Source organism: Rhodococcus sp. AZ1 (assembly GCF_054979605.1).
This window is the reverse complement of record NZ_JBUEQF010000008.1, coordinates 1-56335: the sequence shown is the minus strand read 5'-3', so window position 1 is coordinate 56335 and position 56335 is coordinate 1. Positions and strand designations below refer to the sequence as shown.

54 protein-coding genes and 1 pseudogene (1 of these 55 cut by a window edge) are annotated in these 56335 nt (G+C 68.9%); 18 read left to right on the top strand and 37 right to left on the bottom strand.

Going from position 1 to position 56335, the window contains the following annotated elements; genetic code table 11:
• Nucleotides 1-656: the 5' portion of a fumarylacetoacetate hydrolase family protein gene (locus tag ACY48E_RS11605; RefSeq protein WP_462872330.1), read on the bottom strand. 148 nt of this gene lie to the left of the window's left edge; the window shows 656 of its 804 coding nt (coding positions 1-656); the start codon lies at nt 654-656; its stop codon lies off the left edge, out of view.
• A 51-nt stretch (nt 657-707) separates the two neighbouring features.
• Here ACY48E_RS11605 and ACY48E_RS11600 point away from each other — a divergent pair, with 51 nt between their 5' ends.
• Nucleotides 708-1916 carry an MFS transporter gene (locus ACY48E_RS11600; protein WP_462872328.1) on the top strand — a complete coding sequence of 403 codons (1209 nt, stop codon included), beginning with the start codon at nt 708-710 and terminating at the stop codon, nt 1914-1916.
• Between the two features lie 21 nt (nt 1917-1937).
• Here the strand turns inward: ACY48E_RS11600 and ACY48E_RS11595 are convergent, their stop codons facing one another.
• The 5 genes from ACY48E_RS11595 to ACY48E_RS11575 form a co-directional block, all read right to left on the bottom strand.
• Nucleotides 1938-2963, bottom strand: coding sequence for a 3-isopropylmalate dehydrogenase (locus ACY48E_RS11595; RefSeq protein WP_462872327.1), 1026 nt, complete (start codon nt 2961-2963; stop codon nt 1938-1940).
• Nucleotides 2960-4555, bottom strand: a complete 1596-nt coding sequence (serA, locus tag ACY48E_RS11590; RefSeq protein WP_462872326.1) for a phosphoglycerate dehydrogenase — start codon at nt 4553-4555, stop codon at nt 2960-2962. The genes ACY48E_RS11595 and serA overlap by 4 nt, the downstream gene beginning before the upstream one ends.
• Nucleotides 4556-4660: 105 nt before the next feature.
• Nucleotides 4661-5662, bottom strand: coding sequence for a ketol-acid reductoisomerase (ilvC, locus tag ACY48E_RS11585; protein WP_462872466.1), 1002 nt, complete (start codon nt 5660-5662; stop codon nt 4661-4663).
• A gap of 93 nt (nt 5663-5755) precedes the next feature.
• Entirely contained in the window at nt 5756-6259 is a 504-nt protein-coding gene (gene ilvN / locus ACY48E_RS11580) for an acetolactate synthase small subunit (RefSeq protein ID WP_462872325.1), read from the bottom strand.
• Entirely contained in the window at nt 6256-8214 is a 1959-nt protein-coding gene (locus ACY48E_RS11575; protein ID WP_462872324.1) for an acetolactate synthase large subunit, read from the bottom strand. The genes ilvN and ACY48E_RS11575 overlap by 4 nt, the downstream gene beginning before the upstream one ends.
• Nucleotides 8215-8461: 247 nt before the next feature.
• On the opposite strand from ACY48E_RS11575, the gene ACY48E_RS11570 reads away from it, so the two are divergent.
• Nucleotides 8462-9022: a PH domain-containing protein gene (locus ACY48E_RS11570; RefSeq protein WP_462872322.1), complete on the top strand. Its 561-nt coding sequence runs from the start codon at nt 8462-8464 to the stop codon at nt 9020-9022.
• Here ACY48E_RS11570 and ACY48E_RS11565 read toward each other — a convergent pair.
• Nucleotides 9015-9767 carry a DoxX family protein gene (locus ACY48E_RS11565; protein WP_462872321.1) on the bottom strand — a complete coding sequence of 251 codons (753 nt, stop codon included), beginning with the start codon at nt 9765-9767 and terminating at the stop codon, nt 9015-9017. The two genes, ACY48E_RS11570 and ACY48E_RS11565, sit on opposite strands and share 8 nt — an antisense overlap.
• A 63-nt stretch (nt 9768-9830) precedes the next feature.
• Between ACY48E_RS11565 and ACY48E_RS11560 the strand changes: the two genes are divergently transcribed.
• Nucleotides 9831-10970 carry a PQQ-dependent sugar dehydrogenase gene (locus ACY48E_RS11560; protein WP_462872320.1) on the top strand — a complete coding sequence of 380 codons (1140 nt, stop codon included), beginning with the start codon at nt 9831-9833 and terminating at the stop codon, nt 10968-10970.
• A 44-nt stretch (nt 10971-11014) separates the two neighbouring features.
• Here the strand turns inward: ACY48E_RS11560 and gatB are convergent, their stop codons facing one another.
• From gatB to gatC, 4 genes are all read right to left on the bottom strand, one after another.
• A complete protein-coding gene (gene gatB, locus ACY48E_RS11555) occupies nt 11015-12520 on the bottom strand; it encodes an Asp-tRNA(Asn)/Glu-tRNA(Gln) amidotransferase subunit GatB (RefSeq protein ID WP_462872319.1) in 1506 nt (501 codons plus the stop codon).
• A 22-nt stretch (nt 12521-12542) separates the two neighbouring features.
• Nucleotides 12543-13574 (bottom strand): ATP-dependent 6-phosphofructokinase, encoded by a 1032-nt coding sequence (locus ACY48E_RS11550; RefSeq protein ID WP_462872318.1) that lies wholly within the window; start codon nt 13572-13574, stop codon nt 12543-12545.
• Between the two features lie 96 nt (nt 13575-13670).
• Entirely contained in the window at nt 13671-15155 is a 1485-nt protein-coding gene (gatA, locus tag ACY48E_RS11545) for an Asp-tRNA(Asn)/Glu-tRNA(Gln) amidotransferase subunit GatA (RefSeq protein WP_462872317.1), read from the bottom strand.
• Nucleotides 15152-15451 carry an Asp-tRNA(Asn)/Glu-tRNA(Gln) amidotransferase subunit GatC gene (gatC, locus tag ACY48E_RS11540; RefSeq protein WP_462872465.1) on the bottom strand — a complete coding sequence of 100 codons (300 nt, stop codon included), beginning with the start codon at nt 15449-15451 and terminating at the stop codon, nt 15152-15154. The genes gatA and gatC overlap by 4 nt, the downstream gene beginning before the upstream one ends.
• A gap of 74 nt (nt 15452-15525) precedes the next feature.
• Between gatC and ACY48E_RS11535 the strand changes: the two genes are divergently transcribed.
• Complete coding sequence (locus tag ACY48E_RS11535; protein ID WP_462872316.1) at nt 15526-16176, top strand: ACT domain-containing protein; 651 nt, start codon at nt 15526-15528, stop codon at nt 16174-16176.
• A 19-nt stretch (nt 16177-16195) separates the two neighbouring features.
• Here the strand turns inward: ACY48E_RS11535 and ligA are convergent, their stop codons facing one another.
• From ligA to ACY48E_RS11495, 8 genes are all read right to left on the bottom strand, one after another.
• Nucleotides 16196-18319, bottom strand: a complete 2124-nt coding sequence (ligA, locus tag ACY48E_RS11530) for an NAD-dependent DNA ligase LigA (RefSeq protein ID WP_462872315.1) — start codon at nt 18317-18319, stop codon at nt 16196-16198.
• Nucleotides 18320-18374: 55 nt separating this feature from the next.
• The gene (locus ACY48E_RS11525) at nt 18375-19394 is read right to left on the bottom strand and encodes a uroporphyrinogen decarboxylase/cobalamine-independent methonine synthase family protein (RefSeq protein ID WP_462872314.1); all 1020 of its coding nucleotides are present in this window, start codon (nt 19392-19394) and stop codon (nt 18375-18377) included.
• Nucleotides 19391-20488 carry a tRNA 2-thiouridine(34) synthase MnmA gene (mnmA, locus tag ACY48E_RS11520; RefSeq protein WP_462872464.1) on the bottom strand — a complete coding sequence of 366 codons (1098 nt, stop codon included), beginning with the start codon at nt 20486-20488 and terminating at the stop codon, nt 19391-19393. Before mnmA ends, ACY48E_RS11525 begins: the two co-directional genes overlap by 4 nt.
• Before the next feature lie 5 nt (nt 20489-20493).
• A complete protein-coding gene (locus tag ACY48E_RS11515; RefSeq protein WP_462872313.1) occupies nt 20494-21681 on the bottom strand; it encodes a cysteine desulfurase family protein in 1188 nt (395 codons plus the stop codon).
• Between the two features lie 32 nt (nt 21682-21713).
• Nucleotides 21714-22616 (bottom strand): lysophospholipid acyltransferase family protein, encoded by a 903-nt coding sequence (locus tag ACY48E_RS11510; protein ID WP_462872312.1) that lies wholly within the window; start codon nt 22614-22616, stop codon nt 21714-21716.
• On the bottom strand, nt 22613-23473 hold the full coding sequence (locus ACY48E_RS11505) for a GNAT family N-acetyltransferase (protein WP_462872311.1): 861 nt from the start codon (nt 23471-23473) through the stop codon (nt 22613-22615). Before ACY48E_RS11505 ends, ACY48E_RS11510 begins: the two co-directional genes overlap by 4 nt.
• A 161-nt stretch (nt 23474-23634) precedes the next feature.
• The gene (locus tag ACY48E_RS11500) at nt 23635-24591 is read right to left on the bottom strand and encodes an electron transfer flavoprotein subunit alpha/FixB family protein (RefSeq protein WP_462872310.1); all 957 of its coding nucleotides are present in this window, start codon (nt 24589-24591) and stop codon (nt 23635-23637) included.
• Nucleotides 24592-24643: 52 nt separating this feature from the next.
• Nucleotides 24644-25444: an electron transfer flavoprotein subunit beta/FixA family protein gene (locus tag ACY48E_RS11495; protein ID WP_462872309.1), complete on the bottom strand. Its 801-nt coding sequence runs from the start codon at nt 25442-25444 to the stop codon at nt 24644-24646.
• Nucleotides 25445-25619: 175 nt separating this feature from the next.
• Here ACY48E_RS11495 and ACY48E_RS11490 point away from each other — a divergent pair, with 175 nt between their 5' ends.
• Genes ACY48E_RS11490 through ACY48E_RS11480 form a run of 3 tightly spaced genes read left to right on the top strand, consistent with a single transcriptional unit; the run spans nt 25620 to nt 29177 of the window.
• The gene (locus tag ACY48E_RS11490; protein ID WP_462872308.1) at nt 25620-26390 is read left to right on the top strand and encodes a class I SAM-dependent methyltransferase; all 771 of its coding nucleotides are present in this window, start codon (nt 25620-25622) and stop codon (nt 26388-26390) included.
• A gap of 1 nt (nt 26391) precedes the next feature.
• Nucleotides 26392-27933: a 1,4-alpha-glucan branching protein domain-containing protein gene (locus ACY48E_RS11485; protein ID WP_462872307.1), complete on the top strand. Its 1542-nt coding sequence runs from the start codon at nt 26392-26394 to the stop codon at nt 27931-27933.
• A complete protein-coding gene (locus ACY48E_RS11480) occupies nt 27930-29177 on the top strand; it encodes a glycosyltransferase family 4 protein (RefSeq protein ID WP_462872306.1) in 1248 nt (415 codons plus the stop codon). The genes ACY48E_RS11485 and ACY48E_RS11480 overlap by 4 nt, the downstream gene beginning before the upstream one ends.
• A gap of 17 nt (nt 29178-29194) precedes the next feature.
• Here ACY48E_RS11480 and ACY48E_RS11475 read toward each other — a convergent pair whose 3' ends face one another.
• Nucleotides 29195-29938, bottom strand: a complete 744-nt coding sequence (locus ACY48E_RS11475) for an acyltransferase (protein WP_462872305.1) — start codon at nt 29936-29938, stop codon at nt 29195-29197.
• 153 nt (nt 29939-30091) lie between these two features.
• On the opposite strand from ACY48E_RS11475, the gene ACY48E_RS11470 reads away from it, so the two are divergent.
• On the top strand, nt 30092-31390 hold the full coding sequence (locus ACY48E_RS11470; RefSeq protein WP_462872304.1) for an outer membrane protein assembly factor BamB family protein: 1299 nt from the start codon (nt 30092-30094) through the stop codon (nt 31388-31390).
• A gap of 70 nt (nt 31391-31460) precedes the next feature.
• Here ACY48E_RS11470 and ACY48E_RS11465 read toward each other — a convergent pair whose 3' ends face one another.
• Genes ACY48E_RS11465 through ACY48E_RS11450 form a run of 4 tightly spaced genes read right to left on the bottom strand, consistent with a single transcriptional unit; the run spans nt 31461 to nt 34881 of the window.
• Nucleotides 31461-32435: a class I SAM-dependent methyltransferase gene (locus ACY48E_RS11465; RefSeq protein ID WP_462872303.1), complete on the bottom strand. Its 975-nt coding sequence runs from the start codon at nt 32433-32435 to the stop codon at nt 31461-31463.
• Nucleotides 32436-32467: 32 nt separating this feature from the next.
• Nucleotides 32468-33265 carry an enoyl-CoA hydratase/isomerase family protein gene (locus ACY48E_RS11460; protein ID WP_462872302.1) on the bottom strand — a complete coding sequence of 266 codons (798 nt, stop codon included), beginning with the start codon at nt 33263-33265 and terminating at the stop codon, nt 32468-32470.
• 9 nt (nt 33266-33274) lie between these two features.
• A complete protein-coding gene (locus ACY48E_RS11455) occupies nt 33275-34057 on the bottom strand; it encodes an NUDIX hydrolase (RefSeq protein ID WP_462872301.1) in 783 nt (260 codons plus the stop codon).
• Nucleotides 34054-34881: an ABC transporter ATP-binding protein gene (locus ACY48E_RS11450; protein WP_462872463.1), complete on the bottom strand. Its 828-nt coding sequence runs from the start codon at nt 34879-34881 to the stop codon at nt 34054-34056. Before ACY48E_RS11450 ends, ACY48E_RS11455 begins: the two co-directional genes overlap by 4 nt.
• Before the next feature lie 73 nt (nt 34882-34954).
• Between ACY48E_RS11450 and glgX the strand changes: the two genes are divergently transcribed.
• Both glgX and ACY48E_RS11440 read left to right on the top strand, forming a co-directional pair.
• Nucleotides 34955-37090, top strand: a complete 2136-nt coding sequence (gene glgX / locus ACY48E_RS11445) for a glycogen debranching protein GlgX (RefSeq protein ID WP_462872300.1) — start codon at nt 34955-34957, stop codon at nt 37088-37090.
• Entirely contained in the window at nt 37087-37638 is a 552-nt protein-coding gene (locus ACY48E_RS11440) for a DinB family protein (protein ID WP_462872299.1), read from the top strand. Before glgX ends, ACY48E_RS11440 begins: the two co-directional genes overlap by 4 nt.
• Nucleotides 37639-37675: 37 nt before the next feature.
• Here ACY48E_RS11440 and ACY48E_RS11435 read toward each other — a convergent pair whose 3' ends face one another.
• From ACY48E_RS11435 to ctaD, 3 genes are read right to left on the bottom strand one after another with little or no spacing between them, the layout of a single operon-like run.
• Nucleotides 37676-38452 (bottom strand): peptidyl-tRNA hydrolase, encoded by a 777-nt coding sequence (locus ACY48E_RS11435; protein WP_462872298.1) that lies wholly within the window; start codon nt 38450-38452, stop codon nt 37676-37678.
• Complete coding sequence (gene serB / locus ACY48E_RS11430; RefSeq protein WP_462872297.1) at nt 38449-39657, bottom strand: phosphoserine phosphatase SerB; 1209 nt, start codon at nt 39655-39657, stop codon at nt 38449-38451. The genes ACY48E_RS11435 and serB overlap by 4 nt, the downstream gene beginning before the upstream one ends.
• A 24-nt stretch (nt 39658-39681) precedes the next feature.
• Nucleotides 39682-41409 carry an aa3-type cytochrome oxidase subunit I gene (gene ctaD, locus ACY48E_RS11425; RefSeq protein WP_462872296.1) on the bottom strand — a complete coding sequence of 576 codons (1728 nt, stop codon included), beginning with the start codon at nt 41407-41409 and terminating at the stop codon, nt 39682-39684.
• Between the two features lie 223 nt (nt 41410-41632).
• On the opposite strand from ctaD, the gene ACY48E_RS11420 reads away from it, so the two are divergent.
• Both ACY48E_RS11420 and ACY48E_RS11415 read left to right on the top strand, forming a co-directional pair.
• On the top strand, nt 41633-42742 hold the full coding sequence (locus tag ACY48E_RS11420; RefSeq protein ID WP_462872295.1) for an ABC transporter substrate-binding protein: 1110 nt from the start codon (nt 41633-41635) through the stop codon (nt 42740-42742).
• A gap of 79 nt (nt 42743-42821) precedes the next feature.
• Complete coding sequence (locus ACY48E_RS11415) at nt 42822-43295, top strand: NUDIX hydrolase (protein WP_462872294.1); 474 nt, start codon at nt 42822-42824, stop codon at nt 43293-43295.
• Nucleotides 43296-43349: 54 nt separating this feature from the next.
• Here ACY48E_RS11415 and nrdF read toward each other — a convergent pair whose 3' ends face one another.
• Complete coding sequence (nrdF, locus tag ACY48E_RS11410) at nt 43350-44315, bottom strand: class 1b ribonucleoside-diphosphate reductase subunit beta (protein ID WP_462872293.1); 966 nt, start codon at nt 44313-44315, stop codon at nt 43350-43352.
• 264 nt (nt 44316-44579) lie between these two features.
• Here nrdF and ACY48E_RS11405 point away from each other — a divergent pair, with 264 nt between their 5' ends.
• Both ACY48E_RS11405 and ACY48E_RS11400 read left to right on the top strand, forming a co-directional pair.
• Nucleotides 44580-45506 (top strand): SPFH domain-containing protein, encoded by a 927-nt coding sequence (locus ACY48E_RS11405; RefSeq protein ID WP_462872292.1) that lies wholly within the window; start codon nt 44580-44582, stop codon nt 45504-45506.
• A 2-nt stretch (nt 45507-45508) separates the two neighbouring features.
• A complete protein-coding gene (locus tag ACY48E_RS11400) occupies nt 45509-45742 on the top strand; it encodes a type II toxin-antitoxin system antitoxin (protein ID WP_462872291.1) in 234 nt (77 codons plus the stop codon).
• On the opposite strand, the gene nrdE is transcribed toward ACY48E_RS11400, so the two are convergent.
• From nrdE to ACY48E_RS11375, 5 genes are all read right to left on the bottom strand, one after another.
• Entirely contained in the window at nt 45739-47904 is a 2166-nt protein-coding gene (gene nrdE / locus ACY48E_RS11395) for a class 1b ribonucleoside-diphosphate reductase subunit alpha (RefSeq protein ID WP_462872290.1), read from the bottom strand. The genes ACY48E_RS11400 and nrdE overlap by 4 nt on opposite strands.
• Before the next feature lie 82 nt (nt 47905-47986).
• Nucleotides 47987-48433, bottom strand: coding sequence for a class Ib ribonucleoside-diphosphate reductase assembly flavoprotein NrdI (nrdI, locus tag ACY48E_RS11390; protein ID WP_462872289.1), 447 nt, complete (start codon nt 48431-48433; stop codon nt 47987-47989).
• A 20-nt stretch (nt 48434-48453) separates the two neighbouring features.
• Complete coding sequence (locus ACY48E_RS11385; protein ID WP_462872288.1) at nt 48454-48690, bottom strand: redoxin NrdH; 237 nt, start codon at nt 48688-48690, stop codon at nt 48454-48456.
• Nucleotides 48691-49022: 332 nt separating this feature from the next.
• Nucleotides 49023-49145 (bottom strand): type B 50S ribosomal protein L36, encoded by a 123-nt coding sequence (gene ykgO / locus ACY48E_RS11380; protein WP_462872287.1) that lies wholly within the window; start codon nt 49143-49145, stop codon nt 49023-49025.
• A gap of 39 nt (nt 49146-49184) precedes the next feature.
• Nucleotides 49185-49736 (bottom strand): NADPH-dependent FMN reductase, encoded by a 552-nt coding sequence (locus ACY48E_RS11375; RefSeq protein WP_462872286.1) that lies wholly within the window; start codon nt 49734-49736, stop codon nt 49185-49187.
• A 91-nt stretch (nt 49737-49827) separates the two neighbouring features.
• Between ACY48E_RS11375 and ACY48E_RS11370 the strand changes: the two genes are divergently transcribed.
• Complete coding sequence (locus ACY48E_RS11370) at nt 49828-50490, top strand: TetR/AcrR family transcriptional regulator (RefSeq protein ID WP_462872285.1); 663 nt, start codon at nt 49828-49830, stop codon at nt 50488-50490.
• A 4-nt stretch (nt 50491-50494) separates the two neighbouring features.
• Here the strand turns inward: ACY48E_RS11370 and ACY48E_RS11365 are convergent, their stop codons facing one another.
• Nucleotides 50495-50767, bottom strand: a complete 273-nt coding sequence (locus ACY48E_RS11365) for a MoaD/ThiS family protein (RefSeq protein ID WP_462872284.1) — start codon at nt 50765-50767, stop codon at nt 50495-50497.
• Complete coding sequence (gene moaA / locus ACY48E_RS11360; protein ID WP_462872283.1) at nt 50760-51863, bottom strand: GTP 3',8-cyclase MoaA; 1104 nt, start codon at nt 51861-51863, stop codon at nt 50760-50762. The genes ACY48E_RS11365 and moaA overlap by 8 nt, the downstream gene beginning before the upstream one ends.
• 38 nt (nt 51864-51901) lie before the next feature.
• Between moaA and ACY48E_RS11355 the strand changes: the two genes are divergently transcribed.
• The 3 genes from ACY48E_RS11355 to ACY48E_RS11345 are packed head-to-tail and all read left to right on the top strand — an operon-like array spanning nt 51902 to nt 54566.
• On the top strand, nt 51902-53107 hold the full coding sequence (locus ACY48E_RS11355; RefSeq protein ID WP_462872282.1) for a molybdopterin molybdotransferase MoeA: 1206 nt from the start codon (nt 51902-51904) through the stop codon (nt 53105-53107).
• Entirely contained in the window at nt 53104-54156 is a 1053-nt protein-coding gene (gene moaCB / locus ACY48E_RS11350; RefSeq protein ID WP_462872281.1) for a bifunctional molybdenum cofactor biosynthesis protein MoaC/MoaB, read from the top strand. Before ACY48E_RS11355 ends, moaCB begins: the two co-directional genes overlap by 4 nt.
• Entirely contained in the window at nt 54153-54566 is a 414-nt protein-coding gene (locus ACY48E_RS11345; RefSeq protein WP_462872280.1) for a molybdenum cofactor biosynthesis protein MoaE, read from the top strand. Before moaCB ends, ACY48E_RS11345 begins: the two co-directional genes overlap by 4 nt.
• Here the strand turns inward: ACY48E_RS11345 and ACY48E_RS11340 are convergent.
• On the bottom strand, nt 54563-55552 hold the full coding sequence (locus tag ACY48E_RS11340; protein ID WP_462872279.1) for a CobW family GTP-binding protein: 990 nt from the start codon (nt 55550-55552) through the stop codon (nt 54563-54565). The genes ACY48E_RS11345 and ACY48E_RS11340 overlap by 4 nt on opposite strands.
• A 22-nt stretch (nt 55553-55574) precedes the next feature.
• Nucleotides 55575-56330 (bottom strand): annotated as a pseudogene (locus tag ACY48E_RS11335) (N-acetylmuramoyl-L-alanine amidase); the annotation flags it as partial.
• Between the last annotated feature and the right edge of the window lie 5 nt (nt 56331-56335).

Below are 56335 nucleotides of genomic sequence, written 5' to 3'. Positions count from 1 at the left end.
CCCGGCAGCAGCGTCATCACCGCCGACACCCACTCGATGATCTCCCCGACGTCGTGCAGCAGCAGCGACGTCCGCGAACTCTGCCGGACACTGTCGCCGACGGTGGTGGTGATCGCCAGATCGCTCGGGTCGACGTCGGTGACGATCCAGGGCCCCAACGGGCAGAACGTGTCGTGGCTCTTCGCGCGTGTCCACTGCCCGTCGACCCGCTGCTGATCACGTTCGGTGACGTCGTTGGCCACGGTGTAGCCGAGGATCACGTCGGCGGCGCGGGCAGCGGGCACGTCCTTGCACGGGCGGCCGATGACGACTGCCAGTTCGCCCTCATGGTGCACGTTGGTCGACCCGGCAGGTCGGACGATCGCAGCGCCCGGCCCGATGATCGCGGTGCTGGGCTTGATGAAGATCACCGGGCTCTCCGGCGGGGCCCCGCCCATCTCGGCCGCATGGGCCGCGTAGTTCTTCCCGATGCAGATCACCTTCGACGCGAGGATCGGCGCGAGGAGTCGCACGTCGTCGAGCTCCCACGTTCGGCCCGTGAACGTGGGTGTGCCGAAGGGGTGTTCGGCGATCTCCCGAGCGATCCGGGATCCCGGCTCGCCCTCGATCCCCACGAAGGCGACACCATCAGGACTAGCTATTCGACCCAGACGCATGCGCTGAAGTCTATCGACCCCCGAACAACGGACGGCGCCACCGGTGCGACGATGACAGCCATGAGCCCGGCACTGCGAACGAGCACCCCACGACCGGTGGCGATCCTCGCCGTCGGGATGCTCACGGCGACATCGTCGGCGCTGGTGACCAACGGTGCGGTGTTCCTGATACCGGCCCTGACCGACCAGCGCGGTCTGTCGCTGCCTGCCGCAGGTGTCGTGGTTGCCATGCCGACGGTCGGAGTGCTGCTGACCCTGCTCGCCTGGGGCGCCCTGGTCGATCGTGTCGGCGAGCGATCCACCCTCGTCGCCGGGTCGCTGCTGAGCGCGGCCGCAGCCGCAGCTGCCGCGCTCACCTCCTCGTCCACCCTCGCGCTGGGCACATTCCTGCTGCTCGGCGGCATGGCGGCGGCGAGCGCCAACAGTGCGACCGGACGGGTGGTGGTCGGGTGGTTCCCGGCGCAGCGGCGCGGACTCGCCATGGGAATCCGGCAGATGGCACTACCCCTCGGCGTGGCGGTGTCCGCGCTGACCGTCCCGACCATTGCTCGCGACCACGGCATCGGAGCCGCACTGGCGCTTCCGGCTGCGGCGTGCGCGATCGCTGCCGTCGTCACCGCAGTGGTGGTGCACGACCCGCCTCGCCCGGACCGCGCCGACGCCGAGGAGGGCGCCGCGGGTAATCCCTATCGCGGCTCGAACACGCTGTGGCGCATACACATGTCGTCGGTTCTGCTGGTGATCCCGCAGTACGTGGTGTGGACGTTCGCCCTGGTGTGGTTGATGACCGATCGCGGCTTCACCGAGGAATCGGCGGGCATTCTCATCACCGCCTCCCAGGTGCTCGGCGCGCTGGGCCGCATCGCCGTGGGTGCGTGGTCCGATCGCGTACACAGTCGGATGGGGCCGATGCGCGCCGTGACGGCCGCGATCGCCGTCTCGATGGGCCTGCTCGCCCTGACCGACCAGTTGGACTCGCCGATCTCGATCGCGCTGCTGGTGGTGGCATCCGTGCTCACGGTGGCCCCGAACGGGCTGGCCTTCACCGCGGTGGCCGAAACAGCCGGACCGTTCTACAGCGGCCGGGCACTCGGGCTGCAGAACACCGGGCAGTACCTGGCGTCGTCGTTCGTGCCGCCGGTGTTCGGCGCCGCGATCACAACGCTCGCGTTCCCCACGACGTTCGCCCTGGCCGCGATTCTCCCCGTGCTGGCCCTGACGGTGATCCCGCGGCGGACCCCGATTCCCGAGCAGGCCTGACGGACCGGCGATCGAGACGACTCAGGCCAGCCCGGCTCTGATCCGTGCGCCGATCTCCGCGGTGGAGGACGACGCTCTGGAGGACGCCGCGGTGCGCGACGAGAGATCCTGCGCCACCGCGGCTTCCACCCGCGCCGCCGCGTCGGACTCACCCAGATGGTCGAGAAGCAGGGCCACGGAGAGGATGGCCGCCGTCGGATCGGCCAGACCCTTACCGGCGATATCGGGGGCGCTGCCGTGCACCGGCTCGAACATGCTCGGATTGGTGCCGGACGCGTCGATGTTGGCGCTGGCGGCCAGCCCGATCCCACCGGTGACCGCCGCCGCGAGATCGGTGACGATGTCGCCGAACAGGTTGTCGGTGACCACCACGTCGAACCGGCTCGGATCGGTGACCAGGTGGATCATGGCGGCGTCGATGTGCTGGTAGGCAACCTCGACCTCCGGGAACTCGCGGGCGACATCGTCGACCGTGCGCTTCCACAGCGAACCAGCGAAGGCCAACACGTTGGTCTTGTGCAGCAACGTCAGGTGCTTACGCCGACCCATCGCCCGCGCGAATCCGTCGCGCACCACGCGCTCGACACCGAACCTGGTGTTGAGACTGACCTCGGTGGCCACCTCGTGCGGGGTGCCCACGCGAATGGCCCCACCGTTACCGGTGTACGGGCCCTCGGTTCCCTCGCGAACCACGACGATGTCGATCGGGTCGTCGATGGTGAGCGGACCCCGAACGCCGGGGTAGAGCTTCGACGGTCGCAGGTTGACATGGTGGTCGAGCGCGAACCGCATGGTCAGCAGAAGACCGCGCTCGAGAACACCGCTGGGAACCGAGGGATCTCCGATCGCGCCGAGCAGGATCGCGTCGTGCCCGCGAATCTCCTCGAGCGTGGACTCCGGGAGGAGCTCTCCGGTGGCGTGGTACCGCCGGGCGCCGAGGTCGTACTCGGTGGCCTGCACGTTCGAATGCACCAGCTCGAGAACTGCGAGGGCCTCCCCGATCACCTCCGGCCCGATGCCGTCACCGGCGATGACCGCGAGCTTCACGACAGATCCACCGATTCGATGGTCGTCGCGCCCACGGCGTCCGCAATTCGGCCGCGAACGTCCTCGGGAACGTCGCGGTCGACGCGCAACAGGATGGTCGCGGTGTCGCCGTCGGTGTCCTGGCTCAGCGCCGCGGCGACGATGTCGATGCCCGCGTCTCCGAGTGCGGTACCGATGCGACCGAGCGAACCCGGACGATCGGGGTAGGTCAGCAGCAGATTGGTGCCCTCGGCGCGCAGGTCGAAGCTGCGGCCGTTGATGTTGACGATCTTCTGCACCGCACGCGGGCCGCTGAGCGTGCCGGATACGTTGACCACCGAACCGTCGTCGAACACCGCCCGCACATCCACCACGCTGCGGTGATTGGGGCTCTCGGTGGTGGTGGTGACGGCGACGTCCACACCGCGGTCCTTGGCCAGCGACGGAGCGTTGACGAAGGTGACGGCTTCGTCGACCACCGCGGAGAACACCCCGCGCAGCGCTGCCAACCCCAGAACATCGACGTTCTCCGACGCCAGCTCACCGAATACGTCCACCGAGACCGTGGTCGGGACGCGGTGCGAGAGAGCACCGATGAGCAGGCCCTGCTTGCGCACGATGTCGAGCCACGGTGCCACCTCCTCGCCCACGGCGCCGCCCTGCACGTTCACCGCGTCGGGCACGAACTCACCGGCCAGGGCCAGGAGCACCGACTTCGCGACGTCGGTTCCGGCACGATCCTGAGCCTCGGACGTCGACGCACCCAGATGCGGGGTGACCACCACCTGAGGAAGGTCGAACAGCGGGCTGTCGGTGCACGGTTCGGTCGCGAACACGTCCAGACCTGCCGCGAACACGTGTCCGGAGGTGATGGCATCCGCCAGTGCCTGCTCGTCGACCAGTCCACCGCGAGCGGCGTTGACGACGATCACGCCCTTCTTGGTCTTCGCCAGAGCCTCCCGACCGATCAGGCCCGCGGTCTCCGGCGTCTTGGGCAGGTGCACCGAGAACATGTCGGCCCGCTCGAGCAGCTCGTCGAGCGACACCAATTCGATCCCCAGCTGAGCCGCTCGCGCCGGTGAGACGTACGGGTCGTACGCGATGATGTGGGTCTCGAACGCGGCCAGCCGCTGCGCGAACAGCTGACCGATACGGCCGAGGCCGACCACGCCGACGGTCTTGCCGAAGATCTCGACACCGTTGAAGGAACTGCGCTTCCACTGATGCGCGCGCAGCGTGGCGTCGGCCGCCGGGATCTGACGCGCCGCTGCCAACAGCAGCGTCACCGCATGCTCCGCTGCGGTGTGGATGTTCGAGGTCGGGGCGTTGACCACGATCACGCCGCGCTCGGTGGCCGCGGGAACGTCGACGTTGTCCAGGCCCACCCCGGCGCGGGCAACGATCTTGAGGTTGGTTGCCGCCGCGAGGACCTCCGCGTCGACAGTCGTGGCGGAACGAACCAACAGGGCGTCCGCGGCAGGGACGGCCGCGAGCAACGCGGGACGGTCGGGACCGTCCACCCACTGCACATCCACCCCGTCTCCGAGGGCGTCGACGGTGGACTGGGCGAGCTTGTCGGCGATGAGAACGACGGGGCGGCCTGGCTGGCTCACAGAGAGAACTCCTGGGTTCTGATTCGGGTGCTTCGTGCCTCGCCGCCCCGCGGAGCGCCGACGGCTCTCCGCAGGGTTCGGCGAGTATTCGGTGCGGTACGGGTGTCAGGCCGTCTCGGTGATGGGACGGTCGACCCAGCTCATGAGGTCGCGCAGCTTCTTGCCGGTGACCTCGATGGGGTGCTCGGCATTGGCCTTGCGCAGTTCCTCGAGCTCGGTGTTGCCGTTCTCGACGTTGGCCACCAGTCGACGGGTGAACTCGCCGGACTGGATGTCGGCGAGGATCGCCTTCATCCGCTCCTTGGTACCGGCGTCGATCACGCGCGGACCGGAGAGGTAACCACCGAACTCGGCGGTGTCGGAGACCGAGTAGTTCATGCGCGCGATGCCGCCCTCGTACATCAGGTCGACGATCAGCTTGAGCTCGTGCAGAACCTCGAAGTACGCCATCTCCGGTGCGTACCCTGCCTCGACCATGACCTCGAAACCAGTCTTGACCAGTTCCTCGGTGCCGCCGCACAGCACGGCCTGCTCGCCGAAGAGATCGGTTTCGGTCTCCTCCTTGAACGTGGTCTTGATGACGCCGGCGCGGGTACCGCCGATGGCGCGGGCGTACGACAGGGCCAGTGCCTGGCCTTCGCCGGTGGGGTCCTGATCGATGGCGATGAGGGCGGGCACACCCTTGCCGTCGACGAACTGGCGGCGTACGAGGTGCCCGGGGCCCTTCGGGGCGACCATGCCGATGGTGACGTTGGCGGGCGGCTCGATGAGCTTGAAATGGATGTTGAGCCCGTGCCCGAAGAACAGCGCGTCGCCTTCCTTCAGGTTCGGCTCGATGTCCTGCTTGAAGATCGATGCCTGGGCGGTGTCGGGAGCCAGCAGCATGATCACGTCGGCCCACGCGGACACCTCGGCCGGCGTGCCGACGGTCAGTCCCTGCTCGGTGGCCTTGGCGCGGGACTTCGAGCCCTCCGCCAGGCCGACACGCACGTCGACGCCCGAGTCGCGCAGGCTCAGCGAGTGCGCATGGCCCTGGCTGCCGTACCCGATCACCGCGACCTTGCGGCCGGTGATGATCGACAGGTCGGCGTCGTCGTCGTAGAACATCTCGACTGCCACTGTGGTTTTCCTCCTTGATTGTCCGGGCGGGCGCCCGGCTGGAACTGCGCTCTTCGGGGTTGGAACAGGCTGGGACGGGTGCTAGCGAGACGCGGTGATCGACTTCGGTCCGCGCCCGACGGCGACCACACCCGATTGGACGATCTCACGGATACCGTACGGATCGAGCATCTTCAGCAATGCATCGAGCTTGCTGCGTGTGCCGGTGGCCTCCACCGTGACGGCCTCGGGCGAGACGTCGATCACCTTGGCCCGGAACAGGTTGACGGTCTCGATCACCTCGCTGCGCACGCTGGCGTCGGCTCGCACCTTGATCAGCAGCAGCTCACGTGCAACCGAGGCCTCCGCCTCCTGCTCGACGATCTTGATCACGTTGACCAGCTTGTTGAGCTGCTTGGTCACCTGCTCGAGCGGGAATTCGTCGACGGTGACCACGATGGTCATCCGGGAGACATCCGGCAGTTCGGTGCCACCGACGGCCAGCGAGGCGATGTTATACCCGCGACGGGAGAACAGCGACGCCACCCGCGCGAGAACACCGGGCTTGTCCTCGACGAGGACGCTCAGGGTATGGCTGGTGCTCACTGGGCGGTACCTTTCGCTTGCTCGGCGGCCGGTCTCGGATCGAGGCTGGTTGCGGTGCCGCGCTCCATGGTGGAGTGGATCAGGCTCGGCTCCTCCGCGGAATCGTCCTGGTCGAACAGTGGCCGGATGTCGCGCGCCGCCATGATCTCGGAGTTCGACGTGCCGGCGGCCACCATCGGCCACACCTGCGCGTCGGCACCGACGATGAAGTCGATGACCACGGGTCGGTCCGTGATCGCACGTGCCTGCGCGATCACCGCGTCGACGTCCTCCTCGCGCTCACACCGCAGGCCGACGCACCCGAGCGCCTCGGCGAGCTTGACGAAGTCGGGGATGCGCACGTTGCCGTGCGTGCCGAGGTTGGTGTTGGAGTAGCGCTCCTCGTAGAACAGCGTCTGCCACTGACGAACCATGCCGAGGTTGCCGTTGTTGATCACCGCCACCTTGATCGGGATGCCCTCCACGGCGCAGGTGGCCAACTCCTGGTTGGTCATCTGGAAGCAACCGTCACCGTCGATGGCCCACACCTCGGCGTCCGGCAGGCCCATCTTGGCGCCCATCGCGGCCGGCACCGCGTAGCCCATCGTGCCCAGGCCACCGGAGTTGAGCCACGTGCGCGGCTTCTCGTAGGAGATGAACTGCGCGGCCCACATCTGGTGCTGGCCGACGCCGGCGCAGTAGACGGCGTCGGGTCCGGCGAACTTGCCGATGGAGGAGATGACGAACTCGGGCGACATCGACCCGTCGGAAGGCCGGTCGTAGCTGAGCGGGAACGTGCGGCGAATTCCGTCGAGGTAGGTCCACCACGGCCCGATGTCGGAACCCGCGCCACCGGTGGCGCGATCCGCCCGGATGGCCTCGATCAGCTCGGAGATCACCTCGCGGCAGTCCCCGACGATCGGCACGTCCGCGTGGCGATTCTTGCCGATCTCGGCCGGATCGATGTCGGCGTGGATGACCTTGGCCTCGGGCGCGAAGCTGTCGAGCTGGCCGGTGACGCGATCGTCGAAGCGCGCACCGAGGGTGATGAGCAGATCGCTCTTCTGCAGAGCGGCGACCGCCGCCACGGTGCCGTGCATACCCGGCATGCCGAGGTTGAGGTTGTGACTGTCCGGGAACACCCCGCGCGCCATCAACGTGGTCACCACCGGGATGCCGGTGAGTTCGGCCAGCTCGGCCAGCTCGGCGTGCGCCTCCGCCTTGAGCACGCCACCGCCGACGTAGAGCACCGGCTTGCTCGCCTCGGCGATCAGGCGCGCCGCTTCGCGCACCTGCTTGCCGTGCGGCTTGGTGACCGGGCGGTAGCCCGGCAGCTTCATCTCCGGGGGCCACACGAACGTGGTCTGGGCCTGCAGCACGTCCTTGGGGATGTCGACCAAGACCACACCGGGTCGCCCCGACGCGGCGAGGTAGAACGCCTCGGCCATGATCCGCGCGATGTCCGCGCCATCGGTGATGAGGAAGTTGTGCTTGGTGATGGGCATGGTGATGCCCGAGATGTCGGCCTCCTGGAAGGCGTCGGTACCGATCAGGGAGCGCCCGACCTGCCCGGTGATCGCGACCATCGGAACCGAGTCCATCTGCGCGTCGGCGATGGGCGTGACCAGGTTGGTCGCTCCGGGACCCGACGTGGCGATACACACCCCGACCTTGCCGGTGGCCTGGGCGTACCCGGTAGCGGCGTGGCCCGCGCCCTGCTCGTGGCGCACCAGCACGTGGCGCACCTTCTCCGAATCGAAGAGCGGGTCGTAGACAGGCAGAACGGCTCCGCCGGGGATACCGAAGATGGTGTCGACGTCGAGCTCCTCGAGCGCGCGAACCACCGCCTGCGCGCCGGTGACACGCTCGGGCGGGAGTTGGCGACGCTCCGCACCGGTGGGGGCGGGAACTGGCGGGGTGGCCGATCCCGTGGCCTTGCGGGCCGACGGGCCGGGCCGTGCGGTTGGTGCGCTCACTGCTGTTGTCCTATCGATCCTGATCCGGGCAAGAAAAAACCCCCGCCAGCGAGAGCTGGGCGAGGGTGGCGCGTCGTGGCCGATCGAGTGCTGCTATCGACTCAGGCGGCGACGCGCCTGACGACTACGAGCAACTCTGTCTGCTTCACGCATGTGACGGTAGGTGCGCGGGCATCGATCAGTCAAACCTGGCGAACAACAGATCCCATTATGTGGGATGGCGTGTGTGCAGTGCGAGAATGAAGGGGTGTCGTCCTCGCAGCAGTCCGAACCACCGGAAACAGTCTCCCACACCGACGAGCCGGGTCCGCACACCGACGAGCCCCCGCCGCCGCTGCTGATCCGGCTCAGCCCACTGAACCTGGCCCCGATATCGCTGCTGGTCTTCGCGATCACCTTCCCCGTCTTCGGGGCCCCGGTGGCGTTCGGCTGGCTGTTCGCCATTCCCGCCTTCCTCGCCTACTGGGTGCTCCGCATCCGCACCACCGTCACCGCGGACGCGATCGTCACCCGTCGCACCGTCGGTGGTGACACCGTCGCGTGGACGAACGTCGCGGGGCTGTCCTTCCCCAATCGCAAGTGGGCGCGCGCGACTCTGATCGACGGATCGACCGTCGTCCTTCCGGCGGTGACCATCGACGATCTCCCCCGGATCGCCGCCGCCAGTGGCGGTCGCATCGCGGATCCGCTCGCCACGGACGACGACGAGAACGGGGACGGGGCGCCCACGGACGACGAGGGCCCGAGCCAGGGTGCGGCACCGCAGCCGGACACGACGTCGGGGCCGCAGGACACCGCGGTCAGCTGAGCGGGTTCGAGCCGTTGAACACGATCCACATCACTGCCGCCGCAGCGATCGCCAGAACGAGGGTGACCGCGGAACCCCATGAGGGCCGACGCGCCCATCCCCGTGACCGGTCGAGCGAGTAGAGACCCGGACCGATGAGAACCAACGCCGCGGCCACGACGATCAGGAGGCTCTCGTACTCGACCCCGGCCGGCGCGAAGAACTGCAGTCCGGGTTCGGCGCTCTGACGCACCAGCCACGCATTGATCATCACCGCGACGATGGTCGACGCAGCCACCGGCGTGAGCAGACCGACCATCACCAACACACCACCCGCCACCTCCGCAGCGGCACCCACGGGCGCCAGCACGTCGGCGCGGTGGAAGCCGACCGTGACGAGTAGCTCGCGAAAGCCGTCCAGACCGGGGCCGTTCCACAGGCCGGCGACCTTCTGCAGGCCGTGCACCAACATCACCGCACCCAGCGTTGTTCGCAGAATCAGCAGCCCCAGATCGGCCGTCCCCCGACGCTCCTCGGCCGGCGCCGGGGCCACCATCGCCGTTCGCGGCACGGTGACCGCGTCCGCGCGCGGAATCCGCTCGGTCACCGCGGCCGATCCCGTCGTCGGCACATCGAGCCCGTCGAACCCCAGCTCGTCGTCGGTGCGGGGAACGATCCGAATCTCTTCCGTCCGGCCGTCGTACGGGCTGCTCGCGCGCCCGGGGACACCATCGGAACCGTCGCCACCAGTCACCTTCTCGCTCATCCTGCCCACCCTAGTGACCACCGGAACCGGCGCCGGGATATCCACGTGCGTACCGTTGTCCCCATGGGATCAGGTCCGTCCGCACGCAGCGCGCTGGCACTCACCCTGGCCGGCCTGTCGGTGTTCGGCGCCGCGACCGGGTGTGCCCGATTCGACGACACCACCAGTACTCCGTTCAGCCCGGTTCCCACCGAGACCGCAGCCGACGTCTCCCCCGTGGACCCGAACGCCGGACCCACGACGTCCCCCACGCCAGGGCCGCCTCCGCCCGCCGGACCGTGCACCGATCCCGATCCCAACGTGGTCGGGACGTGTATGGACACCCTCGCGGGAGTGGTGGTCCTGCCGGATGCGGCCACCGCGCTGGTCGCCGAGCGCCGCACCGGCGTGATCCTGCGGGTCACCGCCGGTCGGCCCCCCACCGAGGTCGCCAGAGTGCCGGTGGACGGCGGCGGCGACGGCGGGCTGCTGGACATCGCGGTCTCCCCCACCTACGGCGAGGACCGGTTGATCTACGCGTACGTCACCACACCGACCGACAACCGGGTCGTGCGAGTTGCGGCAGGCGACGCTCCCAAGGACGTCCTGACCGGGATCCCCCGCGGACCGGTCTCCAACCGAGGTGCGCTCGAGTTCGCCGGGAAGGACCTCCTCGTGCTGACCGGGGACGCCGGGGACCCCGCCGCCGCCGCGGCACCGACATCGCTGGCCGGGAAGCTGCTCCGAGTGGTCGACACCAGCACCAACCCCGCGAAACCTGCACCGCAGGTTCTCCTGTCGGGAATCGGGCGCGCCGGTGACGTGTGCGTGGACCCGTCGGGGACCTCGTGGGTGACCGACGCGATCGCCGGTGAGGATCGCCTGCAGCGGGTCGGGGCGTCCGGGCCTGCCGCGACGCCCGCCTGGACCTGGCCGGACCGGCCGGGCGTGGCCGGGTGCGCCGCGGGTCCGAACACCGTGGCCGTGGCCCTGACCGGACAGCGCGCCGTGTCTGTTCTCACCGTCGATCAGCAGAGCGGAGCGGTCACCGGAACACCCGCGATGGTGGCGCAGGACAAGTACGGCCGCCTGACGGGTGCTGCGCTGGCGCCGGACGGTGTGCTGTGGGTGAGCACGTCGAACAAGGACGGCGGTACACCCACTCCCACCGACGACCGCGTCGTCAGGATCCCCCTCCCCGCCGGTGGCGGCTCGCCCGACTGACGTCGGGTCTACGAGCAGGCGGGGGTCTACGAGCAGGCGGGGGTCTACGAGCAGGCGGCGATCACCAGTTCCTTCACTCGGGCCGGATCGGCCTGGCCTCGGGTGGCCTTCATCACCGCGCCGACGATCGCACCTGCCGCCTGCACCTTCCCACCGCGAATCTTCTCGGCCACATCGGGATTGGCCGCCAGGGCATCGGCCACCGCCGCTTCGAGCGCCGAATCATCCTGCGCCGCGCCGAGATCGAGTGCCGCGACCACGTCGTCGGGCTCGCCGTCACCGGCGAGCACGCCGTCGACCACTGTGCGGGCGTTGGCGTTGGTGAGCGTCCGATCGGCGACGAGGGCCGCCACCCGGGCCACCTGGGCCGGGGTGATCGGCAGCGCCGCGAGGTCGATACCGCGCGAATTCGCCTGCTGCGCAAGATATGCCACCCACCAGCTGCGGGCAGCATCGGCGGTGGCACCGGCGTCGACCGTGGCGAGGATCAGCTCCAGCGCCCCGGCATTGACCACATCGCGCATCACCGCTTCCGACCATCCCCAGTCGGCCTGCAATCGCCCGCGGCGCAGCCAGGGTGCCTCGGGGATGGTCGCCCGCAGCGATTCCACCCATGCCGAATCCGGGGCGACGGGCGCGAGATCCGGCTCCGGGAAGTACCGGTAATCCTCGGCCGTCTCCTTGGTGCGCCCGGCCGAGGTGGTCCCGTCGGCCTCCTGGAAGTGCCGGGTCTCCTGCACGATCTCGCCACCGTCCGCGAGAATTGCCGCCTGCCTGCGCATCTCGTAGCGAACAGCAACCTCGACGCTCTTGAGCGAGTTCACGTTCTTGGTCTCGGTGCGGGTACCCAACTCGACTGCACCGCGGGGCTTGAGCGAGACGTTGGCATCGCAACGAAGCGATCCCTGGTCCATACGCACATCGGATACCCCCAGCGCGCCGATCAGCTCGCGTAACGCCGTGACGCACGCGCGGGCCACCTCGGGTGCGCGTGCCCCGGCGCCGGTGATGGTGCGAGTGACGATCTCGATCAGCGGCACCCCCGCCCGGTTGTAGTCCAGGAGCGAATGACTGGCACCTTCGATGCGTCCGGTGGCGCCGCCGACATGAAGGGACTTACCGGTGTCCTCCTCCATGTGCGCGCGCTCGATCTCTACCCGCCACGTGGTTCCGTCGTCGAGCACCACGTCGAGGTGACCATCCGTGGCGATCGGCTCGTCGTATTGGCTGATCTGGTAGTTCTTCGGCTGGTCGGGATAGAAGTAGTTCTTGCGCGCGAACCGGCCCCACGGGGTGATGCTGCAGTTGAGGGCGAGGCCGATGCGCACCGCCGATTCCACCGCAGCGGCGTTGACCACCGGCAGGGCGCCCGGCAGGCCCAGGCACACCGGGCAGACCTGGGTGTTCGGCTCGGCGCCGAACTCGGTGGGGCAGCCGCAGAACATCTTGGTTGCCGTGCCGAGTTCGACGTGAACCTCGAGGCCCAGCACCGGATCGAACCGGGCGATCACCTCGTCGTAGTCCATCAGTGAGGCGGTCGATGCAGTCATGTGCAGCAGTTTACGAGTCCGCTCAGCCGAAGAACGCCGCAGCGTCGTCGTAGCGTGACTGCGGAACGCGCTTGAGCTGACGAGTGGCATCGGCGAGCTCGACCAGCTCGATGTCCTGGCCGCGTAGCGAGACCATCTTCCCGCGCTCGCCCGCATGGACGGCATCGGCTGCATTGACACCGAACCTGGTGGCCAGCACGCGGTCGTACGGGGTGGGCTTGCCGCCGCGCTGGACGTGCCCGAGCACGGTGGTACGCACCTCCTTCTTGATGCGACGCTCGATCTCTGCGCCGAGCTGCTGGGCGACGCCGGTGAAGCGGACGTGGCCGAACTCGTCGATACCCCCGTCGCGCAGCTCCATCGAACCCTCCTTCGGCATCGCGCCCTCGGCCACCACACAGATGAAGTGCGAGTCTCCTCGCTGGAACCGCTTCTTCACCAGGGCGCACACGTGATCGACGTCGAAGGGCTGCTCGGGAATGAGCGTCATGTGCGCACCCGACGCCAGACCCGAGTTCATCGCGATCCAGCCCGCGTGGCGACCCATCACCTCGACGAGCATCACCCGCTGGTGCGACTCGGCTGTGCTGTGCAGCCGATCGATCGCATCGGTGGCGATGGTCAGCGCGGTGTCGAATCCGAACGTGACATCCGTGCAGTCGATGTCGTTGTCGATGGTCTTCGGTACCCCGATCACCGGGACACCCTCCTCGGCCAGCCAGTGCGCCGCCGTGAGCGTGCCCTCGCCGCCGATAGGAATCAACGCCTCGATTCCGTTGTCGTCCAATGTCTGTCGAATCTGATCGAGTCCGGCGCGGAGCTTGTCCGGATTCACCCGCGCGGTGCCGAGCATCGTGCCACCCTTGGTGAGCAGTCGATCGTTGCGGTCGTCGTTGCGCAGCTGCACACGTCGATCCTCGAGCAGGCCGCGCCAGCCGTCGAGAAACCCGACCACCGACGAGCCGTACCGGGCGTCCGCAGTCCTCACCACCGCCCTGATGACGGCGTTGAGACCCGGGCAGTCGCCACCGCCGGTGAGTACTCCGATGCGCATGTCCGTGACACCTCTCGTCGACCGAGCCGCACCCAACCTGAGGGGCTCACCGACGACCATCTTGCTACCTCCCGAGCCGTCCCGCTCGAATGGCGATCACCGCGGGGCGGTGGGCAACTCCCCGCGGGCTCTCTCGAACGCCGCTCCGACGCGATAGAGGCGGTCGTCGGCGAGAGCGGGCGCCATGATCTGCAACCCGACGGGCAACCCGTCGTCCGACGCCGGTGTCGAGGGCACCGACATCGCGCAGTGCCCGGCGAGGTTGGTCGGCAGCGTGCACAGGTCGTAGAGGTACATCGCGATCGGGTCGTCGACCTTCTCACCGAGCGGGAACGCGGTCGACGGGGTGGTGGGCGAGACCAACACGTCCACCTTCTCGTACGCGGCGTCGAAGTCCCGGGCGATCAACGTGCGCACCTTCAGCGCCTGCCCGTAGTACGCGTCGTAATACCCGGCCGAGAGGGCGTACGTCCCGATCATGATGCGCCGCTTGACCTCCGGACCGAAGCCCGCGGCCCGCGTCATCGCCATCACCTGCTCGGCGCTTCGGCTGCCGTCGTCACCGACGCGCAGGCCGTACCGCATCGCGTCGAACCGTGCGAGGTTGCTCGACACTTCCGACGGCAGGATCAGGTAGTACGCGGCGAGGGCGTGCACGAAGTTCGGGCACGAGACCTCCACGACGTCCGCGCCCAACTCCGTCAGCGTGGCCACCGCCGCCTCGAACGAGGAGATCACGCCCGGCTGGTAGGCATCGGAGGCCAGTTCCGCGACCACCCCAACGCGTACACCGCGCAGATCGCCCTGCGCGCCCGCGAGCGCGGCGCCCACCACATCCGGGACGCGATGGTCGACCGACGTCGAGTCCCGCGGATCGTGACCGGCGATCACCGAGTGCAGCAGCGCCGTGTCGAGCACCGTGCGCGCGCACGGACCCCCCTGATCGAGCGACGACGCACACGCGATGAGCCCGTACCGCGACACCGTGCCGTAGGTGGGCTTGCACCCCACCGTGCCGGTGACCGCAGCCGGCTGCCGAATGGAACCGCCGGTGTCGGTACCCATGGCCAGCGGCGCCTGGAACGAGGCCAGGGCCGCAGCGCTCCCACCACCGGACCCACCCGGCACGCGGGTGGTGTCCCAGGGGTTCAACGTGGGACCGAACGCACTGTTCTCCGTGGACGATCCCATCGCGAACTCGTCCATGTTCGTCTTGCCGAGGAGAGGGATCCCCGCCGAGCGCAGGCGCGCGGTGACCGTGGCGTCGTACGGCGAGACCCAGTTCTCCAGGATCTTCGACCCCGCCGTGGTCGGCATGTCGGTGCTGGTGAAGACATCCTTGAGCGCCAGCGGGACACCGGCGAGCGGCGAAGCCGGGGAATCGCCCGCGGCCAGTGACGAGTCGACGGCCTCAGCGGCCGCGAGCGCCTGCTCGCCCGCCACGTGCAAAAACGCATGGTAGGTGCCGTCCACCTCGGCGATGCGGTCGAGGTGTGCGCGGGTGACCTCGACGGAGCTGGTCTCACCGGAGTGGATCAGGCTCGCCAGCTGCGCAGCGGTGGCACCGGTGAGGTCGCTCACGCGCCCTCCCCGAGGATCTGCGGGACAGCGAACCGGTCCTGCTCGGCCGCCGGGGCCGCAGCCAACGCGCCGTCGAGCGTCAGACCGGGCACCACCACGTCGGGTCGAGTGACGTTGGTGATCGAGTGCGGTGAAGCGGTGGGCTCGATGTCGTCGGCCGCCACCTCCGCCACGGTGCGCACGTGGGAGAGGATCGAATCGAGCTGGCCGGCGAACTCGTCCAGTTCGGTGTCCGAGAGCGCGAGGCGGGACAGTCGCGCGAGGTGGGCAACCTCGTCGCGGGAGATCGAAGGCACGTCGGTCATGGTGGCCAAGCCTAGTTCGGCCTCCCGGAGTGCCATCGACCGCCCGGAGTGCAAGGATCGCTGGCGTGTCGTACCTGCTTCGCGTTCACCTCCCCGACCGACCGGGCAGCCTCGGCGCCCTGGCCGTCGCACTGGGGTCGGTCGGCGCGGACATCATCTCCCTCGACGTGATCGAGCGCGGAGCCGGATTCGCCGTCGACGACCTCGTGGTCGACACCGCACCGGGCGCCCTGCCCGACACCCTCATCACCGCCGCCGAGAAGCTGCCCGACGTGCACGTGGACTCGCTGCGACCGTACTCGGGCATTCTGGACACCCACCGCGAACTCGAGCTCATCGACGCCGTGGCCACCGCCCCCACCGATCAGTTGCAGGTGCTCGTGGACGGCGCACCCCGCGTGCTGCGGGTGGGCTGGGCGACCGTGATCACCGTCGCCGAGGACGGCGCCCATCGGATCGTGGGCAGCTCGGGTGCACCGGAGACGGTGGCATCGGCACTGCCCTGGTTGCCGCTGGAGAAGCCCACGGTGCTCGACGAGACCGCGGACTGGGTGCCCGCCGTCTGGCAGGGACTGGGCACCACGCTCGCAGCAGCACCTCTCGGCGCGGGAGGGCCGGTACTCATGCTCGGCCGGGCCGGGGGCCCCGCGTTCCGGCCCTCGGAGGTCGCCCGCCTGGGCTACCTGGCCGGCATCGTCGCCACCGTTCTGTTCTAGTCCCCCGAACGCCGGGCCCCTAGGAATCGGTGACCCGGGCGTCGGAGGCCGGGTCGTCGGAGTTCGGGTCGTCGGAGTTCAGGTCGTCGGGCGCGAAGGCGGCCGGGCCCTCGGCGAGCAATCGACGGAAGCCATCCTCGTCGAGGACGGGCACACCGAGTTCGACGGCCTTGTCGTGTTTGCTGCCCGGCGACTCCCCGACCACGACGAACGCGGTCTTCTTCGACACCGATCCCGCTGCCTTGCCGCCGCGCACCAGGATGGCTTCCTTGGCCTCGTCTCGGCTGAAGCCCTGCAGCGACCCGGTGACCACGATCGACAGCCCCTCGAGGTTGCGCTCGATGCTCTCGTCGCGCTCGTCCGCCATGCTGACCCCGGCCGCGGCCCACTTGTCGACGATGGCGCGATGCCAGTCGAGGTCGAACCATTCGACGACGGCGGCGGCGATGGTGGGACCGACGCCGTCGGCGGCCGCCAGGTCCTCCTCCGTGGCCGCCCGAATGGCGTCGAGGCTGCCGAACCGGGCGGCGAGCGCGCGCGCGGCCGTGGGGCCGACGTGCCGGATCGACAGCGCCACGAGCACACGCCAGAGCGGCTGGTGCGTGGCCCGCTCGAGGTTGGCCAGCAACCGGGATCCGTTGGCGGACAGCCCACCCGCCTTGGTGGTGAACAGCTCGACCTGCTCGAGCTTCTCCGCGGTGAGGTCGAAGATGTCGCCCTCGTCCTCGATCGCCCCGGACGCCAGCAGGGCCGTCGCTGCCTCGTACCCGAGCACCTCGATGTCGAACGCTCCGCGACCGGCCACGTGGAACACCCGCTCGCGCAACTGCGCCGGGCACGAACGGGCGTTGGGGCAGCGGATGTCGACATCGCTCTCCTTCGCGGGCGCCAGTTCGGTGTCGCACTCTGGGCACCGGGTGGGCATCACGAACGCGCGTTCCTCGCCCGTGCGCGCCTCGACGACGGGACCGAGGACCTCCGGGATCACCTCCCCGGCCTTGCGGATCACCACGCGGTCGCCGATCAGAACCCCTTTCCGCTCGACCTCGGAGGCGTTGTGCAGGGTCGCCAGGCCGACCGTCGACCCGGCGACGAGAACGGGCTCCATGAATGCGAAGGGGGTGACCCGCCCGGTGCGGCCGACGTTGACCCGAATGTCGATCAGGGTGGTGATCGCCTCCTCCGGGGGGTACTTGTACGCGATGGCCCAGCGCGGAGCGCGCGAGGTGTTCCCGAGGCGGCGGTGCAGCGACATCTCGTCGACCTTGACCACGAGCCCGTCGATCTCGTGCTCGCAGTCGTGCCGGTGTTCGCCCCAGTACTGCACACGCTCGGCGACGGCATCGGCCCCCTGAACGCGACGGGTGTTGGGCGAGACCGGCAGACCCCATGCGGCCAGCGCGTCGTACGCCTGCGACTGGGCCGACGGGCCGAATCCCTCGGTGCGACCCAGGCCGTGACAGATCATCCCCAGCCGACGCTTGGCGGTGACGGCCGGATTCTTCTGCCGCAACGACCCTGCGGCCGAGTTCCGCGGGTTGGCGAAGGGTGCCTTGCCCTCGGCCACCAGCGAGGCGTTGAGCGCAGCGAAATCCTCGAGCCGGAAGAACACCTCGCCGCGCACCTCGAGCAGATCCGGCACCGGGAATTGCTCTGTGCCGACGAGGGTCTCGGGGATGTCGTCGATGGTGCGCGCGTTGAGGGTGACATCCTCGCCGGTGGTGCCGTCCCCGCGCGTGGCCGCCCGCACCAGCCGACCGCCCTCGTAGAGCAGGTTCAGGGCCACACCGTCGATCTTGACCTCGCACAGATAGTGCAGATCGGTGCCCGCCTCGGCCTCCACCCGGCTGATCCACGCGCGCAGCTCGTCGCCGTCGAAGACGTTGTCCAGGCTGAGCATGGGCTGCAGGTGCGCCGCGGGGGCGAAGTCGGTGGTGAACCCGCCGCCGACCATCTGGGTGGGCGATTCGGGTGTCCGTAGTTCCGGATAGGCGTCCTCGAGGGCGGACAGACGGCCGAGCAACGCGTCGAATTCACCGTCGGAGATCACGGGTGCATCGCGGACGTAGTAGCGGAACTGGTGGCCGCGTATCTCCTCCGCGAGCGCCTGCCACAGTTCCCGATCCTCCGCAGGGACAGTCATGTCCGCAGCGTATCGGAGGGCCACGACACGCCTCGGACGGTGACGAGACGGGTCCCTAGAGCGAGCCGGGGTCCTCGTCGAATGCCCGACGGACCTGATCGAGCACCCTCGTCGATTGCCGCGCCCACGACGCGGAAGCGCCGGCCAGCCCACACGCGGGTGCAACGGCGACACGATCGCGCAGCATCGTGCGCGCGAACCCCAGACGATCGATCAACCGCGCTGCGGCACCCGCACTCTCGCGCCACGACGGTGTACGCGGCGGATCGGTGGCGGGTAGGAGGCCGAGCACCAGATCGGCCCCGCGCTCGAGGAGTTCACCGATCGCGTCGTACCGGTGTTCGCTCACACGGGACAGGTCGAACGCCACCGCGGCCACCGCGGTGCGGGTGAGTACCTCGAAGGGCACCTCGTCGGCGCAGCAGTGCACCACCACGGGCCGTCCCACGCGCTCTATCAGCGTGTCGATTCCCGTGGCGACGTCGGGCGCCGGAACGGCTCGCACGCGCTCGAGTGCGGTGGTGTCGACGATCGACCCGCCCAGCACGGCGCCGAGCGACGGCTCGTCGATCTGCACGATCACCGAGGTCCCCAGTCGGCGAGCCACCTCGTCGGCGTGCGCGGCAACACCCTCGGCAAGGGACTCGATCACATCGCGCAGTGCCCCACGGTCGGTCGACACGCGGTGGCCGTTGGCGAACTGCAGAGCGGACGCAAGGGTGAACGGCCCGCAGCTCTGCACCTTGACGGGTCGACCGCTCCCCCGCAGTCCCGAGGTCTCCCACAGCTCCTCGAGCACGTCGAGGTCGCGCGCGAGGTGATCGGCGGCCGCCCGCCCGGCTCGCGAGCGACCGGATCCGATGCGGTAGCCCGTGGTGGAGGTGTCGATCTCGATGTCGACCAGCAAGGCACCGGCGCGGCCCAGAAGGTCGGCCCCGAGACCGCGCGCGGGGAGTTCGACGATGTGCGGAAGTGTGGTCAGCTCACCGAGTACGGTTGCCGTCGCCTCCCGGACGTCGGTACCGGGCCAGGACCCCATGCCGGTGGCGGTCCCGGCAATCGCGGGATCGCTCACGCAGCGCCGCTGGTTCCGGAGATCGTGGCACTTCCCAGCACGATGTCGCCGCCGGGATCGGGGCGGTAGAGCACAGCGGCCTGTCCGCGGGCGACACCGGTGAGCGGCTGCCGCAGTGTGACGAGCAGTTCGGCGGCGTCGCCCTCCCCGACGAGATGTGCGACCGCGTCGGCTGCTGCGCCGTGGGCCCGCACCTGCACCACGCATTCGATCGGCCCGGTCGGCGCGACCCCGCACGTCCACACCGGCGACGACCCGGAGATGGAGAACACGGCAAGGCGCTCGGCCGGCCCCACCCGCACGATGCCGGTCTCGGGCTCGATGGACGTGACGTACCGCGGGCGGCCGTCCGGCGCCGGTCCGGCCACGCCGAGACCCTTACGCTGGCCGATGGTGAACCCGTGCACGCCGTCGTGCGTGGCCAGCACCGCGCCACTGTCGGCGTCGACCACGGACCCGGGGCGCACGCCGATACGTGCACCCAGGAATGCCCGGGTGTCTCCGGAGGGGATGAAGCAGATGTCGTGGCTGTCGGGCTTGTCGGCCACGGCGAGACCACGATCGGCGGCTTCCGCGCGGATGGCCGGCTTGGCGGTGTCGCCCACCGGGAACATCGCGCGCGAGAGCTGGTGGGTGTTCAGCACACCGAGCACGTACGACTGGTCCTTGTCGGCGTCGACGGCCCGGCGCAGCACACCGCCGTCGAGGCGGGCGTAGTGCCCGGTGACGACGGCATCGAACCCCAGCGCCGCGGCCCGGTCGGCCAACGCCGCGAACTTGATCTTCTCGTTGCACCGCAGACACGGGTTGGGCGTGGTACCCGCGGCGTAGGACGCGACGAAGTCGTCGATCACGTCCTCCTTGAAGCGATCGGCGAAGTCCCAGACGTAGAACGGGATTCCGAGAACGTCGGCGGCGCGACGGGCGTCGCCGGCATCCTCCTTCGAGCAGCATCCGCGCGAACCCGTCCGCAGGGTTCCGGGGGCAGCGGAGAGCGCGAGGTGTACCCCGATCACCTCGTGGCCGGCATCGACGGCTCGTGCCGCCGCGACTGCCGAGTCGACCCCACCGCTCATCGCGGCCAGCACGCGCATCGCGCTCACACCCCCACTCGGCCGACACCGGCAAGACCGGCGGCGCGGGCGCGGCCCAGGACACCGGGCAGGGCGGCGAGAACGTGATCGACGTCCGCCTCCGTGGAGGTGTGGCCCAGCGAGAACCGCAGGGAGCCCCGCGAGATCGCCGGATCTGCTCCCAGAGCACAGAGCACGTGGCTCGCTCGCGCGACGCCCGCGGTGCACGCCGATCCGGTCGAGCACTCCACCCCGGCCACGTCCAGCAACATCAGCAACGAGTCGCCCTCACAGCCCGGAAAGGTCACGTGCACATTGCCGGGCAGTCGACGAGCGCCGAGCGCACCGTTGATCACCGCTGTCGGGTCGAGCTCGGCGATTCCGGCGATCAGCCTCTCGCGCAAGCCCGTCAGCATCGCGGCGGTGCGGCTTCGCTGGGCCACCGCCACCCTCAGGGCGGCGGCCATCCCGACGGCCGCGGCGGTGTCCGGTGTCCCGGACCGTACGTCGCGTTCCTGGCCACCGCCGTGCAGCAACGGCTCGCACGCGGTGGTTCGCGAGAGAAGCAACGCACCTGCGCCCTGCGGGCCACCGAACTTGTGAGCGGCGATCGAGAGCGCGGACAGCCCGCTGGCACCGAAGTCGACATCGAGTACACCGATCGCCTGAACGGCGTCGCTGTGCACGGGAACGCCGAACTCCGCTCCCAGCGCGGCGATCTCGCCGATGTCCATGATGGTGCCGACCTCGTTGTTCGCCCACATCACGGTGATCAGGGCAACGTCGTCCGCGCCGGATTCGAGCTCGGCCCGCACCGTCGCCGGGAGCACGGTCCCGTCGGGTTCGACGGGCAGCCACGTCACCGATGCGCCCTCGTGGTCGACCAACCACTGCACGGCGTCGAGCACCGCATGGTGCTCGACCGAACTTGCCAGCACCCGACGGCGCCGCCGGTCCTCGGCTCGACGAGCCCAGAAGATCCCCTTCACCGCGAGGTTGTCGCTCTCGGTGCCCCCGGAGGTGAAGATCACCTCCGACGGTGTCGCGCCCAGGTCCGCAGCGACGGACTCACGCGACTCCTCGACCCGCCGACGCGCCGCGCGCCCGGATTCGTGCAGGGAGGAGGCGTTGCCCACCGTGGCGAACACACTGGTCATCGCCTCGATGGCGGCAGGGAGCATCGGGGTGGTGGCGGCGTGATCAAGGTAGGGCATGGCCGGTCAAGGATAGCCGGTCACCCGAGGCGTCAGGCGGCGGCGACCCGGCGACGTTCGGGTTCGACGACGGTCACCGGATGCGGCAGCAGGACGCGGCCGTGGATGGCTCGGTCGCACTGCGCCGCCAGTTTCCGCCGGTCGGTCGAGACGGTGGCGGGAGCCGCGATGCGGACGGTGACCCGCAGCCCGGACATCCGCACGATCCGTGAGATGGACGAGCCGATCCCCTCGTCTCCCACGAACGCCGTCGCGGTGGTTCGCCGGCCGGCGGCGTCGGAGTAGGTGATCTCGAGAGGCTGCACGGATGCGCCGGCGTCGATGGCGGCTTGGAACAGCGCCGGCCGGAACGTTCCGTAGGCCCGCCCGCACCACGTGGTGCCCTCGGGGAACACCACGACGGTGCTACCTCTGCGCAGCAGGTCCGCGACCTCGTCGACGGTGCCCGGCAGGCCACGCAGTGATCCACGCTCGATCGGGACGACCCGAACCAGCCGCGACACGATCCCGAGGACGGGCCAGTCGAGCAGATCCGCACGCGCGACGAATCGGGCCGGGTACAGGGCCGAGAGCACCACGATGTCGGTCCACGAGACGTGGTTGGCCACCACGAGGGTGCCCCTCGGCGCTCCCCCATCGCGTTCCGAACCGGTGCGGTCGGAAGCAGAAGCATCGGAAGCAGGGGCGTCGGCGCGATCGACGGCGAGGCGAATCCCCACCGCGCGCAGCAGCGCTCGCGCCGCACCGGTCACCACCGTTAGCCGCGCAGCCGACGGCAGCATCCGGGCGGCGACCATCACCGGGAACGCGCAGAGCACCACGACGATCGCCACCGCGCGCAGCAGCACAGCCCACGGCCGAACGCGCGCGACATTCGAGGGCAGGCAACTCCTCCCGCAGGCGCTGGTCGGCATCCAGGCGTGTGCGGTACTCATCGGGCGCTCGCGGTCTCGGCGGGAGTGGCCGCCGGGTGCTCGAACGCGGCGGCCGCCGCGCGCAACCGGTCCAGGTAGCGCACGTTCGCCTCGGCCATGGTCAGGACCGCGACGAAGTCCGCCACACCGAAGTCGAGATCCATCGCCGGTTCACTGCACAGGCGTGCACCGATCCGCAGGTATCCGCGCAGCAGGGGCGGGACCGTGGGGCGTGCCGGGGCCGCGATGTCGGCGAGCGGGGTGCCGCCCAGCACCACGGGTGTGTACGGCACCACCGCCTCGGGGTAGGCGTACCGACCGCTCGAGACCATCGACTGCACTCCGCGTACGTGCGCCCCCGGCTGGTGCCCGTCACCGCTGTCGAGCGGGACCGACACACAACCCATGACGGTGTCGTGGCCCGTCAGATCCAGGTAGCGCAAGATGCCCGACCACATCAGACCCAGCACCGTGCCCGAGCGGTGCTCCTCCCGCACACAGGCCCGGCCCATCTCGACCACGCGCCGCGAGCGCGGGTTGAGTGCGGAGATGTCGAACTCGGTCGCCGTGTAGTACCCGCCGGCTCGATCAGCGCCCTCGGGTGTCATCATCCGGTAGCACCCGACCACGTCACCGGTGCCCTCGTGACGAACGAGCAGGTGGTCGCAGTGCTCGTCGAAGCGATCGGCGTCGAGCCCGTCGGCGCCGTCGGGGAGGCGGAAACCCGGCTCGGAGCCGAACACCTCGGCACGCAGACGCTGCGCGGCCAGGCGGTGCTCGGCGTCGGAGGAGACGAGCAGGGAGTAGCGGGGCATGGAGTCCGCGGCAGGTGTTGCTCGGTCGAGGGTCCGGCTGGATGTGATCACAGGTGTGCTCATGGCCTGATGTCTATCGAGCCTCGACGGCGGCCCGGCATCGACCGCGTTGCGTGTCGGTGCAGGTCCGGTGAACGCCCGTGAACACCGGCCGACGCTAACAATCCCGCCACCGCGGTTGCGGTGACGGGATTGCTCGTCGATCGGGTGTTGCGGCCTGCGAATCAGCCCTTGCGCTTGGCGACTGCCTCGGTCAGCTGCGGCGCCACGTCGAACAGGTCGCCCACGACGCCGTAGTCGGCGATCTCGAAGATCGGTGCCTCTTCGTCCTTGTTGACCGCGACGATGGTCTTCGAGGTCTGCATACCGGCACGGTGCTGGATCGCGCCGGAGATCCCGAGGGCCACGTAGAGCTGCGGCGAGACGGTCTTGCCGGTCTGGCCGACCTGGAACTGGCCCGGGTAGTAGCCGGAGTCGACCGCAGCGCGCGAGGCGCCGACGGCGGCACCGAGCGAATCGGCGAGGGCCTCGACGACGCTGAACTTGTCGGCACTGCCGACGCCGCGTCCACCGGAGACCACAACCGATGCCTCGGTGAGCTCCGGGCGATCGCCGCCCACGATCGGGTCCTTCGAGGTGATCTTGACGACCGCCTCCTCCTGCGCGGGCACCTCGACGTCGACGCGCTCGCCGGCACCGGCCGCCGGGACGGCCTCGATGGCACCGGGGCGGACCGTGATCACCGGGGTCGCGCCGTTGGCCTTGGCCTCGACGATGTACGCCCCGCCGAAGATCGAGTAGGTGGCGCTGCCGTCGGCGTTGACGCCCACGACGTCCGAGTGCAGGCCGGAGCCGATGCGAGCGGCGAGACGACCCGCCACCTCCTTGCCCTCGATGGTCGCGGCGGCGACCACGGCGACGGGCTGGACCGACTCGACCAGCGACGCCAACACGTCGACCTTGGGGGTGATCAGGAAACCGGTGATGTCGTCGGACTCGGCGACGTAGATCTTGGCCGCGCCGGCCTCGGCCAGAGCGCCGGCCAACTGATCGGTGGTGCCGGGGGCACCGGTGACCACTGCCGACGGCTCACCGAGCTCGCGGGCGGCGGTGAGCAGCTCGGTGCTGACCTTCTTGAGGGCACCGTCGGAGTGCTCGACGAGCACGAGTACCTCTGCCATGGATGTTTCTCCTCGAATCGAAAGTTCGTGTGGTGGGTGCGGTGACCGCAGGTCAGATGATCTTCTGGCCGACGAGGAACTCGGCGATCCTGGTGCCGCCCTCACCCTCGTCGGTGACACGCTCGCCGGCGCTCTTCGGGGGCTTCGGGGTGGACGAGGTGACGGTGGTACCCGCGTTGGCGGCACCCACGGTCTCGGGATCGACGCCGATGTCCGCGAGCGTGAGCACGTCGACGGTCTTCTTCTTCGCGGCCATGATGCCCTTGAAGGACGGGAAACGCGGCTCGTTGATCTTCTCGGTCACCGACACGATGGCAGGCAGCGACGCCTCCAGACCGAACACACCCTCGTCGGTCTCACGCTCACCGGAAATGGTGCCGTCCGAGAGGACCAGCTTGCGCATCTGGGTCAGCTGCGGCAGGCCGAGGTACTCGGCGATGATGGCCGGAACGGCACCCGTGCGGCCGTCGGTGGCCTCGTTGCCGGCGATGACGAGGTCTGCGGCTTCACCGTTCTCGAACGTGATCTGACCCAGGGCAGCGGCGAGAGCCCAGCCGGTCTGGATGGCGTCGGAGCCGTGCAGCGCGGGGTCGTTGATGTGCACTGCGCTGTCGCAGCCCATGGAGAGCGCCTTGCGAATGGCGTCGGTGGCGCGGTCGGGACCGGCCGAGAGCACCTTCACCTCACCGCCGTCGCGCTCCTTGATCAGCAGCGCCTCCTCGACGGCGCGCTCGTTGATCTCGTCGAGCACCGCATCGGCGGCATCACGATCGAGCGTGAAGTCCCCGTCGGTGAGCTTGCGCTCGGACCACGTGTCGGGAACCTGCTTGATCAGAACGACAATGTTTGTCATGGGTCTCGTCGACCTCCTGTGTCTTCTCGTGTGTCCTCGGGTCATCCACCTGGTGATGCCTGTGATGTGGAGGTTACCCCATTTGTAGTTACTCATCGGTAACTTACGCGTGTCGGGGCCGAAAGTCGAGACCCTGCATCGTCTCGGGCCGCGCGCGGGCACTAACCTCGCCCCGATGACGGACGTCAACGCCCACGCGCCCGAGAACCTGCCGCTGACCGGCGAGCGCACCGTGCCCGGCGTCGCGGAGGAGAACTACTGGTTCCGTCGTCACGAGGTGGTCTATCGACAACTACTCCACCGCTGCGACGACGCAGTGGTGCTCGAGGCGGGCTCGGGCGAGGGCTACGGAGCGGATCTGATCGCCACCCGTGCCCGCCGCGTCGTCGGGCTGGACTACGACCTCTCCGCCGCCCGGCACGTGGCCACCAAGTACCCGGCCGTGACGATGGTGCGCGGCAACCTCGCCGCACTGCCGCTGACCGATGAGTCCGTCGACGTCGTCGTCAACTTCCAGGTGATCGAGCATCTGTGGGATCAGGAGCACTTCCTGCGGGAATGCGCGCGGGTGCTGCGCCCGGGCGGAGAACTACTGATCAGTACCCCCAACCGCATCACCTTCTCCCCCGGTCGCGACACCCCACTGAACCCGTTCCACACCCGCGAACTCTCCGGCGAAGAATTGCGAGAACTTCTGCAGGACAACGGATTCGACGTCACCTCGCTGCTCGGGGTCCATCACGGACCGGCTCTGCGCACCCTGGACGAGCGGTACGGCGGATCCTTCATCGATGCGCAGATCGACCGCGCCGTGGCCGGCCTCCCGTGGCCGCCCGCCCTCCTGACCGACGTCGCCGGGGTGCGAGTGGAGGACTTCGAGCTCGATCCCTCGCCCGACACCCTCGACGCGAGCCTGGATCTGGTCGCGATAGCCGTGCGAGCCTGAGATGGCCGACGAACCGGGCATGTTCAGCCTGGTGCTGCACTCGCACCTGCCCTGGCTGGCACATCACGGGCGCTGGCCCGTCGGCGAGGAATGGCTCTACCAGTCCTGGGCGGGGTCCTACCTGCCGCTGCTGCGTGTCCTCGATGGGCTGGCCGACGAGGGGCACACGGGTGTCCTCACCCTCGGGGTGACCCCCGTCCTCGCCGCTGCACTCGACGATCCGCACTGTCTGCGCGGGATGCACCATTGGCTGGGCAACTGGCAGATGCGTGCCCACGAGGCCGCGGCCACCGCCGCCACACGCGACCTGGGCGCCCGCGAGCACGCGCTCGCTGCGACGGAGATCACCGATTTCGAACAGCGCTGGATGCACGGCGCGTCGCCGGTGCTGCGGCCGCTGATCGACGCCGGGACCATCGAGGTGCTGGGCGGTCCGCTGATGCACCCGTTCGCACCCCTGCTGCATCCGCGACTACGCGAGTTCTCCCTGACGGAAGGTCTGCGCGACGCGGGGGCTCGTTGGGGCACCGTTCCCACCGGTATCTGGGCGCCCGAGTGCGGTTTCACACCGGGTATGGAAGCTCTCTACGACCGCGCCGGTGTGGGCCACTTCATGGTCGACGGGCCGGCCCTGCACGGCGACACGGCTCTGGGACGGCCGGTAGGGACGGCCGACGTGGTGGCCTTCGGCCGCGACCTGCCCGTGAGCTACCGCGTGTGGTCGCCGAGATCCGGCTACCCGGGCCACGGCGCCTATCGGGACTTCCATACCTACGACCACGCCAGCGGGCTCAAGCCGGCGCGCGTGACATCGCGCGCGGTCGAGTCCGCCGCGAAGGCGCCCTACGACCCCGACGCCGCCGGCGCAGCGGTCCTGGTGCACGTGGACGACTTCGTCGAGACGGTGCGCGCGCGCCTGCGCAGCGAGAGCGACCGCATCGGGCGGCCCGCCCACGTGATCGCCGCCTTCGACACCGAACTGTTCGGACACTGGTGGCACGAGGGACCGCAGTGGTTGGCCCATGTGCTGCGCGCCCTGCCCGAGGCAGGCATCGCCGTCGGCACCCTCACCGGTGCCCGCGAGGCCGGATTCGTCGGCGACGCCGTCGCGCTCGAGGACTCCTCGTGGGGCTCGGGCAAGGACTGGCGTGTGTGGGCGGGCGAGCAGGTCGCCGACCTGGTCGAACTCAACGCAGACGTGTGCGAGACCGCACTGAGGGCGATCGACCTCGTGCACGCGAGAAGCTCGCGGCCCCCGGTTCGCAGCCGGGTGGCGGACCAACTGCTGCGCGAGGCCCTGCTGACCGTCTCGAGCGATTGGGCGTTCATGGTCAGCAAGGACTCCGCCGCCCAGTACGCTCGGGACCGCGCCCACCTGCACGCACATGCCGTGCGCGAGATCGCCGGTGCCGCCGAACGCGGTCGCGCCGACAACCTCGCGGCGGGATGGGCGCGGGCGGACTCGCTGTTCCCCGCCCTCGACGCCCGTCGACTCCCGAGCGCCGAGCTCGGGACCGGAGACGAAAGGACACCGCCGCGGTGAAGGTCCTGCTCGTCTCGTGGGAGTACCCACCGGTGGTGGTGGGGGGCCTCGGCCGGCACGTCCATCACCTCGCCGTGGATCTCGTCGCCGCCGGCCACGAGGTGGTCGTTCTCTCGCGCCGCCCGTCCGGCACCGACGCCTCGACGCATCCCACCTCCACCACCATCGCCGACGGCGTCCTGGTGGTGGCCGTGGCCGAGGATCCACCGCATTTCGAGTTCGGCACCGACATGCTCGAATGGACCCTCGCCCTGGGCCACGCGATGATCCGAGCGGGGCTGGCCCTGTGCAAGCCCGGGGTCGGTGCGGGCTGGCATCCCGACGTGGTGCACGCGCACGACTGGCTGGTGGCGCACCCCGCCATCGCGTTGGCGGAGTTCTTCGACGTCCCCCTCGTCTCGACGATCCACGCCACCGAGGCAGGACGGCACAGCGGGTGGGTGTCCGGCCGCATCAACCGCCAGGTCCACTCGGTGGAATGGTGGCTCGCGCGCGAATCGGATTCGCTCATCGCGTGCTCGTCGGCGATGGAGGACGAGATAGCTCGACTGTTCGGTCCGCTCGACGCACCGATCACGGTGATCTGCAACGGAATCGACGTCGACCGGTGGGTGTACCGCGACAGAGTCCCGTCGACGCGTCCGCCGTCGCTGCTGTTCGTCGGCCGACTCGAGTACGAGAAGGGTATCCAGGACGCCATCGCTGCCCTGCCGAGGATCAGGCGCAGCCATCCTGGTACCACCCTCACCATCGCCGGCGAGGGCACTCAGAAAACGTGGCTGACGGAGCTGGCGCGCGAGCACCGCGTCGTGCGATCGGTGCGCTTCGTCGGTGGACTCGACCACGAGCAGCTACTCGCTGCGCTGCACGACGCCGATGCCATCGTGCTGCCCAGCCGATACGAGCCGTTCGGCATCATTGCGCTCGAGGCCGCCGCGTCGGGAACACCGCTGGTGACCTCCACCGCCGGTGGCCTGGGTGAGGCCGTGGTCAGCGGTGTGACCGGACTGTCGTTCCCACCCGGCGACGTCGCAGCGCTCGCCGCGGCCGTGCGATCGGTTCTCGACGACCCGGAAGGGGCGCGGACACGGGCCGTCGCTGCGCGGGCGCGGCTGACGGTGGAGTTCGACTGGTCGTCGGTGGCCGCGGCGACGGCGATGGTCTACGAGCGGGCCAAACGACGCGTGCGATTCCCCGCCGGCCGCCCCGGGATCGTCGAACGCCCCCTGCCCGAACGCGGCTGAGCAGGGCGCGCACCCATTCAGCCGGGTCCGGCGGCCTTCTTGCGCGCAATGTCCTCGAGCGCGGCGGCGTAGCGGGCACGATCGGCGGCACCGGCCTCCCAATCGGCCCGGCGGTTGCGCACCACCCTGGCCGGGGCGCCCACGGCGATGCTGTAGTCGGGAATCACACCCTTGACCACCGCATGGGCACCGAGTACGCACCCGCGTCCGACGCTGGTCTCGCGCAACACCGTCACCTTCGCCGCAATCCAGTTGTCGGGTCCGATCCGCACGGGGGACTTCACTATCCCCTGGTCCTTGATCGGCACGGTCACGTCGTCGGTGCGGTGGTCGAAGTCGCAGATGTAGCACCAGTCCGCCACGAGGGTCGAGGCGCCGATCTCGATGTCGAGGTAGGTGTTGACCACGTTGTCCTTGCCGAAGACCACCTTGTCGCCGATACGCAGCGACCCTTCGTGGCAGCGGATGGCGTTGCCGTCACCGATGTGCACCCACCGACCGATCTCGAGACGCGACAGATGCGGCGTCGCATGGATCTCCACACGCCGGCCCAGGAAAACCATGCCCTTGAGCACCACGTGCGGATTGGCCAGCCGGAAACGCAGCAGCCGCAGGTACCGCACGAGATACCAGGGGGTGTACGCCCTGTTCGCGATCACCCACCGCACCGAGGCGATGGTCAGGAACCGCGCCTGATCAGGATCGCGCCGGCGGGAGCCGCGCCACCGCGAGCGCATCGGGGCGTTCCACATCGAGGTCATGGGCGACCACCCTAGCGATCGTCGGATGCGGCGCGGCGCGATACCTCGCCCGACCGCTAGGGTTCGTTGTCGGCCGTTCTGTCGGTCGCGGTTCGCTGTCGACCGGTTCGAGCACTGGAGGGAAGTTCTGTGGAGCACGCACGGTGGCGAGCGGTGTCGATCGTTGCCGCGGCGACGACCCTGGTGCTCGGGGTCACCGCGTGCGCGCCGCTCCCACAGCCGGCCGTCCGGTTCTCCGCACCGGGGTGGCTGGGCGGACTCTCCGACGCCCACAACAGTTCGCGAAGCCAGGCCACCGGACGAACCGAGTTGAACCTCTCGTGGTCGCGCCCGCTGGGTGGCACGGTCGTCACCCGCGCGTCGATCGCACCCTCCGGTCAGATCGACGTCACCCTCACCCCCGGCGCGTCCGCGGCCGGATGCGTGCTCGGCGCCTTCACCCTCGGAACCGGGCGCAAACGCACCTGCATTCCCATCGGCCCGGCCGGAGCCGGAAGTTCGCCGATCCAGGACACCGTGGCCAACGTCTACTTCGGGGAGGACGGCGCCGTCGGCTCCCGAAACGAGTTCGGCCAGCAGCGGTGGGGCACCCCGGTCGACGGCACCCCGCGCACCCCGCAGCTCACCCCTGACGGGAATCTGTTGGTGGTCACCCAGTTCGGACAGGTCGTGGTGATCGACCCGCAGAACGGCATCCCCGTCGCCCCCGTGTACGACCTGGTGCCGCAGCCGTCGGCCCTCGGCTCGCCCAACACCCCGCTGCGGCCACCGGTTCAGGGGCTGGCCGCGTGCATCGAGGGTGGCCCCGAGTGCCCCGTCGCCGCGGCACCGGCCGTCGACCTCGACTCGTCGACGTTCTTCGTGGTGCTCTGGCGCAGCGGTGCGGTGGCCCCGCAGCTGGTGTCCCTGCACTACGGCGGGAAGGACGTGGCGATCTCCGAGCGCTGGTCCTCGACACCGCTCCCGGGAGCGGTCACCTCCGCGCCGGTGCTCTCCAACGACGCGAAGACGGTCTACGTCACCGCCGTCGACGGCACGATCGCTGCGTACGACGCTGCCACCGGCACCCAACGCTGGCGGTACACACCCACCGGCGTAGGCCGCGGGGCGGGCTCGGTGGCCGTGGCGCAGGACGGCACCCTGGTCCCGGCGGGAGGCAACGGCGCGCCGCTAGTGGCGTTGCGCGACGCCGGTGATCGCGCCGAGGTGGTCTGGCAGCGCACCGACCTGGCGCAGTTCAGCCCGTCCGCACTCGACGCCGGCTCCGTCGGCTACACGGTGATCGCGCGGGGATCCGCACTGGATCTGCTCACCTACGACATCGCCACCGGGCGGACGCTGGACCAGGATCCGCTACCGGGTGCGACGGGCTTCTCCCCCGGCCCCTCCGTGGGCCCGAGCGGCGAGGTGCTGGTGCCCACCTCGCTGGGCGAGCTGTTCGCCTTCGGCTGAGCACAGAGCCTTCGGCTGAGCACAGAGCCTTCGGCTGAGCGCAGCTGGACGCAGTCCGCGGGCCTGCGCCTCAGGCGCCGGGCTTCACCCCGGTGATCATGACGTTGTAGAAGAAGCTGCGCGGGACGACGTGCCGGAGCACCTTCTCGTCCACCCAGCTCAGCGAACGCCACCCACCGAACGCGAAACGCGCCCAGCCGAATCCGAGCTTCTCCGCGGGCACCGCTGCTTCGAACGTGCGCACCGGCCACCCCAGCAGGGCTGCGGCGAACTCCTCCGTGCGCGCCTTCACGGACTCCGCGCCCGCGCGGCGAGCAATGTCCTCGAGATCGGACGGGTCGAAGGTGTGCAGATCCACCACGGCCTCGAGCGCGGCGGCGCGCGAGCTCTCGTCGAGTTCCTGCTGAGGGCGCCGCCACTCCGCCAGCGCGGGCAGTCGGGTGACTCGGGTGGTGGCCTCCCAGGTCAGACGACCGAGCCACCGCGCGTAGAAGTTGCCGACGGTGGTGGGCTCGCCGGCGAAGACGAAGCGCCCACCGGGCTTGAGCACACGCAGCACCTCGCGCAGCGACAGCTCGACGTCGGGGATGTGGTGCAGCACCGCGTGCCCGACGACGAGGTCGAAGGTGTTGTCCTCGTAGGGGATGGTCTCGGCGTCGGCCACCCGGCCGTCCACCTCGAGGCCGAGGTTCTCGGCGTTGCGCAACGCCACCTTCACCATGCCCGGCGACAGATCGGTGACCGACCCGGTGCGCGCCACACCGCCCTGCATCAGGTTCAACAGGAAGAAGCCCGTACCGCAGCCCAGTTCGAGAGCACGCTCGAACGGCAGGGGCGCGTCGCCGGCGACGGCGTCGAAGCGACCGCGTGCGTAGTCGATGCAACGCTGGTCGTACGAGATCGACCACTTGTCGTCGTAGGTCTCGGCCTCCCAGTCGTGGTAGAGCACCTGGGCGAGCTTGGTGTCCGATCGGGCCGCGTCGACCTCCTCGGCACTGGCGTGCGGGCGGGGCGCAGGGTCGACGTGATCCGGGCGTGCAGTCATCCGGGCAGTTTATCGGGTGGCCGGCGGAGCGGTCATCGCCCGGTGAACTCCGCACGTCCCGGGCCCTCGGCCAGATACGACTGCGCTCCGATCACCCGGTCCCGGGTGGCATAGAGATCGGCGAGCGTGCGCACCTCGAGGTCGGTGACCGACTCGTCGCCTGCACAGGCGGCCGCAACCAGGGCGCGCACGCCGGCGACGGCGCGCGGCGCACCGCCGGAGACTGCCCGCGCCCATCGCAGTGCGGCGTCGAACACCGCGTCGGGGGCCACCACCTCATCGACCAACCCGATCGCCAAAGCCTCCTCGGCGCCGACGAATCGACCGGTCAGGGCCAGATCGGTGGCTCGACTCGGACCGAGGAGGTGGGTCAACCGGTCCAGGCCGACGGGCACGAGACCGACCAGCACCTCGGGGAAGCAGAACTTGATGTGGTCACCGGCGATACGACGGTCCGCCCCCAGCGCCAGCGTTGCTCCGAAGCCGACGGCGTACCCGCCGATGGCTGCCACCGTGGGCACCGGGAGCTCGCGCAGCGCCCGCAGGCCACGGGTGAGCGCCGGGGCCGCCGCCACGAGCCGAGCGGTGTCCGTCTCCGCGAGCTCACCGGGGTCGGCGCCGGTGGCGAACACCTTGTCCCCACCGTCGACGATGACCGCCCGGACCCCGTCCCACCTCCCGATCCGCTCGACGGCGTCACCGATCTCGGCGACCACCGCACGGCCGAGCGCATTGAGAGGGGGTCTGTCCAGGCGCAGCACGGCAATCGCGCCGGTCGGATCGGGAGCGCCGTCGCCGCCCAGTCGATCCACGCTGACGAATTCGGCCACGGGGAGACCCTAGCCGGGCATGGTGGCGTAGTACCGGTCCGATCCGTCGAAGTCCAACCGCAGAGCGCCGTCCACCCGGTGGAGTACTCCCTGGACGGGAGTCAGGTCCGCCGGCATACCCAGTGCCTCGCTGACGGTGTGCGCGGGCTCGAGTCCCACGAGAACGGACCAGGTGGGCGGGAGCAAGAGCCGTCGACCGGCCGCGAAGTCCGCGAGCGCGGCGGCCGGGGTGCTCCAGTACGCGTCGTCGGCCTCGGTGGTGGCGTCGTCCGCCGCCTGACCGTCCGGCAGGGCTGCGACGAAGAACCGGGTGTCGTACCGCCGGCGCGTCTGCCCTTCCGGCGTGATCCAGTTCGCACGCGGGCGAAGTAGATCGGTGCGCATCGACAGTCCGCGCTCGACGAGGAAGTCCGCGAAGGTGATCTCCCGGCTCTCGATGGCCCGACGTGCCTCGGCGAAGGATCCGGTGTCGGTGACGGGACGCTCGTCGGCGGTGGCGAGCAGCACCCCGCATTCCTCGAACGTCTCACGCACCGCAGCGACGACGAGCAGGCGGGCCCGATCGGGCTCGACACCGAGGATCTCGCCCCAGGCCTGCGTGCTGGGTCCGATCCAGCCCGGCCGGGTGTCGGCATCCGACGCGTCCACACCACCGCCGGGGAACACCGTCATCCCCGGCGCGAAGCTCATCGCTCCGGCGCGGCGTTGCAGGAACACCTCGAGTCCGTCCGCGCCGTCGCGAACGAGCACCACCGTGGACGCGTCGCGCAGCGGTGGTCCGCCGCCCGTCACGAGGACCGTCGGTGACTGGGCTTGGCACGCGTCCGACGGGCGAAGAAGCGGCCGTCGGTCGCATCGAGGGTGATCGACTGGCTGAACGCGGCCGTGAGGTTCTCGGCGGTGATCACCTCGTCGATGGGTCCCTGCGCCACAGCCTGCCCCTCCTTGAGCAGCAGGGCGTGGGTGAACCCCGGCGGAATCTCCTCCACGTGGTGCGTCACGAGGACGGTCGCGGGCGCATCGGCGTCGGCCGCCACATCGGCGAGCAGCGCAACGAGGTCCTCGCGACCGCCGAGGTCCAACCCCGCAGCGGGCTCGTCCAGCAGCAGCATCTCCGGATCGGTCATCAGCGCCCTGGCGATGAGCACCCGTTTGCGCTCACCTTCGGAGAGGGTGTCGTATCGGCGCCGGGCCAGGTGCTCGATTCCGACGGTCTCGAGCATGTCGACCGCGCGTTGGTCGTCGACGTCGTCGTAGGTCTCGCGCCATCGGCCGAGTACCGCGTAGCCCGCCGAGACCACCAGATCGGAGACGATCTCGTGGCCCGGGATGCGGTGGCCGAGGGCTGCCGACGACAAACCGATCCGCAGCCGCAGCTCGGCAACCTCCACCGAACCGAGCCGCTCGCCGAGCACGTGGGCGCTCCCGCTGGTGGGGTGCAGCTCGGCGGCCGCGATTCGCAGGAGAGTGGTCTTGCCCGCCCCGTTGGGACCGAGAACCACCCACCGCTCGTCGAGTTCGACGTTCCACGTCACCGGTCCGACGAGCGTGACCCCGTCCCGCACCACCGTGACGTCGGTGAACTCGATCACGCGGTCGGGATCGCCCACCGGCACGGGTACCTCACTGTCGGACACATCTCCCATCTTGTCCCACGCGTGGCCTCACGAGCGGGCAGGATGTGATCGCGTGTCGCCCGATCCCCTCGTCCCCGCCTCCGCCGCCCTCGCGGGATCGCCCCATCCTCTCGGAGCGAGCGTGACCGCCGACGGCGTGAACTTCGCCGTTCACGCACCGAGCGCGACCGGAGTTCAGGTGTGCCTGATCGACCACACCGCCTCCGGTGAGAGCGTCGAGACGCGAATTGCGCTCACGGAGCGCACTTTCGGCATCTGGCACGGGTGTGTTCGGCAGGCCGGTCCCGGCTCGACCTACGGGTACCGGATATCCGGTCCCTGGGACCCAGCCCGCGGGCTGCGCTTCAACGACCGCAAGCTGCTGATCGATCCGTACGCGCGCCGAATCGTCGGACGGCTGGGAGACCCGGAGGCGCTGCTCGCCCACGACGGGTCCCCGTTCGACGGTCCGTCGGACGTCGACTCACTCGGCGAGGTGCCGCTGGCCGTGGTGTGCACCGCCGCGCCGGCCCTGCAGAGCCGTCCGCGTCGGCCATGGGATCGCACCGTGATCTACGAACTTCACGTCGGGTCGTTCACCGCCACGCACCCGGAGGTTCCCGAGCACCTACGCGGCACGTACCTCGCACTGGCCGAACCGGCGGTGATCGGGCACCTGCTCGATCTCGGCGTCACGGCGGTGGAACTGCTTCCGGTGCAGGCGTTCCTCTCCGAGTACGCGGTCCGGGCGCGGAGCATGCGCAACCACTGGGGGTACTCGACAGCGGCGTACTTCGCACCCGAACCCCGTTACGCCGCCGACCCCGGCCGCGAACGCGAGGAGTTCGCCGCCATGGTCGAGGCACTGCACGCCGCGGGTCTCGAGGTGATCCTCGACGTGGTCTACAACCACACGTGTGAGACCGGGGTGGAAGGTCCCACGATCTCCTGGCGGGGCGCCGACGCTCCCGGGTACTACGCTCTCGACGAGCGAGGGCTCGACATCGACATCACCGGCTGCGGCAACACCGTCGACTCCGGATCACCCGCCGTGGTGCGGATGGTGTGCGACAGCCTGCGGCACTGGGTGACGGAGATGGGTGTCGACGGCTTCCGATTCGACCTCACCAGCGTGCTCGGCCGCCCGCGGGCCGGCGCCTTCGACCCGCGCGCCGCGGCACTCACCGCCATCTCCAGCGATCCGGTTCTGGCGCAGACCAAACTGATCTGCGAACCGTGGGACGCCACCGCCGAGGGCTACCAGGTGGGCAACTTCCCCGTCGCCTGGTCGGAGTGGAACGACCGCTACCGCGACACCGTCCGCCGCTTCTTCGCGGGAACGACCGGCGTACGCGAACTGGCCTCTCGGCTGGCCGGATCGCACGACATCTTCGGTGCGAGCGGTCGACGCCCCTGGGCATCGATCAACTTCGTCACCGCACACGACGGGTTCACCGCACACGACCTGGTGTCCTACGAGCGCAAACACAACGAGGCCAACGGCGAGGACGGCCGCGACGGCACGGACAACAACAACTCCGTCAACTACGGCGTCGAGGGCCCCACCGACGACACCGACATCCTGGCCGCGCGGTCACGGCACGTGCGGGCGATGCTCTCGACCCTCGCGTTCTCGACGGGCACGCCGATGCTGCTCGCGGGCGACGAGTTCGGGCACACCCAGAACGGCAACAACAACGCCTACTGCGTCCCCGCGGACGCCACCGCCGCGCAGGCCTGGGCGCTGGACTGGTCGAGTGCCGACACCGACCTCACCGCCACGCTCGCCCGAGCACTGCGAGTGCGCCGCTCGACCCCCGTGCTCCGGCGCCAGACCTACTTCACCGGCCGCGACGGCGAGGGTCCTGCCGACCTGCTGTGGTTCGGTGCGGACGGGACCGAGCTGACCACCGAGCGGTGGAACGACGACTCGGTGCGCACACTGCAGGCACACGTCGACCTCGGCGTCACCAGCGGAGTGCCGGGAACCGCCCTGCTGATCGTGCATTCCGGTGGTCCGATCTCGGTGGTTCTGCCCACCGTCGGCCCCGCGGAGCACTTCCGCCCCCTGTTCGACTCGTCCGCTCCCGCGGGTGTACCCGAGCGAGGCGAGGTGGTCCCGGCCGGCACCGCGGTGCAGTTGAGCGGGACCGCTGTCCTGGTCTTCGACTGCACGGCCGAGCCCACCAGCGAAGGAGTCCGGACATGACCTCCGATGTGATCACCGACGAGCACGGCAGGCGCGAGCCACCCCTGGTCGGGGACGAGCTCTCGATGCTGCTGGGGTTCTTGAACTTCCACCGCGACACCCTGGAGTGGAAGATTCGTGGACTCGACGCACCCGCCCTCGCGCGTACGCATCCACCGTCCTCGATGACCCTCGGGGGGCTGGTGAAACATCTCGCGTATGTCGAGGACCACTGGTTCGTCTGGACCCTGCACGGTCAGCCGCGGCCCGAACCCTGGGCGTCCGTGGACTGGTCCGCCGACGTCGATTGGGACTGGAACTCCGCGGCGCACGACACCGTGGGCGAGATCATGGAGGTCTGGCGGGCCAGCACCGACCGGTCGACAGCCGCCGTGGATCGTGCGCTCTCCCGCGGTGACGGTCTCGACACTCTCGCCGAGCGGCCGTCGGGCGACGGACAACGGCCGACGCTGCGGTGGATCCTGGTGCACATGATCGAGGAATACGCCCGACACAACGGACACGCCGACCTGCTGCGCGAAAGCGTCGACGGCCAGACCGGCGAGTAGTGCCTCAGCCCGTAGTTCTGCGCGGTCTGCGATCAGTTCACGACGTACGCCCCGACGTCGCGATCACCGTCATGGACCCCGGCGCCACCTCGGTGAACCCTGCATCCCGCACGCCGACCGCACCCCCGGTACGAACGTCCTGAAGCAGCCGTGACCAGGTGTGCGGCTGCGCGTACCGCACCTGAATGCAGGTGCCATCCTCCGCAACGCACCAGGACTCGACGTCGTCGACCGGGGCGGCCGCCGCCGCCAGCATCACCGCGTGTCCCACCTGAGCGGCGGTCTTGCCCACCGTCATCCCCAGGGACGCGTCGACCCACAACACGAGCGGTGCGTCCACGGCCGGGCGATCGTCGGGTTCGAGTTCGGTTCCGCCGATCTGGAGCTTGCGCAGTCGCGGGTCGAGATCGCCGACCGGGCCGGGCACGAATGCGCGGGCGCACGCGCCGCCTACCTGCGCGCTCACCCCGTCCACGTCACACGCCGCGAGCCACTGCGCGCCGCGAGCACGTCTGGCCACCTTGCGTATACGAGATCCGGTCCAGGCCACGAACGCCTCGTGCCAGAGCCCACCGTCGCCGACGTTCGGGTGCAGACACAGTCTCAGCGTTGCCAGGGCCGCGGCAGCGAGCAGATCCGAACGGGCAGGCGGATCGACCTTGGGGATGTGCAGCACGATCGGCATCGCGAGCACACCGGCCGGATCCTCGGGTTCGGCGGCGCCGCCGTAACCGGTGGCCAGGAACGCGTGGCGCTGCGCGAACGTCGAGTTCGGTGCCGCATCCGAGCCCGTCGCTGCTCCCGGGTCGGTCACGGAATGGGGATGCGGGTGACCGGGCCGTCGGCCGAGTCGGCGGCCTCGATCTCTTCGCGCGTGAGACCGAGCACGAACAGCAGGGCATCGAGGAAGGGGTACGACAGAGCCGTATCGGCCACCTCCCGCAGAGCAGGCTTGGCGTTGAAGGCGATTCCGAGTCCCGCGGCGCTGAGCATGTCGATGTCGTTGGCCCCGTCGCCGACGGCGACGGTCTGCTCCATCGGCACGCCCACCTGATCGGCGAACCGACGCAGGGCCACTGCCTTGGCGGCGCGGTCCACGATCTCACCGGTGACCCGCCCGGTGAGCACACCGCCATCGATCTCGAGGGTGTTGGCGTGAACGAAGTCGAGTTCGAGGTCGTGCGCCAAGCCTTCGATCACCTGGCGGAATCCGCCGGAGACCACGCCGCAGTGGAATCCGAGGCGCCGGAGCGTGCGAATGGTCGTCCGCGCACCCGGGGTCAGTTCCAGTTCGTCGGCCACATCGTCGATCACCGACGCGTCGAGTCCGGCGAGCGTGGCGACACGGCGGTGCAGTGACTCGGTGAAGTCGATCTCACCGCGCATCGCCGCCTCGGTCACCGCCCGCACCTCGTCCTCGACACCGGCGCGTGCGGCGAGCATCTCGATGACCTCGCCCTGCACGAGCGTCGAGTCCACGTCGAACACGATGAGCCGCTTCGCCCGACGAGCGAGACCGCTGCGCTCGACGGCGACATCGATGCCGACACCCGCAGCAACTTCCGCGAGAGCCGTGCGTAGGGCCGCGTCGGCGGTGGGCCCCGGGTCGGCAACGCTCACGCGCAGTTCCAGCCCCGTGACGGGGTAGTCGGCAATCCCGCGGATGGCATCGATGTTCGCGTTCTGCCGCGCCAGTTCCCGAGAGAGAAGGCTGATCGCGCGGGCGGTGACCGGCCGACCGAGCACCACCACCACGTGCGTGGACATCCCGGCGCGTGAGTGCTCACTTCCGACTGCGATCGTGACAGCCATCCCGATGCTGGTCATCGCATCGTCGAGTTCATCCTGCAGCGAGTCGAGATCACCGGGGCACTCACCCAGGACACCGAGGGTGAGCTGACCCCTGATCACCACCTGTTCGACATCGAGAACGCTCACCTGATGTCGAGCGAGCACGGCGAACAGTGCCGAGGTGACTCCGGGCCGGTCAGCGCCGTTGACGGTGACCAGAACGCTCATGTCGGAATGGTTCACCCGCTGATGTCAGGAAACCGGGGTGACTTCCTTCTTGCTCCCGTGCCCTGGACCCACGTGCGCCTCTTCCCGGAGTCGGTCCACCATGTGCGGGTAGTGCAGCTCGAATGCAGGACGCTCGGAGCGGATGCGAGGCAGCTCGGTGAAGTTGTGCCGCGGCGGCGGGCAGCTGGTGGCCCACTCGAGGGAGTTGCCGTAGCCCCACGGATCGTCGACGGTGACAACCTCGCCGTAGCGGTAGCTCTTGAACACGTTCCACAGGAACGGCAGCGTGGACGCACCGAGGATGAACGCGCCGACCGTGGAGATCGAGTTCAGCACCGTGAAGCCATCGGCGGGCTGGTAGTCGGCGTATCGACGCGGGAAGCCCTCGGCACCGACCCAGTGCTGGACGAGGAACGTCATGTGGAAGCCGACGAGGGTGGTCCAGAAGTGCCAACGACCGAGCTTCTCGTCCATCAGGCGCCCTGTCATCTTCGGGAACCAGAAGTAGATGCCCGCGTAGGTGGCGAACACGATGGTGCCGAAGAGCACGTAGTGGAAGTGGGCGACCACGAAGTAGGTGTCGGTGACGTGGAAGTCGATGGGCGGGCTCGCCAGGAGCACACCGGACAGGCCGCCGAAGAGGAAGGTCACCAGGAAGCCGACGGAGAACAGCATCGGCGACTCGAACGTCAGCTGGCCCTTCCACATGGTGCCGATCCAGTTGAAGAACTTCACACCGGTGGGCACCGCGATCAGGAAGGTCATGAACGAGAAGAACGGAAGCAGAACCGCGCCCGTCGCGTACATGTGGTGCGCCCACACCGCGATGGACAGCGCCGCGATGCCGATGGTGGCGTACACCAGACCGGAGTAGCCGAAGATGGGCTTGCGCGAGAACACCGGGAAGATCTCGGACACGATGCCGAAGAACGGCAGGGCGATGATGTAGACCTCGGGATGCCCGAAGAACCAGAACAGGTGTTGCCACAGTAGGACACCACCGGTGGCCGGATCGAACAGGTGGGCGCCCAGATGGCGGTCCGCAGCGAGGCCGAACAGTGCCGCGGCGAGCAGCGGGAAGGCGAGCAGCACCAGGATCATCGTGACGAAGATGTTCCAGGTGAAGATCGGCATGCGGAACATGGTCATGCCGGGGGCGCGGAGGCAGATGACCGTGGTGATCATGTTCACGCCGCCGAGGATCGTGCCCAGGCCACCGAGGGCCAGGCCCATGATCCACAGGTCGGCGCCGGCGCCCGGCGAGTGAACGGCATCGGTGAGGGGCGTGTACGCGGTCCACCCGAAGTCGGCAGCGCCGCCGGGGGTGATGAAGCCCGCGGAGGCGATCAGGGCGCCGAACAGGTAGAGCCAGTAGCTGAAGGCGTTCAGACGAGGGAACGCGACGTCCGGTGCGCCGATCTGCAGCGGGAGGATGTAGTTGGCGAAGCCGAACACGATGGGCGTTGCGTACAGCAGCAGCATGATCGTGCCGTGCATGGTGAACAGCTGGTTGTACTGCTCATTGGAGAGGAACTGGAGCCCGGGGAGCGCCAGCTCGGCACGCATCAGGAGGGCCAGCACGCCTCCGAACAGGAAGAACGCGAACGAGGTGACGATGTACATGATGCCCAGGACCTTCGGGTCCGTCGTGGTCACCATCTTGTACACGAACGAGCCCTTCGGTCCCTGGCGGGCCGGGAAGGGACGCGACGGGGTCACCTCGGGGACTGGCTGAGGAGCTAGGGCAGTCACTGATCCTCCTGGGATGCTCGTCCTCCCCCGTGTGCGGGGCAGGACGGAAGCCGTTGAAGCTATGGCGCCATCGTAGACCGTCCACATCGAGAAAGCGGAACGGCCCCGGCCGAGTGTCCGAACAGGGTGTCGGGGACTACTACCGGGCGTCGTAACCACTGTGGCACAGCACCACCCGCCCTGTACACCCCCCGCGTGGAGCGCTGAAGTAGGTTCTCCGGACATGGACCTCCACCGCCGCAGATCCGACACCGATCCCAACCGGGTCGCGCGGGGTCGCGTGGCATCGGCCAGTGCCGGGGTGGCCGCGGGGCTCGTCGTCGTCCTCACCGGCTGCACGGGCGCGCCCGGCCCCTCCCCCGCCTCCGACATCGTCCGCTCGACCACGAACATCGCGGGGGCGGGCGTGGTCGGCGCCGCCGGTCGGAAGGTGCCGCCGCAGTGCGGCGCGCCGACCGCGGCGGACGACATCGGTCGCCAGGGGAACTCCCGCGTGGTCAGCGGCAGCGGCCCGGCGTCGGTGGTGCCGGCGGATCCGCAGCGCATCGTGATCCTCGACACGACCGCGCTCGACGCAGCGTGCGCGACGGGCATGTGGCAACGAGTGGTGGGGGCAGCGACGAAGCAGGATGTGATCACCCAGACACCGGGAACCACGCAACCGGCCTACCTCGGCGACGGGATCGGACGTATTCCGAGCGTGGGCCCTGTGGGCACTCCCGACGTCGATGCGATCGCTGCGCTGAAGCCGGACCTCATCGTCGGGTCGGACGCCCTGCCCACCGACGTGGCCGGGCGGCTGCGCGCCGTCGCCCCCACGGTGCTGACCCGAGCCGCGTCCACCTGGACCGACCGCGCTCTGCTCGCGGCCACGGCGTTCGGCCGCAGGACCGCGGCTCAGGACGCGCTCGCGGGCCTGCGTCGTGATGCCGCCGATCTCGGGACCCGCCTGGCCGCGCCGTCGACCGAGGCGTCGGTGGTGCGCTTCGAGCCGAATTCGGCGACGACGCTGGGGCCGGAGACCTTCGCCGGGCAGATACTCACCATGGTGGGCGCGCGGCGGCCGGCTCCGCAGCGGGACGCGAGCATGGCGGTGGACCTGGCCCGGCCACGCGTTGCCGAGGGCGATGTGATGTACGTGATCTTCGCACCGGGCGCGGTGGATTCGGCACGTGCGACGCTCGCATCGGACCCCTGGCGCTCCCTGGGAGCGTCGACGGACAGTCGAGTGTTCTCCGTCGACGATGCCGTGTGGACCGGTGAGGGGATCTCGGCGGCGCAGAGCATGCTGGTGGACCTGCAGTCGACCCTCAACGGCTACGCCACGCAGTAGAACCCCTGCGGCCGAACGACCGCGCGCGGCCGATCCGCCGAGCCGGATGAGCCGCGCCGACTGTCGTAGCCTGACGATCATGCCGATCCCGGAGTTCATCTCGACCCTGCGCGCGAAGATCGGCCACGACCCCCTGTGGCTGGCGGGTGTCTCGGCCGTGGTGGTCGACGAGAAGGACAGACTGCTGTTGACCCGACGCGCCGACAACGGATTGTGGGCGGTGGTCTCGGGTGTGCTCGAGCCGGGCGAGGAGCCGGGGCCGGCGGCACTGCGCGAGATCCTCGAGGAGACCGGGGTGGTTGCCGAACTGGTGCGGCTGAGCAGCGTCGATGTCACCGAACCGATCACCTACCCGAACGGTGACCGCACCCAGTACGTCGACATCTGCTTCCTCGCGCGCCACGTCTCGGGTTCGGCTCGGGTGGCCGATGACGAGAACACCGAGGTGGCGTGGTTCTCGCGTCCGGACATACCCACCGACCTCACCGCCACGTCCGCGCTCCGGATCGAGAAGGCTCTCGACCACGGACCGCAGGCGTGGTTCCGGCGTTGACGGGGCTCAGAAATCCCGCCGGGGCCCGGCTCAGAAATCCCGCCGGGGTCCGGCTCAGAAATCCCAGTCGTCGTCCTCGGTGTTGACAGCTTTTCCGATGACGTAGGAGCTGCCCGATCCGGAGAAGAAATCGTGGTTCTCGTCGGCGTTCGGTGAGAGGGCAGAGAGGATCGCCGGGTTGACGTCGGTCTCGTCCTTGGGGAAGAGCCCCTCGTAGCCGAGGTTCATCAGCGCCTTGTTGGCGTTGTAGCGCAGGAACTTCTTGACGTCCTCGGTCAGGCCCACCTCGTCGTAGAGGTCCTGGGTGTACTCGACCTCGTTCTCGTACAGCTCGAACAGCAGCTCGAAGGTGTAGTTCTTGAGTTCTTCCCGCTCGGCGGGACCGACCTGCTCGAGGCCCTTCTGGTACTTGTATCCGATGTAATAGCCGTGGACGGCCTCGTCCCGAATGATCAGACGCACCAGGTCGGCGGTGTTGGTGAGCTTGGCGCGCGAGCTCCAGTACATGGGCAGGTAGAAGCCCGAGTAGAAGAGGAACGACTCGAGCAGCGTCGATGCCACCTTGCGCCGGAGCGGATCGTCACCCTGGTAGTAGTTCATGACGATCTGCGCCTTGCGCTGAACGTTGACGTTCTCCTCGGACCAGCGGAACGCGTCGTCGATGTCGCGCGTGGAGCACAGGGTGGAGAAGATCGAGCTGTAGCTCTTGGCGTGCACGGACTCCATGAACGCGATGTTGGTGAGCACCGCCTCCTCGTGCGGGGTGATCGCATCCGGGATCAGCGAGACAGCGCCGACGGTGCCCTGAATGGTGTCGAGCAGCGTCAACCCCGTGAACACCCGCATGGTGAGTTGCTTCTCGACGTCGGTCAGCGTGGCCCAGGACGGGATGTCGTTGGACACCGGGACCTTCTCGGGGAGCCAGAAGTTCCCGGTGAGCCGCTCCCACACCTCGGCATCCTTCTCGTCCTGAACGCGGTTCCAGTTGATCGCGGTGACGCGGTCGATGAGCTTGACCATGAAAGTTCCTGTCTCGTGATCGCTACGGGGTTTGGTGAAACACGGGGCTGGTGAAACGCGGGGTGCTGACGTGCGGATTCCCGACTTCCGGCGTGCTCTTCAGAACACTACTCGTTGTGTCCGACAATCTGCTTCAACACAACATCATGTGCTTCGGCGTGTCGAGCGCCGCGCCTTCCGGACGCCGGTCGCCAACGCAACCCTTACGTCGACGAGGATAATGTGATATCATTTCGCTATTCACCGGTCGATGAGAGGAACGCCATGAGCAGCACCGAGACCACCACCGCACCCGCCTCGAAGTATCCCGCGCCGAGCGAGGCTCCGATATCGGAACGGCCAGGATGGGACGTACCCGGTGGGCGCGTGCTGGCCGTGCTGCTTCTCGGGCTGGTGGCGTCGATCGGGCTCATCGTCGTCGGAGCCTCCCATCAGAACACTCCCCCCACGGTCGTCGGCGGCCTCGGAGTCGCGGCGGTGGCGATCCTCATGATCGGGATCACGGTGGTTCAGCCGAACGAGGCGCGGGTGCTGCAGTTCTTCGGCAGTTCGTACAGCGGGACACTGCGCACCCCTGGCCTGCGGTGGACCAATCCGCTGACCGTCCGGCGCGCGATCTCCACGCGCATCCGCAACCACGAGACCGCGCAGTCCAAGGTCAACGACGCCGACGGCAACCCGATCGAGATCTCCGCCGTGGTGGTCTGGCAGGTCACCGACACCGCACTGGCGCTGTTCCAGGTGGACGACTACGAGGAATTCGTGGCTGTGCAGGCCGAGACAGCGGTTCGCCACATCGCAGGATCGTTCCCCTACGACGCCGAGGACCGCACATCGCTGCGCGAGAATGCCGACGAGATCACCAGCATGCTCTCCCGAGAGGTGCACGACCGGGTGCGATCAGCCGGTGTCGACATCATCGAAACTCGCATCAACCGGCTGTCCTACGCCCCCGAGATCGCCGGCGCGATGCTGCGACGCCAGCAAGCCGGCGCCGTGGTGGCCGCGCGGGCGCAAATCGTCGAGGGTGCGGTGAGCATGGTGGAGATGGCACTGGCCCAGCTCGAGGACAAGCACGTCGTCGAGCTGGACGAGGAGCGCAAAGCCGCCATGGTGAGCAATCTGCTGGTCGTTCTCTGCGGCGATCGCGACACCCAGCCGGTGGTCAACACCGGCACGCTCTACTCCTGACCATGACCAGCCCCGACGAGACGAGCGAGAGTGCGCAGCCGCCGGGCCGGGAGAGGAAGAAGATCCTGCTCCGCCTGGACCCGGCGGTCCACGACGCAGTGGCCCGCTGGGCCGCGGACGAGTTGCGCAGCACCAACGCCCATATCGAGTTCCTGCTCCGGCGAGCGCTGACCGACCACGGGCGGATGCCCCATGACGCCAAAGCCATCGCCCGCCGAGGCCGGCCCCCGGCCTAGAGCATGCAGGACACGCAGCCCTCGACCTCGGTGCCCTCGAGAGCGAGCTGACGCAGGCGGATGTAGTACAGCGTCTTGATGCCCTTGCGCCAGGCGTAGATCTGCGCCTTGTTGATGTCGCGCGTGGTCGCGGTGTCCTTGAAGAACAGGGTCAGCGACAGACCTTGGTCGACGTGCTGCGTCGCCGCCGCGTACGTGTCGACGATCTTCTCGTAGCCGATCTCGTAGGCGTCCTTGTAGTACTCGAGGTTGTCGTTGGTGAGGTAGGGCGCCGGGTAGTAGACGCGCCCGATCTTGCCCTCCTTGCGAATCTCGATCTTCGAGGCCACGGGGTGAATCGAGGACGTGGAGTAGTTGATGTACGAGATCGACCCTGTGGGCGGAACGGCCTGCAGGTTCTGGTTGTAGATCCCGTGCTGCTGGATCGACGCCTTCAACGCGCGCCAGTCGTCCTGCGTCGGGATGTCGATACCGGCCTCGGCGAACAACTCACGCACCCGATCGGTCTCGGGCTCCCACACCTGCTCGGTGTACTTGTCGAAGAACTCACCGGACGCATACTTCGATCGCGGGAAGCCCTCGAAGTATGTGCCGCGCTCGATCGAGAGCTGGTTCGAGGCTCGCAGTGCGTGGAAGAGCACGGTGTAGAAGTAGATGTTGGTGAAGTCGATGCCCTCGGTGGACCCGTAGTGGATGCGCTCCCGTGCCAGGTAGCCGTGCAGGTTCATCTGCCCCAGCCCGATGGCGTGGGACTGATTGTTGCCCAGCTCGATCGAGGGAACGCTGGTGATGTGCGTCTGGTCCGACACCGCCGTCAATCCGCGGATGGCCACCTCGATGGACTTGGCGAAATCATCCGAGTCCATGGTCTTGGCAATGTTGAGCGAGCCGAGATTGCACGAGATGTCCTTGCCTATGTGGCTGTAGGACAGATCGTCGTTGAACGTCGACGGGGTGGAGACCTGCAGGATCTCCGAGCACAGGTTCGAGTGCGTGATCTTGCCCTCGATGGGATTGGCCCGGTTCACCGTGTCCTCGAACATGATGTACGGGTATCCCGACTCGAACTGCAGCTCGGCGAGGGTCTGGAAGAACTCGCGCGCTTTGATCTTGGTCTTGCGAATTCGCTTGTCGTCGACCATCTCGTAGTACTTCTCGGTGACGTTGATGTCGGCGAACGGCACCCCGTGGACGCGCTCGACGTCGTACGGCGAGAAGAGATACATGTCCTCGTTCTTCTTCGCGAGCTCGAACGTGATGTCCGGAATCACGATGCCGAGCGAGAGCGTCTTGATCCGGATCTTCTCGTCGGCGTTCTCGCGCTTGGTGTCGAGGAACCGGTACACGTCCGGGTGATGGGCGTGCAGGTACACCGCACCCGCGCCCTGGCGCGCGCCGAGTTGGTTGGCGTACGAGAAGGAATCCTCGAGCAACTTCATGATCGGGATGACGCCCGAGCTCTGGTTCTCGATCCGCTTGATCGGCGCACCACTCTCGCGAATGTTGCTCAGCAACAGGGCCACACCACCGCCGCGCTTGGACAACTGCAGAGCGGAGTTGATGGAGCGACCGATGGACTCCATGTTGTCCTCGATGCGCAGCAGGAAGCACGACACCGGCTCACCGCGCTGCTTCTTGCCCGAATTGAGGAACGTCGGCGTCGCCGGCTGGAAGCGACCCGCGATGATCTCGTCGACGAGATCCGTGGCCAGAGCCTCGTCCCCGGCGGCGAGCGTGAGGGCCACCATGCACACACGATCCTCGAAGCGCTCGAGGTAGCGCTTGCCGTCGAACGTCTTGAGCGTGTAGGAGGTGTAGTACTTGAACGCGCCCAGGAAGGTGGGGAACCGGAACTTCTTGGAGTACGCGTGCTCGAACAGGGACTTGACGAACGAGCGCGAGTACTGGTCGAGAACCTCGGACTCGTAGTAGTTCTCCTCCACCAGGTAGTCGAGCTTCTCGTCCAGATTGTGGAAGAAGACCGTGTTCTGATTGACGTGCTGCAGGAAGTACGCGCGCGCGGCCTCTCGATCCTTCTCGAACTGGATCTTCCCGTCCGGGCCGTAGAGGTTGAGCATGGCGTTGAGCGCGTGGTAGTCGAGCTCGGCGTTGTCGTGCACACCGGTGCGATCGGGTGCGGTGTCGGTGATGGTCGGTGCCATGATGCTGAACTCCCAGCGGTGTCAGGGACGTGAAGGGTGGTGTGCGGGACGGCTCCTGCACGGGGACAACTGTGTGCGGACGTTAGCGCCCGGCCCCGACAGACCCGGTGAACTGGTGCTGCCAGAACTCGACGAGGCCCTCGCGTACGCGCGTGACGTCCTCGGGGGTGCCCATGAGCTCGAATCGGTAGAGATAGGGAACCGAACACTTCGCGGAGACGACGTCGCCGGCGTAGCAGTAGGAATCCCCGAAGTTGGTGTTGCCGGCGGCGATGACCGCGCGGATCAACGAGCGGTTGTGCTCGTCGTTGAGGAACGCGACCACCTGTTTGGGCACATATCGTGTGTCGCGCCCGGTCGCTGTGGTGCCACCGCCGTAGGTCGGGACGATCAGTACGTACGGAGCGTCGACCCGAAATCCCCCCGCCGGCGTGTGCACCGGGATCCGCGTGGCAGGCAGGTCCAACTTCGAGACGAATCGGTGTGTGTTCTCCGAGACGCTCGAGAAGTAGACCAGTGACGCGGACATCGGGCCGTGGGGTCTCGGGGTCAGGCCGCGGCGGTGGCGAGGGACTTGATGCGATCCGGGCGGAAGCCCGACCAGTGCGCATCGCCGGCGACGACGACGGGGGCCTGCAGGTAACCCAGGGCCATCACGTAGTCACGCGCCTCGGCGTCCTGCGAGATGTCGACGATCTCGTACTCGATGCCCTCCTTGTCGAGCGCCCGGTAGGTGGCGTTGCACTGCACGCAGGCGGGCTTGGTGTAGACGGTGACTGCGCTCATGAGAACCCTCGTTCCGGTGCGTTATCGGGAGTGGATGTGTGCCTGGATCTGAGTCTTGATTCGGGTCGTGATCTGGGGCGGCGGGGCTGACCGTGCGAGTGCCGCTCGACTGGTTCAGACACTACACCTAGTGCCCGACAGAGCAAGGGAACACCACAAATTGTAATGACATTCATGAAATTCCCTGGTCGTGAGCTTCCGGCGACACGCCGTCGGCGAGTCGCGGGGCGGCCACACCACACACAAGAAACCGCCGCCCTGCGACCGGGTACGAAAACGGGTCGCGGGACGGCGGTGACGGGCTCCCGACGGGGCGAGCGAGCGGACGACGGTCAGCCCTGGCGGGCCTTGAACCGAGGGTCCTTCTTGTTGATGACGAAGACGACCCCGCGGCGGCGGACCACCTGGGCGCCCGGCTTGTTCTTCATGGACTTGAGCGACTTCCTGACCTTCATGCGATCGAACTCTACATGAATATCATTGTCGATAAGAGGTCAGGCTGCCGGGGCCTCGACGAGACCGGAGACCACAGCGCCGAGCTGCTGCACCACGTCGGAGTTCTCACGCGGGTGCTTGTCACCGAACTTGTCGGCCGTCGACCCGATCGCCAGATGAGCATCTCCCACTCCGGCACCACCTGCCACGCCCGCGGACTTGACGGTGTCCTCCTGAGCCCACTTGGCGGCGTTCCCACTCGGCGAGGCACTGACGACGGCGAAGGGCTTGGACTTGATCGCACCCGCACCGAAAGGTCGCGACAGCCAGTCGATGGCGTTCTTCAACACGGCCGGCGTGGAGCCGTTGTACTCGGGTGTGACCAGAAGAACCGAGTCCGAACCCTCCACCGCGGCGCGCAGCCGGTCGACGGAATCGATGGTGCCGGGAACGTCGATGTCCTCGTTGTAGAACGGGACCTCGGCAAGCCCGTCGAAGATCACGACCTCGGCGCCCTCGGGGGCCGCGTCTGCGGCCGCTTCGGCGATGGCGCGGGTGACGGAGTCGGCGCGCAGGCTGCCGACCAGGGCGAGAACTCGGTGCGACGTCATGGGATCGACCTTTCGGGAGTGGTACGAACTTGTCCACCCGACTCAACCGGACCGAGGTCCGGTTCTATTCCCTGCGCGGTACCCTCGTCCGATGCGCGGGATAATCGGAGCACCGCTGCTCGGCTCATCGACCCGGTCGGATTCGGTCGCCGAGCCGTCGGCCGGTGGCCGGGACTCCGACGGCGAGCGGTGCGACGCTGCCCGCAACCGCGAACTTCTTCTCCGCGCCGCCATGGCGCTGGTGGCCGAGAACGGCGTCGACCACCTGACGATGGACGCCGTCGCCGCGCGCGCCGGTGTGGGCAAGGGAACGCTCTTCCGCCGTTTCGGTAGCCGGGCGGGACTGATGCTCGCCCTGCTGGACCACTCCGAGACCGAACTGCAGGAGAAGTTCCTCTTCGGCTCACCCCCGCTGGGTCCCGGAGCCGATCCGATCACGAGGCTGATCGCCTTCGGCAATGCGCGACTGGACCTCGTCGACGTCGAGGGCGACGTACTGCGCGCTGCCGAACAGGTCGGCGACGCACGATTCGGCGCCCCCGCACGCAGGGTCCATCTGATGCACATCGCGGCACTGCTGCGAGCCGCACGCGCCGAGCACACCGACACCGAACTGCTCGCGCAGTCGCTCCTGGCCTCGCTCGAGGCGTCGCTGGTGCTGCACCAGATTCGAACCCTCGGGATCGAACCGGACCGTGTGCGGCGCAACTGGGCCGACCTGGTGACCCGGGTGTGCAGCGCGCCGGCCGAGTGATCGATCAGCCGCCCGCGAACGGCGGCAACACATCCACCCGCCCGCCGACACGTCTCGACCGATCCCGGGTGAGGTCGTCACCGACGAGGAAGGCCGAGACCTCGAGGATGCGCGCGAGCTCGGGCCCATGGGCGGCGATCAGCCGGTGTGTCAGGGCGGCCAGGTCTGCCGTTGCCGGTACCCGCACCTGCTCGGTTGCGCGCCCGGCAGCGTCTGCCGCCGCCGCGAAGTAGCGCACCTCGACGGTGAACCCCGGCTCGGCAGTGCCCTCACCCACCGATTGCACCCATGGTTCGCGTCGGCGGTGAGAACCAGTCCGCGTCGATGCCGTGTCCGGCGGGCTTGGCCCACATCGCCGCTCGCCACAGACCCGCGATCTCCTCGTCGTCGGCGCCGCCGCGCAGCGCCCGCCGCACGTCGGTCTCCTCGTCACTGAACAGGCACGAGCGAACCGTGCCCTCCGCGGTCAACCGGGTGCGATCGCACTCCTGGCAGAACGAGCGGGTGACCGAGGCGATGATGCCGACACTGCCCCGAACCTCGACATCGCCCCGGCTGGAGACCGTCCACGCCTCGGCCGGGGCCGAGGGGTCGTCACGGCCCACGGGTGTCAGATCGAAGGCCGACGACAACCGCCCCACCAGATCGGCAGCGGTGACCATCGATCCGCGATCCCACGTGTGGTCGGCATCGAGGGGCATCTGCTCGATGAAACGCAACGCGACACCGCGCTCGAGGCACCACTCGAGCAGCGCCACGGCGCCGCCCAGCGTTTCGGGCATGAGGACGGCGTTGACCTTCACCGGCGTCAAACGGGCCCGGACGGCCGCGTCGATTCCGGCGAGCACCGCGGGCAGTCGATCGCGTCGTGTCAATCGGGCGAAGTGGTCCCTGTCGACGGTGTCGAGCGAGATGTTCACCCGGTCCAGCCCCGCCTCGACGAGAGCATCGGCACGGGACTCGAGCCCGATGCCGTTGGTCGTCATCGCGAAGGCGACGGTCGGGGCGGCGTCGGCGCACCGCGCCACGATGTCGACGATGTCGGGACGAACAAGCGGTTCACCACCGGTGAAGCGGACCTCGCGGATGCCGAGGCGACTCGCGGCGATGGAGACCAGGCGCGCGATCTCGGCCGCCGTCAGCGCCGCGCCGGCAGGCAGAGCGGGCAAACCCTGCTCGGGCATGCAGTACGTGCACCGCAGCGAGCATTTCTCGGTGACGGAGATCCGCAGATCCCGAGCCACCCGACCGAACCGATCGACCAGAGCATCGGTGTCCGGCCGCCCCGCCGGGTAACCGCCCCGTACCGACGCGTCGGCGGCCGTGCCAGGCGCGAGGCGAACCCCGGGTATACCCACATCGACCGCTGTCATGGGACCAGTATGCCCACACCCCTCGCTAGAGTTGTCCCATGACCGAGACGCTCGCGCGGGCCGTGCGCTCCGTCGACACCCACCGCGCTGTCGTCGCCGAGGTCGCCGCAGCGGCGTTCGCAGCACGCACCGAGTCGGTCCCGATCCCCCGCGCCCATGGTCGTGTGTCGGCCGACGCGGTGATCGCACCGATCGACCTGCCGAGCTTTCGCAATTCACAGATGGATGGCTACGCCGTCGACGCCGCGGACCTGGCGCGGGTGCCGACGACCCTGGCGATATCGGGCACCACCGCGGCCGGCGATGCCGCCGGCCCCGCACTGCGCCGGGGGACCGCGCGTCGCATCATGACCGGCGCGCCTGTCCCGGATGGGGCGACCGCGGTGGTCCCGGTGGAGGACACCCGCGCCGGGGACGACGACACCGTGACGATTCTTCTCCCCCGCACCGCCGGTGACTTCGTCCGCGAGGCCGGCAGCGACATACGCGCGGGAGAGCAGTTGCTCGCCGCCGGAACGGTATTGGCGCCACGACATCTCGGCGCTCTCGCTGCTGCGGGTGTCTCCGAGGTCACCGTGCGCGCACGTCCTCGGGTGGCCGTCATCGCCACCGGCGCAGAACTCGTGGAGATCGGCGCCCCGCTGGGTCCGGGTCGAATCCACGATTCCAACGGCCTGACGCTCGAGACGTCGCTGATCGAGGACGGCGCCGACGTGGTGCTGCGGGGCCGCAGCACCGATGACGTCGAACAATTCGTGGACCTGCTGCACCGCGCGGCGGACGTGGCCGATCTCGTGATCACCTCCGGCGGGGTCTCCATGGGCGACTTCGAGGTGGTGCGCGACGCACTGCTGCCGCGCGGCGGCGACTTCGGCCATGTCGCCATGCAGCCCGGCGGACCGCAGGGTCTGAGCATGGTGGGCGACACGCCGGTGCTGAACTTCCCGGGCAATCCCGTCAGCACGCTCGTCTCGTACGTGGTGTTCGCCCGCAATCCGGTACGCGAAGCAGCCGGTCTGCCCCCGATCGGGACCTACACCGCGGCACTGGACACCCCGCTGACCTCGCGGTCCGGACGGCGTCGATTCCTGCGTGGGGTTCGCACCGCCACGGGCGTGCGCCCCTTCCCCGGCGCCGGGTCGCACCTGGTGGCCACGATGGCGGGAGCAGACGTGCTGATCGACGTCGATGTCGAGGTCGACGATCTCGACGCCGGCGCGCTCGTGCGAGTGTGGACCCTGTGAGCGAACCCCGTCCGAGCGGCACCGGACCGAGCAGTACCAACCGACTGACCCATCTCGATCGGGACGGCCGGGCGCGGATGGTGGATGTGGGGAGCAAGGACACCACCGAGCGTGTCGCGGTCGCTGCCGGTGAGTTGCGCACCACGCCCGAGGTGATCGCCCTCGTGCGCGCGGACGGACTGCCGAAGGCGGATGTACTCGCCACGGCCCGCATCGCGGGCATCTCCGCAGCAAAACGCACATCCGAGCTGATCCCGCTGTGCCACCCGATCCCGCTGAGCGCGGTGTCGATCTCCTTCGGGTTCACCGACTCCGCGATCACCATCGAGGCGACCGCACGCACGGTCGGACGCACCGGTGTCGAGATGGAGGCACTGACAGCGGTGTCGGTGTCGGCGCTGACACTGCACGACATGGTCAAGGCAGTCGACCCCGGTGCGAGTGCGGACCGAATCAGACTTCTGCGCAAGACCGGCGGTTCACGGGGGACGTGGGAGCGAGACCGGACCGGGGTCGAATCCGACGCGGGCGAGCCGGCCCCGGTCCCCCCACGCACGGCCGTGGTGGTCGTCGCCTCCACCGCCGGCGCCGCGGGCACCCGGGTGGACACCACCGGGCCGACCATCGCGACATGGCTGCGCGATCGCGACTTCATCGTTCGGGGGCCGATTGTCGTGGCCGACGCCGACATCGCGAGCGCACTCGTCGAGGCGCTACGCGGTGGTCCCGCCGTCGTGCTCACCACGGGCGGCACCGGGGTCTCCCCCACCGACCGCACCCCCGAGGCCACCCGCGCGCTGATCGACCGGGAACTGCCGGGCATCGGCGAGCAGATTCGGCGGGTGGGACTCGAGTCGACCCTCTTCGCCTCGATCGGGCGCGGCGTGGTGGGCGTCGCCGGATACACCCTCGTGGTCAACCTGCCGGGTTCCACCGGTGGCGTGGCGGACGGTCTGACGGTCCTCGACCCGCTGATCGAGCATCTGATCGCGCAGATCGCCGGGGGCGGATCCCATGACGGTCCGGATACACCGAGCGTGGCCGAATGAGCGAGGTCTGGGTTTCGATCACCGACGCCCCGCTCGATCCCGCCGCGGTGCAGGCCGCGGTGATGGCACCGGAGTGCGGGGCGGTGGTGCTGATGACCGGGATCGTGCGCAACCACGACCTCGGGCGCGCAGTGAGCGCGCTCGAATATCAGGCACACCCGCGCGCCGCGGAGTTCCTGCGCCGGTGCTGCGACGACGTTGCCCGGGCGAGCGGACTGCCCGTCGCCGCGGCACACCGGGTGGGGCATCTCGAGGTGGGAGACCTGGCATTGGTGGCGGCGGTCGCGGCCGCCCATCGGGCCGAGGCGTTCGAGGTGTGCGCAGCTCTGGTGGACCGCATCAAGGCGGAGGTCCCCATCTGGAAACGCCAACGCTTTCCCGAGGGCACATCCGAGTGGGTGGGTCTCTAGAGCGAGGGCACCAGATAGCGCTGCACGGGTAGCAGATCGCTGTCGCGGACCTCGGCCGACGCGACGGCGGCTCGCAGAGCCCGCTCGATCGCCGGTCCGTCGATCCCCGGGCCGATACTCACCCAGGACGTTCCACGCCCGGGTGCCGCGGTGATCCGAACGTGACGACCGACAGTGTGGATCTGGAACCGCGCGGTCCCGAAGTCGACGAAGCCTTTCGACCGATACACCCCGTGCAGGGGGTTCTCCAGTACGTCCACGAAGCGGCGGGGGTCCATCGTCTCGACGGTCTCGAAGCACACCACGTCGAAACTGTGATGGAGATGGGTCGTCGACTCCTCCCGCAACAGGTCGTCGAGCGAGAGTTGTCGAGGCCGGTCGGTGCGCCGCTCGGGAACCTCGAACAGTCCGCGCGCGTCCACCGCGCCGCCGCGAACGGCCACCACCGGCACCGCCCCGACCAGGCGGCGGAGTGTCGATTCGAGTGCTGCGCGGGCGTCGGGGGTCACCAGATCGACCTTGTTGAGCACCACCAGATCGGCGACAAGCAGCTGGCGCTCGAGCTCGGGGTGCTCGTGTCGGGTGTGTGGCCAGTTCACCGCGTCCACCACCGAGATCATGCCGCCGTAGTGTCGTGCGGACGTCTGCGTGGCCAGTATCGATCGGATGAGCGTGCGCGGTTCCGCCAGCCCCGAGGCTTCGATGACGACCGCGTCCAGGCGCGATCCTGGACCGGTCAGGGTGTCGAGAACGGCGTCGAGTTCGGATGAGTCGACGGCGCAACAGATGCATCCGTTGCCCAGCGCAACCGTGGCGTCGACCTGGCCGGCCACGAGCATCGAGTCGATGTTCACCGAGCCGAAGTCGTTGACCACCACTCCGATCCGCGCGCCGTGATCGTCGCGGAGCAGATGGTTGAGCAGGGTGGTCTTGCCCGATCCGAGGAACCCGGCGACCACCAGGACCGGAATCGACCTGCGCGCCACGGCATCGACACTACCGAGCGGTGAGGAACGCCACGAGGCCGGCAGTGATCGCGTCGGCGTGGCGGTTCTGCCCGTCCGCGCTCTCGAGTACAGCCGCGTCGTCCGGATTGGCGCCGTTGCCCATTTCGATGAACACGTCCGGAACAGTCGTCAGGGCGGGCCCTGCGACATCCGATCGCGTCTGCATCCCGTCCCGGACACCCGCGTAGTTGGCTCCGACGAAGCCGGCGGCAAGGTAGGCGTCGCGGACCGCGGTCGAGGCCGCCAATCCGGGGCCGGATTGCACGCGGTCGACGGTGGCGTCGGGGATCGGCAGAGTCGGGACGATGACGTGGAAGCCGCTGAGCCGGTCGTCCTCACCCAGCGACGTGGAATCGGCATGGATGCTGATGGCGACGTCCGCACCGGAGTTGGATGCGGCACGGGCGCGGTCGTCGACGCACCCACCCCATCCGCTGTCGTCGACTCGACTGAGCACCACGCGTGCGCCGCGGGCCTCGAGTCGCTGACGGACGAGATCGGCGACATCCCAGTTGATGGTGTGCTCAGGAGTTCCGCCCAAACTCGTCATCCCGGTGGTCTGGCAGTTCTTGGTGCCGCCCCGTCCGTCGGGCACCTGCTTGGAGAGATCCTGCGAGTGGTTCGGCCCCTGATGCCCCGGGTCGAGGAAGACGGTCCTGCCCGCGAGCAGTGTGGGGTCGATCGTGGGTGGCCCGGGTTCCGCCAGTGCGGGGCTACCGATCGACACGGCCACCGCGAGGGCGACCAGCACGGCGATGCGTC

What these genes read in the sequence shown, in the direction of transcription:
- ACY48E_RS11600 (WP_462872328.1), top strand. Translation starts at nt 708, where the DNA reads ATGACAGCCATGAGCCCGGCACTGCGAACGAGCACCCCACGACCGGTG.
- ilvC (WP_462872466.1), bottom strand. Translation starts at nt 5,662, where the DNA reads ATGTTCTACGACGACGACGCCGACCTGTCGATCATCACCGGCCGCAAG.
- ACY48E_RS11565 (WP_462872321.1), bottom strand. Translation starts at nt 9,767, where the DNA reads ATGAGCGAGAAGGTGACTGGTGGCGACGGTTCCGATGGTGTCCCCGGG.
- ACY48E_RS11560 (WP_462872320.1), top strand. Translation starts at nt 9,831, where the DNA reads ATGGGATCAGGTCCGTCCGCACGCAGCGCGCTGGCACTCACCCTGGCC.
- gatB (WP_462872319.1), bottom strand. Translation starts at nt 12,520, where the DNA reads ATGACTGCATCGACCGCCTCACTGATGGACTACGACGAGGTGATCGCC.
- ACY48E_RS11550 (WP_462872318.1), bottom strand. Translation starts at nt 13,574, where the DNA reads ATGCGCATCGGAGTACTCACCGGCGGTGGCGACTGCCCGGGTCTCAAC.
- ligA (WP_462872315.1), bottom strand. Translation starts at nt 18,319, where the DNA reads ATGACTGTCCCTGCGGAGGATCGGGAACTGTGGCAGGCGCTCGCGGAG.
- mnmA (WP_462872464.1), bottom strand. Translation starts at nt 20,488, where the DNA reads ATGCGCGTGCTGGCCGCGATGAGCGGTGGGGTCGACTCGGCAGTCGCG.
- ACY48E_RS11515 (WP_462872313.1), bottom strand. Translation starts at nt 21,681, where the DNA reads ATGCCCTACCTTGATCACGCCGCCACCACCCCGATGCTCCCTGCCGCC.
- ACY48E_RS11510 (WP_462872312.1), bottom strand. Translation starts at nt 22,616, where the DNA reads ATGAGTACCGCACACGCCTGGATGCCGACCAGCGCCTGCGGGAGGAGT.
- ACY48E_RS11505 (WP_462872311.1), bottom strand. Translation starts at nt 23,473, where the DNA reads ATGAGCACACCTGTGATCACATCCAGCCGGACCCTCGACCGAGCAACA.
- ACY48E_RS11500 (WP_462872310.1), bottom strand. Translation starts at nt 24,591, where the DNA reads ATGGCAGAGGTACTCGTGCTCGTCGAGCACTCCGACGGTGCCCTCAAG.
- ACY48E_RS11495 (WP_462872309.1), bottom strand. Translation starts at nt 25,444, where the DNA reads ATGACAAACATTGTCGTTCTGATCAAGCAGGTTCCCGACACGTGGTCC.
- ACY48E_RS11490 (WP_462872308.1), top strand. Translation starts at nt 25,620, where the DNA reads ATGACGGACGTCAACGCCCACGCGCCCGAGAACCTGCCGCTGACCGGC.
- ACY48E_RS11485 (WP_462872307.1), top strand. Translation starts at nt 26,392, where the DNA reads ATGGCCGACGAACCGGGCATGTTCAGCCTGGTGCTGCACTCGCACCTG.
- ACY48E_RS11475 (WP_462872305.1), bottom strand. Translation starts at nt 29,938, where the DNA reads ATGACCTCGATGTGGAACGCCCCGATGCGCTCGCGGTGGCGCGGCTCC.
- ACY48E_RS11465 (WP_462872303.1), bottom strand. Translation starts at nt 32,435, where the DNA reads ATGACTGCACGCCCGGATCACGTCGACCCTGCGCCCCGCCCGCACGCC.
- ACY48E_RS11440 (WP_462872299.1), top strand. Translation starts at nt 37,087, where the DNA reads ATGACCTCCGATGTGATCACCGACGAGCACGGCAGGCGCGAGCCACCC.
- serB (WP_462872297.1), bottom strand. Translation starts at nt 39,657, where the DNA reads ATGAGCGTTCTGGTCACCGTCAACGGCGCTGACCGGCCCGGAGTCACC.
- ACY48E_RS11420 (WP_462872295.1), top strand. Translation starts at nt 41,633, where the DNA reads ATGGACCTCCACCGCCGCAGATCCGACACCGATCCCAACCGGGTCGCG.
- ACY48E_RS11415 (WP_462872294.1), top strand. Translation starts at nt 42,822, where the DNA reads ATGCCGATCCCGGAGTTCATCTCGACCCTGCGCGCGAAGATCGGCCAC.
- nrdF (WP_462872293.1), bottom strand. Translation starts at nt 44,315, where the DNA reads ATGGTCAAGCTCATCGACCGCGTCACCGCGATCAACTGGAACCGCGTT.
- ACY48E_RS11405 (WP_462872292.1), top strand. Translation starts at nt 44,580, where the DNA reads ATGAGCAGCACCGAGACCACCACCGCACCCGCCTCGAAGTATCCCGCG.
- ACY48E_RS11400 (WP_462872291.1), top strand. Translation starts at nt 45,509, where the DNA reads ATGACCAGCCCCGACGAGACGAGCGAGAGTGCGCAGCCGCCGGGCCGG.
- nrdE (WP_462872290.1), bottom strand. Translation starts at nt 47,904, where the DNA reads ATGGCACCGACCATCACCGACACCGCACCCGATCGCACCGGTGTGCAC.
- nrdI (WP_462872289.1), bottom strand. Translation starts at nt 48,433, where the DNA reads ATGTCCGCGTCACTGGTCTACTTCTCGAGCGTCTCGGAGAACACACAC.
- ACY48E_RS11385 (WP_462872288.1), bottom strand. Translation starts at nt 48,690, where the DNA reads ATGAGCGCAGTCACCGTCTACACCAAGCCCGCCTGCGTGCAGTGCAAC.
- ykgO (WP_462872287.1), bottom strand. Translation starts at nt 49,145, where the DNA reads ATGAAGGTCAGGAAGTCGCTCAAGTCCATGAAGAACAAGCCGGGCGCC.
- ACY48E_RS11375 (WP_462872286.1), bottom strand. Translation starts at nt 49,736, where the DNA reads ATGACGTCGCACCGAGTTCTCGCCCTGGTCGGCAGCCTGCGCGCCGAC.
- ACY48E_RS11370 (WP_462872285.1), top strand. Translation starts at nt 49,828, where the DNA reads ATGCGCGGGATAATCGGAGCACCGCTGCTCGGCTCATCGACCCGGTCG.
- moaA (WP_462872283.1), bottom strand. Translation starts at nt 51,863, where the DNA reads ATGACAGCGGTCGATGTGGGTATACCCGGGGTTCGCCTCGCGCCTGGC.
- ACY48E_RS11355 (WP_462872282.1), top strand. Translation starts at nt 51,902, where the DNA reads ATGACCGAGACGCTCGCGCGGGCCGTGCGCTCCGTCGACACCCACCGC.
- ACY48E_RS11345 (WP_462872280.1), top strand. Translation starts at nt 54,153, where the DNA reads ATGAGCGAGGTCTGGGTTTCGATCACCGACGCCCCGCTCGATCCCGCC.